The 54,282-nt window shown below is 60.7% G+C and carries 62 protein-coding genes (1 of these 62 cut by a window edge); 25 read left to right on the forward strand and 37 right to left on the reverse strand.

The window, feature by feature from the left end; translation table 11 throughout:
* Positions 1-78: 78 nt before the first annotated feature.
* From HF949_RS03400 to dnaK, 16 genes are all read right to left on the reverse strand, one after another.
* Entirely contained in the window at positions 79-522 is a 444-nt protein-coding gene (locus tag HF949_RS03400; RefSeq protein WP_292898300.1) for a DUF1801 domain-containing protein, read from the reverse strand.
* A gap of 21 nt (positions 523-543) precedes the next feature.
* Positions 544-768 carry a hypothetical protein gene (locus tag HF949_RS03405; protein ID WP_292898301.1) on the reverse strand — a complete coding sequence of 75 codons (225 nt, stop codon included), beginning with the start codon at positions 766-768 and terminating at the stop codon, positions 544-546.
* The gene (locus HF949_RS03410; protein WP_292898302.1) at positions 765-1,169 is read right to left on the reverse strand and encodes a DUF1801 domain-containing protein; all 405 of its coding nucleotides are present in this window, start codon (positions 1,167-1,169) and stop codon (positions 765-767) included. The genes HF949_RS03405 and HF949_RS03410 overlap by 4 nt, the downstream gene beginning before the upstream one ends.
* A 53-nt stretch (positions 1,170-1,222) precedes the next feature.
* Positions 1,223-1,633: an SRPBCC family protein gene (locus HF949_RS03415; RefSeq protein ID WP_292898303.1), complete on the reverse strand. Its 411-nt coding sequence runs from the start codon at positions 1,631-1,633 to the stop codon at positions 1,223-1,225.
* The gene (locus tag HF949_RS03420) at positions 1,630-1,953 is read right to left on the reverse strand and encodes an ArsR/SmtB family transcription factor (protein WP_292898304.1); all 324 of its coding nucleotides are present in this window, start codon (positions 1,951-1,953) and stop codon (positions 1,630-1,632) included. Before HF949_RS03420 ends, HF949_RS03415 begins: the two co-directional genes overlap by 4 nt.
* A gap of 123 nt (positions 1,954-2,076) precedes the next feature.
* A complete protein-coding gene (locus HF949_RS03425; protein ID WP_292898305.1) occupies positions 2,077-2,757 on the reverse strand; it encodes an ankyrin repeat domain-containing protein in 681 nt (226 codons plus the stop codon).
* A gap of 76 nt (positions 2,758-2,833) precedes the next feature.
* Positions 2,834-3,448 (reverse strand): transglutaminase-like cysteine peptidase, encoded by a 615-nt coding sequence (locus tag HF949_RS03430; protein WP_404934084.1) that lies wholly within the window; start codon positions 3,446-3,448, stop codon positions 2,834-2,836.
* A 226-nt stretch (positions 3,449-3,674) separates the two neighbouring features.
* Complete coding sequence (locus HF949_RS03435; RefSeq protein ID WP_292898307.1) at positions 3,675-4,988, reverse strand: polyhydroxyalkanoate depolymerase; 1,314 nt, start codon at positions 4,986-4,988, stop codon at positions 3,675-3,677.
* Positions 4,989-5,189: 201 nt separating this feature from the next.
* The gene (locus HF949_RS03440) at positions 5,190-5,591 is read right to left on the reverse strand and encodes a GNAT family N-acetyltransferase (protein ID WP_292898308.1); all 402 of its coding nucleotides are present in this window, start codon (positions 5,589-5,591) and stop codon (positions 5,190-5,192) included.
* Positions 5,592-5,748: 157 nt separating this feature from the next.
* Entirely contained in the window at positions 5,749-6,039 is a 291-nt protein-coding gene (locus HF949_RS03445; RefSeq protein WP_292898309.1) for a DUF1330 domain-containing protein, read from the reverse strand.
* 38 nt (positions 6,040-6,077) lie between these two features.
* Positions 6,078-6,761 carry an orotidine-5'-phosphate decarboxylase gene (gene pyrF / locus HF949_RS03450; RefSeq protein WP_404934900.1) on the reverse strand — a complete coding sequence of 228 codons (684 nt, stop codon included), beginning with the start codon at positions 6,759-6,761 and terminating at the stop codon, positions 6,078-6,080.
* A 16-nt stretch (positions 6,762-6,777) separates the two neighbouring features.
* Positions 6,778-7,368 carry an NADPH-dependent FMN reductase gene (locus HF949_RS03455; RefSeq protein WP_292898311.1) on the reverse strand — a complete coding sequence of 197 codons (591 nt, stop codon included), beginning with the start codon at positions 7,366-7,368 and terminating at the stop codon, positions 6,778-6,780.
* 65 nt (positions 7,369-7,433) lie between these two features.
* Entirely contained in the window at positions 7,434-8,051 is a 618-nt protein-coding gene (pmtA, locus tag HF949_RS03460; RefSeq protein WP_292898312.1) for a phospholipid N-methyltransferase PmtA, read from the reverse strand.
* Positions 8,052-8,162: 111 nt separating this feature from the next.
* A complete protein-coding gene (gene dnaJ, locus HF949_RS03465) occupies positions 8,163-9,287 on the reverse strand; it encodes a molecular chaperone DnaJ (protein ID WP_292898313.1) in 1,125 nt (374 codons plus the stop codon).
* A gap of 155 nt (positions 9,288-9,442) precedes the next feature.
* Positions 9,443-10,549: an acyltransferase family protein gene (locus tag HF949_RS03470; RefSeq protein ID WP_292898314.1), complete on the reverse strand. Its 1,107-nt coding sequence runs from the start codon at positions 10,547-10,549 to the stop codon at positions 9,443-9,445.
* A 125-nt stretch (positions 10,550-10,674) separates the two neighbouring features.
* Complete coding sequence (gene dnaK, locus HF949_RS03475) at positions 10,675-12,588, reverse strand: molecular chaperone DnaK (RefSeq protein WP_292898315.1); 1,914 nt, start codon at positions 12,586-12,588, stop codon at positions 10,675-10,677.
* A gap of 614 nt (positions 12,589-13,202) precedes the next feature.
* Between dnaK and HF949_RS03480 the strand changes: the two genes are divergently transcribed.
* Entirely contained in the window at positions 13,203-13,562 is a 360-nt protein-coding gene (locus tag HF949_RS03480) for a cell wall hydrolase (protein ID WP_441338398.1), read from the forward strand.
* 14 nt (positions 13,563-13,576) lie between these two features.
* Here HF949_RS03480 and HF949_RS03485 read toward each other — a convergent pair whose 3' ends face one another.
* Positions 13,577-14,566, reverse strand: a complete 990-nt coding sequence (locus HF949_RS03485) for a Gfo/Idh/MocA family protein (RefSeq protein ID WP_292898317.1) — start codon at positions 14,564-14,566, stop codon at positions 13,577-13,579.
* Positions 14,567-14,782: 216 nt separating this feature from the next.
* Here HF949_RS03485 and HF949_RS03490 point away from each other — a divergent pair, with 216 nt between their 5' ends.
* Both HF949_RS03490 and rhuM read left to right on the forward strand, forming a co-directional pair.
* A complete protein-coding gene (locus HF949_RS03490) occupies positions 14,783-14,905 on the forward strand; it encodes a hypothetical protein (protein WP_292898318.1) in 123 nt (40 codons plus the stop codon).
* Positions 14,906-15,040: 135 nt separating this feature from the next.
* On the forward strand, positions 15,041-15,277 hold the full coding sequence (rhuM, locus tag HF949_RS03495) for a RhuM family protein (RefSeq protein WP_292898319.1): 237 nt from the start codon (positions 15,041-15,043) through the stop codon (positions 15,275-15,277).
* Between the two features lie 149 nt (positions 15,278-15,426).
* On the opposite strand, the gene pheT is transcribed toward rhuM, so the two are convergent.
* The 7 genes from pheT to infC form a co-directional block, all read right to left on the reverse strand.
* Positions 15,427-17,832 (reverse strand): phenylalanine--tRNA ligase subunit beta, encoded by a 2,406-nt coding sequence (pheT, locus tag HF949_RS03500; RefSeq protein WP_292898320.1) that lies wholly within the window; start codon positions 17,830-17,832, stop codon positions 15,427-15,429.
* Positions 17,833-17,844: 12 nt separating this feature from the next.
* Complete coding sequence (pheS, locus tag HF949_RS03505; protein WP_292898321.1) at positions 17,845-18,930, reverse strand: phenylalanine--tRNA ligase subunit alpha; 1,086 nt, start codon at positions 18,928-18,930, stop codon at positions 17,845-17,847.
* Positions 18,927-19,814: a serine/threonine protein phosphatase gene (locus HF949_RS03510; protein ID WP_292898322.1), complete on the reverse strand. Its 888-nt coding sequence runs from the start codon at positions 19,812-19,814 to the stop codon at positions 18,927-18,929. The genes pheS and HF949_RS03510 overlap by 4 nt, the downstream gene beginning before the upstream one ends.
* Positions 19,815-19,900: 86 nt before the next feature.
* Positions 19,901-20,302 (reverse strand): 50S ribosomal protein L20, encoded by a 402-nt coding sequence (rplT, locus tag HF949_RS03515; protein ID WP_025029706.1) that lies wholly within the window; start codon positions 20,300-20,302, stop codon positions 19,901-19,903.
* 38 nt (positions 20,303-20,340) lie between these two features.
* Complete coding sequence (gene rpmI / locus HF949_RS03520) at positions 20,341-20,541, reverse strand: 50S ribosomal protein L35 (protein ID WP_007009054.1); 201 nt, start codon at positions 20,539-20,541, stop codon at positions 20,341-20,343.
* 203 nt (positions 20,542-20,744) lie between these two features.
* Complete coding sequence (locus tag HF949_RS03525; RefSeq protein WP_292898323.1) at positions 20,745-21,380, reverse strand: methyltransferase family protein; 636 nt, start codon at positions 21,378-21,380, stop codon at positions 20,745-20,747.
* Positions 21,381-21,541: 161 nt separating this feature from the next.
* A complete protein-coding gene (gene infC / locus HF949_RS03530; RefSeq protein WP_229450069.1) occupies positions 21,542-22,084 on the reverse strand; it encodes a translation initiation factor IF-3 in 543 nt (180 codons plus the stop codon).
* A gap of 177 nt (positions 22,085-22,261) precedes the next feature.
* Between infC and HF949_RS03535 the strand changes: the two genes are divergently transcribed.
* The 9 genes from HF949_RS03535 (at position 22,262) to HF949_RS03575 (ending at position 30,095) form a co-directional block, all read left to right on the forward strand.
* Positions 22,262-23,035, forward strand: coding sequence for an alpha/beta hydrolase (locus HF949_RS03535; protein WP_292898324.1), 774 nt, complete (start codon positions 22,262-22,264; stop codon positions 23,033-23,035).
* 163 nt (positions 23,036-23,198) lie between these two features.
* Positions 23,199-23,630 (forward strand): DUF2852 domain-containing protein, encoded by a 432-nt coding sequence (locus tag HF949_RS03540; RefSeq protein WP_292898325.1) that lies wholly within the window; start codon positions 23,199-23,201, stop codon positions 23,628-23,630.
* A 94-nt stretch (positions 23,631-23,724) separates the two neighbouring features.
* Positions 23,725-24,489: a M48 family metallopeptidase gene (locus tag HF949_RS03545; protein ID WP_292898326.1), complete on the forward strand. Its 765-nt coding sequence runs from the start codon at positions 23,725-23,727 to the stop codon at positions 24,487-24,489.
* A 122-nt stretch (positions 24,490-24,611) separates the two neighbouring features.
* Positions 24,612-25,277: a phosphoribosylanthranilate isomerase gene (locus HF949_RS03550; protein ID WP_292898327.1), complete on the forward strand. Its 666-nt coding sequence runs from the start codon at positions 24,612-24,614 to the stop codon at positions 25,275-25,277.
* A gap of 10 nt (positions 25,278-25,287) precedes the next feature.
* Entirely contained in the window at positions 25,288-26,508 is a 1,221-nt protein-coding gene (gene trpB / locus HF949_RS03555; RefSeq protein ID WP_292898328.1) for a tryptophan synthase subunit beta, read from the forward strand.
* 2 nt (positions 26,509-26,510) lie between these two features.
* Complete coding sequence (locus HF949_RS03560) at positions 26,511-26,753, forward strand: hypothetical protein (protein ID WP_229449376.1); 243 nt, start codon at positions 26,511-26,513, stop codon at positions 26,751-26,753.
* 114 nt (positions 26,754-26,867) lie between these two features.
* Positions 26,868-27,707 carry a tryptophan synthase subunit alpha gene (trpA, locus tag HF949_RS03565; RefSeq protein ID WP_292898329.1) on the forward strand — a complete coding sequence of 280 codons (840 nt, stop codon included), beginning with the start codon at positions 26,868-26,870 and terminating at the stop codon, positions 27,705-27,707.
* A gap of 42 nt (positions 27,708-27,749) precedes the next feature.
* Positions 27,750-28,706, forward strand: a complete 957-nt coding sequence (accD, locus tag HF949_RS03570; RefSeq protein ID WP_292898330.1) for an acetyl-CoA carboxylase, carboxyltransferase subunit beta — start codon at positions 27,750-27,752, stop codon at positions 28,704-28,706.
* 45 nt (positions 28,707-28,751) lie between these two features.
* Positions 28,752-30,095 (forward strand): bifunctional folylpolyglutamate synthase/dihydrofolate synthase, encoded by a 1,344-nt coding sequence (locus HF949_RS03575; protein ID WP_292898331.1) that lies wholly within the window; start codon positions 28,752-28,754, stop codon positions 30,093-30,095.
* A 67-nt stretch (positions 30,096-30,162) separates the two neighbouring features.
* Here HF949_RS03575 and HF949_RS03580 read toward each other — a convergent pair whose 3' ends face one another.
* On the reverse strand, positions 30,163-30,930 hold the full coding sequence (locus tag HF949_RS03580; RefSeq protein WP_292898332.1) for a sulfite exporter TauE/SafE family protein: 768 nt from the start codon (positions 30,928-30,930) through the stop codon (positions 30,163-30,165).
* A gap of 10 nt (positions 30,931-30,940) precedes the next feature.
* Positions 30,941-31,915 carry a complex I NDUFA9 subunit family protein gene (locus HF949_RS03585; protein WP_292898333.1) on the reverse strand — a complete coding sequence of 325 codons (975 nt, stop codon included), beginning with the start codon at positions 31,913-31,915 and terminating at the stop codon, positions 30,941-30,943.
* A 221-nt stretch (positions 31,916-32,136) separates the two neighbouring features.
* Here HF949_RS03585 and gyrB point away from each other — a divergent pair, with 221 nt between their 5' ends.
* From gyrB to HF949_RS03605, 4 genes are all read left to right on the forward strand, one after another.
* A complete protein-coding gene (gene gyrB / locus HF949_RS03590) occupies positions 32,137-34,584 on the forward strand; it encodes a DNA topoisomerase (ATP-hydrolyzing) subunit B (RefSeq protein WP_292898334.1) in 2,448 nt (815 codons plus the stop codon).
* A gap of 140 nt (positions 34,585-34,724) precedes the next feature.
* Positions 34,725-35,354, forward strand: coding sequence for a CGNR zinc finger domain-containing protein (locus HF949_RS03595; protein WP_292898335.1), 630 nt, complete (start codon positions 34,725-34,727; stop codon positions 35,352-35,354).
* Positions 35,351-35,833 carry a hypothetical protein gene (locus HF949_RS03600; RefSeq protein WP_292898336.1) on the forward strand — a complete coding sequence of 161 codons (483 nt, stop codon included), beginning with the start codon at positions 35,351-35,353 and terminating at the stop codon, positions 35,831-35,833. The genes HF949_RS03595 and HF949_RS03600 overlap by 4 nt, the downstream gene beginning before the upstream one ends.
* A 120-nt stretch (positions 35,834-35,953) precedes the next feature.
* Entirely contained in the window at positions 35,954-36,310 is a 357-nt protein-coding gene (locus HF949_RS03605; protein WP_292898337.1) for a hypothetical protein, read from the forward strand.
* A 143-nt stretch (positions 36,311-36,453) separates the two neighbouring features.
* Here the strand turns inward: HF949_RS03605 and lepA are convergent, their stop codons facing one another.
* On the reverse strand, positions 36,454-38,262 hold the full coding sequence (gene lepA, locus HF949_RS03610) for a translation elongation factor 4 (RefSeq protein WP_292898338.1): 1,809 nt from the start codon (positions 38,260-38,262) through the stop codon (positions 36,454-36,456).
* A 128-nt stretch (positions 38,263-38,390) separates the two neighbouring features.
* Here lepA and HF949_RS03615 point away from each other — a divergent pair, with 128 nt between their 5' ends.
* The gene (locus tag HF949_RS03615) at positions 38,391-38,888 is read left to right on the forward strand and encodes a MarR family winged helix-turn-helix transcriptional regulator (protein ID WP_292898339.1); all 498 of its coding nucleotides are present in this window, start codon (positions 38,391-38,393) and stop codon (positions 38,886-38,888) included.
* Between the two features lie 19 nt (positions 38,889-38,907).
* On the opposite strand, the gene HF949_RS03620 is transcribed toward HF949_RS03615, so the two are convergent.
* The 3 genes from HF949_RS03620 to HF949_RS03630 form a co-directional block, all read right to left on the reverse strand.
* The gene (locus tag HF949_RS03620) at positions 38,908-39,702 is read right to left on the reverse strand and encodes a DUF2189 domain-containing protein (RefSeq protein ID WP_292898340.1); all 795 of its coding nucleotides are present in this window, start codon (positions 39,700-39,702) and stop codon (positions 38,908-38,910) included.
* 131 nt (positions 39,703-39,833) lie between these two features.
* Positions 39,834-41,042 (reverse strand): cation:proton antiporter domain-containing protein, encoded by a 1,209-nt coding sequence (locus tag HF949_RS03625; RefSeq protein WP_292898341.1) that lies wholly within the window; start codon positions 41,040-41,042, stop codon positions 39,834-39,836.
* A complete protein-coding gene (locus HF949_RS03630) occupies positions 41,042-41,857 on the reverse strand; it encodes a YiiX/YebB-like N1pC/P60 family cysteine hydrolase (RefSeq protein ID WP_292898342.1) in 816 nt (271 codons plus the stop codon). Before HF949_RS03630 ends, HF949_RS03625 begins: the two co-directional genes overlap by 1 nt.
* A gap of 137 nt (positions 41,858-41,994) precedes the next feature.
* On the opposite strand from HF949_RS03630, the gene HF949_RS03635 reads away from it, so the two are divergent.
* The 5 genes from HF949_RS03635 to mbfA all read left to right on the forward strand — a co-directional run bounded on the left by HF949_RS03635 (position 41,995) and on the right by mbfA (position 46,767).
* On the forward strand, positions 41,995-42,696 hold the full coding sequence (locus HF949_RS03635; protein ID WP_292898343.1) for a CerR family C-terminal domain-containing protein: 702 nt from the start codon (positions 41,995-41,997) through the stop codon (positions 42,694-42,696).
* Entirely contained in the window at positions 42,693-43,646 is a 954-nt protein-coding gene (locus HF949_RS03640; protein WP_292898344.1) for an HlyD family secretion protein, read from the forward strand. Before HF949_RS03635 ends, HF949_RS03640 begins: the two co-directional genes overlap by 4 nt.
* On the forward strand, positions 43,643-44,560 hold the full coding sequence (locus HF949_RS03645; RefSeq protein WP_292898345.1) for an ABC transporter ATP-binding protein: 918 nt from the start codon (positions 43,643-43,645) through the stop codon (positions 44,558-44,560). The genes HF949_RS03640 and HF949_RS03645 overlap by 4 nt, the downstream gene beginning before the upstream one ends.
* On the forward strand, positions 44,557-45,690 hold the full coding sequence (locus HF949_RS03650) for an ABC transporter permease (RefSeq protein WP_292898346.1): 1,134 nt from the start codon (positions 44,557-44,559) through the stop codon (positions 45,688-45,690). Before HF949_RS03645 ends, HF949_RS03650 begins: the two co-directional genes overlap by 4 nt.
* Before the next feature lie 93 nt (positions 45,691-45,783).
* Positions 45,784-46,767, forward strand: coding sequence for an iron exporter MbfA (gene mbfA, locus HF949_RS03655; RefSeq protein WP_292898347.1), 984 nt, complete (start codon positions 45,784-45,786; stop codon positions 46,765-46,767).
* 6 nt (positions 46,768-46,773) lie between these two features.
* Here mbfA and HF949_RS03660 read toward each other — a convergent pair whose 3' ends face one another.
* The 3 genes from HF949_RS03660 to HF949_RS03670 all read right to left on the reverse strand — a co-directional run bounded on the left by HF949_RS03660 (position 46,774) and on the right by HF949_RS03670 (position 47,729).
* Complete coding sequence (locus tag HF949_RS03660; protein ID WP_292898348.1) at positions 46,774-47,121, reverse strand: antibiotic biosynthesis monooxygenase family protein; 348 nt, start codon at positions 47,119-47,121, stop codon at positions 46,774-46,776.
* The gene (locus tag HF949_RS03665; RefSeq protein ID WP_292898349.1) at positions 47,118-47,450 is read right to left on the reverse strand and encodes an NIPSNAP family protein; all 333 of its coding nucleotides are present in this window, start codon (positions 47,448-47,450) and stop codon (positions 47,118-47,120) included. Before HF949_RS03665 ends, HF949_RS03660 begins: the two co-directional genes overlap by 4 nt.
* Positions 47,451-47,513: 63 nt before the next feature.
* Positions 47,514-47,729 carry a DUF1127 domain-containing protein gene (locus HF949_RS03670; RefSeq protein ID WP_292898350.1) on the reverse strand — a complete coding sequence of 72 codons (216 nt, stop codon included), beginning with the start codon at positions 47,727-47,729 and terminating at the stop codon, positions 47,514-47,516.
* A 71-nt stretch (positions 47,730-47,800) separates the two neighbouring features.
* Here HF949_RS03670 and HF949_RS03675 point away from each other — a divergent pair, with 71 nt between their 5' ends.
* The 3 genes from HF949_RS03675 to HF949_RS03685 all read left to right on the forward strand — a co-directional run bounded on the left by HF949_RS03675 (position 47,801) and on the right by HF949_RS03685 (position 49,989).
* Positions 47,801-48,484, forward strand: a complete 684-nt coding sequence (locus tag HF949_RS03675) for an ArsR/SmtB family transcription factor (RefSeq protein ID WP_292898351.1) — start codon at positions 47,801-47,803, stop codon at positions 48,482-48,484.
* A 99-nt stretch (positions 48,485-48,583) separates the two neighbouring features.
* Positions 48,584-49,630: a M42 family metallopeptidase gene (locus HF949_RS03680; protein WP_292898352.1), complete on the forward strand. Its 1,047-nt coding sequence runs from the start codon at positions 48,584-48,586 to the stop codon at positions 49,628-49,630.
* A 212-nt stretch (positions 49,631-49,842) separates the two neighbouring features.
* A complete protein-coding gene (locus tag HF949_RS03685; RefSeq protein ID WP_292898353.1) occupies positions 49,843-49,989 on the forward strand; it encodes a hypothetical protein in 147 nt (48 codons plus the stop codon).
* 6 nt (positions 49,990-49,995) lie between these two features.
* On the opposite strand, the gene HF949_RS03690 is transcribed toward HF949_RS03685, so the two are convergent.
* The 4 genes from HF949_RS03690 to dut form a co-directional block, all read right to left on the reverse strand.
* A complete protein-coding gene (locus HF949_RS03690; protein WP_292898354.1) occupies positions 49,996-50,355 on the reverse strand; it encodes a DUF1850 domain-containing protein in 360 nt (119 codons plus the stop codon).
* Positions 50,352-52,469: a TRAP transporter permease gene (locus tag HF949_RS03695; protein WP_292898355.1), complete on the reverse strand. Its 2,118-nt coding sequence runs from the start codon at positions 52,467-52,469 to the stop codon at positions 50,352-50,354. Before HF949_RS03695 ends, HF949_RS03690 begins: the two co-directional genes overlap by 4 nt.
* Positions 52,470-52,629: 160 nt before the next feature.
* Positions 52,630-53,586 (reverse strand): TAXI family TRAP transporter solute-binding subunit, encoded by a 957-nt coding sequence (locus HF949_RS03700; protein ID WP_292898356.1) that lies wholly within the window; start codon positions 53,584-53,586, stop codon positions 52,630-52,632.
* A gap of 237 nt (positions 53,587-53,823) precedes the next feature.
* Positions 53,824-54,282: the 3' portion of a dUTP diphosphatase gene (gene dut / locus HF949_RS03705; RefSeq protein ID WP_292898357.1), read on the reverse strand. Its footprint extends 27 nt past the window's final position; only the last 459 of its 486 coding nucleotides appear in the window; the start codon falls outside the window, past its right edge; the stop codon is at positions 53,824-53,826.

Here is a 54,282-nt window from a genome sequence, read left to right on the forward strand (position 1 = left end):
AACCGGTTTTCGGGTTATTTCGATGCTCCATCAATAGTCTAGATCGTCCTTTGTGCGTCCGGATGGACGCACGGCGATCTAGGGAACCCAGCCGGGCAGGGCGGAAGCCTGCCGCACCCATGAGACGAACTGTTTCTCGTCGAGTGCTTCGTTCTCATGAAGGTGAAAGTAGCGCGTATTTGCGTCTTTGGATGCCACGGGCGGCAGCGGCTCAAGCGCGGCGCCGTGAAAGAAAGCCATTTTGATATAGCGCGTGTAGCAGTGCAGCCCGAGAAACCAGCCCTGGCCCTCGATCCCGTAGAGCGGTGAGTTCCACTTCACCGCCTTGCGAACCTCTGGAAGCTCGCGCACGATCAACCGGTCGATCAGGCAACCGGCCTCACGCTTCCAGCCTGGCATCGCCGCGATGTAGGCCTGAACGGGTGCATCCCCATCGCCCTTGGGTATCTGCGGGTTTCCGCCGGAGAGGAGGCGTGGCGATTCCGCCTTGCCCTGTACTTTCCCGGAAGGCTTCGCAGGCATTTGCATGCCTCCTGATATTGTCTATGCGTCGGCTCCCCCATGCGCGCTGCGGCGCGTCATATAGGGAAGCGCAAAAAGATAAAGTCCGGTGATCAGCAGCAGGATGAGCGGGCCACCCGCCAGAAAGTAAACCCAGACGGGCGGTTCCTGGCCGCGCATTGCCGCGATGGTGTTGATGATCACGCCAACCGTGAAGGCGATCGAAATCCAGCGATGCGCCTGTCGAAGCCAGAGGTTCCACTTCATCCGCTACGCGCCTGTTTCTGTGTCGATGCGTTCAGTCGGGCGGCGGCGCGAAGGAGCGCTTTCAGCGCGTCCTCGTCGATGGCCGCCCCTTCATGGAAATCGATGGCGCGCCGTGTGCTGCCCTCAAGACTGGCGTTGAAAAGACCGGAAGGGTCTTCAAGCGAAGCACCCTTGGCAAAGGTCATTTTCACAGCCTTCTTGTAGGTCTCGCCGGTGCAGAGCATTCCGTCGTGGTACCAGACGGGCACGCCGCGCCATTTCCACTCCTCGATCACGTCGGGAAGCGCCTTTTTGATGATGCCGCGAAGCCTTGAAAGCATCGCGCCCCGCCAGTCGCCCAGTTCCGCGATCCTGGCGTCGATCAGCTCGGGCGGTGATTTTCCGGTATCGGCTGTGGTCATGTATCGTCCTCGTGCATTCCGGGTTTGCATTCGTTCGGCTTTGCGCAGCCGCCTCAGTCGAGCCTCTCGACCACCCGTTCGAGCGCCGAGATGAAGCGCGGCCATCCGACGCTTGCGCCCTGATAATAGGGCTTCTGGTTCGGCTGAAACCCTTCCTGCTCCATGCGCAGGAGCGTCCCATTCTTTGTGCGAGTGAGAGTCCAGCTGACGGTGCTGCGCAGGTCCTTTGTGTCCCAGGCGTAGGAAAGCGCCCTGTGCGGCTCCACCGTCTTTACCACGCAGTCCACTCCGCCCCAGTCGGCGGTCAGGCTGAACCGATGACCCTCACGCGCTTCGAAGTCGTTCTTCATCAGCCATTCCGCGATCAAATGCGGCTGCGTGAGCGCGCGCCAGATCTTTTCCGGGGGGTGCGGAATCTCACGCTCAACCACCACGGAGCGCGTCTGGGTTGCGGCACTTGTCATTGATCCATCCTGTTGAGCAGATCTTCCAGATCGTCGAACCGGCTCTGCCAGAAACCGCTCATCTCCTTGGTCCAGTCCACGAGCGGGGCCAGCGCTTCGATGCGCGCACTGTAGCGGGTCTGTCGGCCTTCCTGCCTGTCTTGCACCAGCCCGGCGCGCTTCAGCACGCCAAGGTGCTTGGAAACCGCTGGCTGCGACACACCGGCGCCGGCCGTCAGCACTCCGACCGTCAGGTCGCCATCGCGGCAGAGACGCTCGAAAATCGCGCGGCGCGTCGGGTCAGCCAGTGTGCGAAAGAGGATATCGCGAGTTTGTTGCATTTCAATTCATAACTGAATGGCTATGAATTTGATCAATAACCATGCAGTTATGAGTTGTCAAGACTGGAAGAGGCGGGCATATCGGCCATCTTGCGCTTTGCCCGGATGCTTGTGTGTGCGGGTCTAACGCGCGCCGGCGGCCTCAAGTATCTCGACGATCTCTGTATAGCGGCTGCGTTTTGCGTGCTGCAGCGCGGTTACGCCCGCGCGGTCGGCGATGTCGGTGCTGGCCCCGGCGTCAACCAGCAGTCCGACGATGGCCACATGATCTGGCCCCCCGTCGCCGAGGATCACGGCTTCGAGCAACGCCGTCCAGCCAAGTCTGTTTACATGATCCAGATCCACACCCGCCGCGATCAGCGTTCGCACGGTCTCTACATGGCCACGCTCGGCAGCGGGGATCAGTGCAGTGCCACCGAACCGGTTGGTGCTTTCCAGATTGGCTCCGTTTTCGAGAGTAAGGCGAAGAATCTCCAGATAGCCCCGTGCGCCCGCCAGAAGATAAGGACTGTCCTCGATACTGTCGCGGGCGTTGACGTCTGCCCCTGCTTCTATGAGCAGGCGTGCCGCTTTTGTCTGGTTCGCCTGGACGGCTGCCATCAGCGCAGTCCTTTGCTGCGCGTCGCGCTCTTCCAGCGCCGCCCCGGCTTGCAGCGCGCGTTGCAGCGCCGGGAGGTCGCCGCTTTCGGCCGCGGTGATGAGAGACGTTTGCGCGAAAGCGCCGCTGTGAGGGGCGGCTGCGATCAGAAGCGCCACCGCAACGCACAAAGCCCGACCGCCGGGCAAAGGCAACAATCCATACATCCAGAGTTCCCTTTCGCGAAAGTCTGGAGAATATAAAAGATCAACTGTGACAAAGATTGGAGCAGCGCTGCTCCGCTTATTCGCTGACCGCGCCGACAACCGGGTTGTTGCCCTCGCGCAGGCTTACCCAGCGGCCCGTGTGATTGCTGGCTTGCCGTTTCAGGTAGCGATAACTGGTAGCATTCCACAGCTTCACGCTGTCACTCAAATTGTCCAGCACGAAGTCACCCCGGTCCGTTCGGACGGTAAGGACAGCATGGCCCTCGCCATTGGGCTTGCGGACAACGGTGATCAACAGGTTCGTGAGCGATAACCCTGCGCGCTTCAGTTCACGGCGCTTTTCGAGCACATAATCCTCGCAGTCACCGACCCCGGTCGAGGGATAGGTCCAGACCTCTTCCGCGCCATAAATGTCGATATCGTTCATCGGCTGAACGGCGCGGTTCACCGCCGCGTTGATATCGCTGATGGTTTTCCAGAGCGTCTTCGTCATGTGCTCCGGTCCCCGATCCCGCAAACGGATGGAGCATTCAACAGGATTGGCCTTGCAGAATTCGTAGTGTCCGATCGGCTGGGACGTGAAGCCACCGGTTTCCATTGCGTTCATTGCTCCAGCCGGTGCCGTCATGGCGCCCGCCAGAATCAGGCCCGCAAAAAACCCGTTGCGGATTACCCCCCGCAAAGCAGCCATCATGCCGCTCCCCGCTTGTTTCTATCGTTAATGAAACGTTAAGAAACGTGAGGGGGCAATGTCAATTGCTGCACGGGCAATCTTACCAGCTATGGTTACCGGCGGCGGATGGCAGGGTCGGTTTCAACCGGGCTGTTGCCGAAATACACGGCAGGTTGGGGTTGCTGCTGCGGAGGGTTCTTCGAGGTGGCAGGAAATTTCCGAAACCGCCCCGTTTTCCGGAATTTCAGGGCTGTTTAGCCCGAATTTGTCGTTTCTGAACCTTTTTCCGGGAAACGCCGGCGGGTGTTTTTGCCGTGGTTTTCAGTCCGCCGGCAGGATGGCTGCGCATGAAATCAAGAATGCGTGGCGCGATCTCGGAGCGGAAGCGCGAACCGTTGAAAACGCCATAATGGCCAACCGCCGGCTGCATGTAGTGATAGCGCATGTCTTCGGAGAGGTTGATGCATAGATCATGCGCAGCCTTCGTCTGCCCGACACCAGAGATATCGTCGTTCTCACCTTCCACGGTCAGGAGCGCCACGCGGCGGATTGCGCCGGGGTCCACCAATTCGCCGCGATGCCGCATCTGCCCGCGTGGCAGGTCGTGGCGAATGAAAACGGTTTCCACCGTCTGCAGGTAAAACTCGGCGGTCAGGTCCATCACCGCAAGATACTCGTCATAGAAGTCGCGATGCTTCTCGGCGGAATCACCGTCGTTTTTCACCAGGTGCATGAAAAAGTCCTTATGCGCCGTGATGTGGCGATCAAGGTTCATGCTCATGAAGCCGGAAAGCTGCAGAAAACCCGGATAGACGTGTCGCATGAAGCCGGGATTGGGCCACGGCACTGGCATGATCACGTTGTCGCGGAACCAGGAGATGTCTTTCTGCTCGGCCAGTTCATTGACCGCCGTCGGGTTCTTGCGTGTGTCGATCGGCCCCCCCATCAGTGTCATGCTGGCGGGCACATTCTTCTCGCCGCGTGCTTCCATCAAAGCGATGGCTGCGAGCACGGGAACAGAAGGCTGACAAACCGCCATCACATGCGTGTCTGGGCCCAGATGGTCGAAAATGTCGATCAGGTAATCGATGTAGTCATCGAGATCGAACGGCCCATCGGAAACCGGCACCATGCGCGCGTCCGCCCAGTCCGTGATGTAGACATCCGCGTAGGGCAGCATCGTTTCCACTGTGCCGCGGAGCAGCGTGGCATAGTGGCCCGACATTGGCGCCACCATCAGGATCTTCGGGCCTGGATGCGCTCCCCTGGGTAGATCACGCTTGAACCTTATGACATCGCAGAAAGGCTGCGACCACACGGTCTGTTCGCGTACATCCACTCTCACGCCGTTGACGTTCGTTTCCTTGAGGCCGAACTCGGGCTTCGTGTAGCGGCGTGTGCTGCGCTCGAATACTTCTGCTGCGGCAGCGACGGTTCGTCCAAAATAGGTCTTGGCCACCGGGTTCAAAGGATTGCTGTAAAAGAGCCGAACCGCATCGGCATAGGCCCGCGCCGGTTGAAGCGCGGCGTGGTTGAATTCATAGAGCTGATAATACATCGCTAGGTTTCCTGACAGGACCTTCGCTATGGCCGGATCGCCGCGAGAAATGGATAAAAAATGGCGTGGCCTTGATCATTTGCTTTCCGGTTAGAGTAAACGACTTTTGCTGCGTTGCAATAGAAGGGCGATTTCCGGCTGAAGTGCCGGAGCCAGAATGCCCTAGTTGGTTGAAATCAAAATACTAATTTTGTCGCTGCGTCATGCGTCCCTGTTGCGGCGCAGCATCAAAAGGCGATCGTCTGCCGCAACTCCCGCAGGAATTTCAGTGAAGAATCGCTCTTTCAGTCCCTCGGGCGCGGTTTCGAGAGACTGTTCCACAAAGCCGTGGTGCGCATAGAAAGGGGCGTTGAAAGGCACAACTCGAAAGGTACTGAGCGATACGCCATCCAGCTCACGAGAAACGCTTTCGGCAATCACTGCCTCAAGCAACGCACCTCCAAGCCCCCGCCGTCCGTGCTCCGGTGCCACGGAAAGCTCGTTCAGATGAAGAAAAGACCCGATCTGACCGAAAATAGCGAACCCTACGGCGCCATCGGTCTCATGTGCCGCGACAAGGGTGCCGTTCTGCAGGGCGATTGTGTCAAAGGCGTCCTTCGCCATGGCCGGGGTGGACGCCAGGCTGGCATATCCATACGCCGCAAAGAGCCGAGCCGCACGCGCTTCCACCTCTGGCAGAAGTGCGGCATCGGCACTGCGATAGGGCCGAATTGCATATTTGGCGGGAAGATCGGACGTGGTTCTGTCTCCTCCGCGCAGCCTATTCCGCGCCTTCGACGAGGATCATGTCCGCATCAGCCACAGAAGTGCGGATTGCCTTAGCGGCCTGATATTCAGGCGAATTGTAGCAATCATGTGCGGCCTGCATAGAAGGAAATTCGATCACCACATTGCGCCCGCGCCCGGTGCCCTCCAGCCCTTCCCACGCGCCACCGCGCGCGAGGAAGCGCGCCCCGAATTTCTCGAAGGCAGGCCTGGCTGTGGCGACGTAATCCTTGTAGCGCTCGGGGTCGCGCACATCCACATGAGCGATCCAGTATCCCTTGGGCATGGGTTTCTCCTCCGTTGATCAGCTTTGGTCCCACTCTGTCAGGCCGAGGCCATCTCGTCGAGAATGCTCTCGGCTGCTGCCTTGGGATCCTGCGCTGCCACGATCGGGCGGGCCACCACCAGGTGTGAGCTTCCCGCACGGATCGCGTCGGCTGGAGTCATCACGCGCTTCTGGTCGCCATGGTCGCTGCCGGCGGGGCGGATGCCGGGCGTGACCAGTGCCATACCGGGGCCGGCCACATCACGCATTTCGCTGACTTCGGTCGGTGCACAGACAATACCGCCCATTCCCGCCTCGCGCGCCTGCTCCACACGCTTCTTCACCAGATCACGTGCCGTCAGCGCATAGCCGGCTTCGCTTAGATCCGCATCGTCCATGGATGTCAGCACCGTCACACCGAGCAGGGTAAGCCCTGATCCATCAGCCGCCTTTACCGCCGCGCGCATGGCCTTCGGATAGGCATGGATCGTCAGCATCGTCATGCCCATTCGTGCGATGTTCTCGACGCCCTTGGCGACCGTGTTGTCGATATCGAGCAGTTTCATGTCGAGGAAGATTTTCTTGCCAGAGCCTGCCAGTTCCCGTGCAAAGCTCAACCCGCCGGCGAATGCGAGCTGATGGCCGATCTTGTAGAACGACACGGTATCGCCGAGCGCGGCGACCACCTTGTCGGCTTCGGTCAGGGTCGGCACGTCCAGGCCTACGATCAGGCGGTCCCGCATTGCGTCGCTCATAGTGTCAGGCTCCCACTCTTGTCGATGTCAATTTCGCGCGTTCGATCAGGTTGCTGCACACGGCTTCCATCATTCCGCGCGTTCGGTCATCCCTGAAGTTGCCATTCTCGTCGAAGGCATCCTGCGCACGGGCGACCGAGCACTGCTGGGTGATGATGTCAGCCTTGCAGTTCATCAGCACCGCGCGCAGGTGATAGAGCCCGCGAATGCCGGCGAAGTTTCCATCCGAAGAAGAGCAAAGGCCAACCGGTTTTCCAGTCCAGGGGCGCAGCGGTTTGCCACCGTCCTTCGAGATTCGGCTTATCCAGTCGACTGTATTCTTGAGCAGAGGGGGGATGGAGGCGTTGTATTCGGGGCTGGCAATCAGGACGCCATCATGGGCGGCGATCAGCCGGCCGAGCCGGTAGGCATTGTCAGGAATGCCTTTTTCCTTCTCCAGGTCCTGGTCCATGATGGGCAGCGGATAATCCGCCAGCGAGATGCGTGTCACCTCGGCGCCCTGCTGCGCCAGTTCCTTCATGGCGGCGTCGGCAGTTTTGCCGCTAAAGGCGCCGGTACGGATTGAGCCCGCGAACACCAGAATCTTTGGGGTCATTGGTCACAGCTCCCTTTTGAGAGAGCCGTATAGCCAATGTGATCGAGGATTGATAGGTGCTGACTTTAATGCCTGCCGCGACGGTATACCCAGAGCTGTGTCGGTGGAATGTTCCGCAGCACGAAATCAAAATGCTCGACCGTATAGTTGCCCTGTCCGGGTGGGATCGGCGATTTCGGTCCGTAGGTAAGCTGGATCACGGGACGCCCTTCGGGAATGCGATCCAAAAGGGAATCGAGATAGGCGATGCGCGCTTCAACAGGGAAGTTGAGCAGCGGTACGCCGGAGATGACACTATCAAAGACCCGCGGGGCCTCGTCGCCCAGAGCCTGCGTCAACGTCTGTTCGAGGTTGAAAGCATCGCCCTGGATGACGTGCACTCCAGGGTAGGCTTCGCGCAGGTGCTTGACGAAATCCGGTGAGTATTCGACCGCGTAGAGTTGGTCGGGTTTTACCCCATGTGCCAGGATGGCCTTGGTGATGACGCCTGTGCCGGGCCCCACTTCGAGAACCGGGAGACCGGAACCGGTGTTGATGACAGACGCCATACGTCGCGCTGTCACGCCACTCGTTGGAATGATGGAGCCGACGGCCTTGGGCTGCTCGATCCAGCCGCGAAAAAAACGCAGCTCTTCTCCAAAGCGATCCGCGATGGCCTTGCGCATATCCAAGCCCTTGCTCATCTTTCCGGCGTCCTCCTTTATGTTCCCGAACTCCGTGCAGCCTCCGCGTATGCGTGACCGCAAAGGAGTAACCGGGCAACCGACCCGGTGGTTCCTCTTAGCACGCTTTGGCTACTCACCGAAGGATTCGAAGAAGTCTTTCATCCGTGAAAAGAAACCGGCCGATTGAGGGCTGTTTTCTTTGGAAGATATGTTCTCGAACTCCTCCAGAAGTTCCCGTTGCTTCCTGGTCAGGTTTTGCGGCGTTTCTACGGCCACCTGAATGTAAAGATCGCCAACCTTGGGCTGGCGGAGAATAGGCATGCCCTTTCCGCCGAGGCGGAACTGCCGCCCATTCTGCGTGCCTTCAGGCACTTTCACGCGGGTCTGTGTCCCATCGAGCGTGGTGACCTCGAACGCGCCGCCAAGCGCAGCCGTGGTCATTGAGATTGGCACCTTGCAGTAGAGGTCTGCACCGTCGCGCTGGAAGAACTCATGCGGTTTGACGGAAAGAAAAATGTAGAGGTCGCCCGCGGGGCCACCTCGCAAGCCTGCTTCGCCTTCACCCGCGAGGCGGATGCGCGTGCCATCCTCGATGCCCGCGGGTATGTTGACGGAAAGCGACCGCTCTTCGGCGACGCGCCCCTGCCCGGAACATTTGGGGCAGGGATCGGAGATGGTCTCTCCGCGCCCCTGACATGTCGGGCAGGTTCGCTCGATCGAAAAGAAGCCCTGTGCGGCGCGCACCCGTCCGGAACCATGGCACATCTGACACTGCGTCGGCGAGGTGCCCGGCTTGGCCCCGGTGCCGGCACAGTCGTCGCAGGCGACCGCCGTCGGAACCCGAATCTGTCCGGTCTTGCCGGTAAAGGCTTCCTCGAGGGTTATTTCCATATTGAAGCGCAAATCCGCGCCATGTTGGCGACCACCGCGGCGGCGTCCGCCGCCGCCCATCATGTCGCCGAAAATGTCCTCGAAAATATCGGCGAATCCACCGCCACCGCCAAAGCCGCCGCGCGCGCCCATGCCGCCATTTTCAAACGCGGCGTGGCCGAACTGGTCGTAGGCTGCACGTTTCTGAGGATCGCGCAGCGTCTCGTAGGCTTCGTTGACTTCCTTGAACTTCTGCTCGGCCTCTTCGTCGCCCGGATTGCGGTCAGGGTGATACCGCATGGCGAGCTTGCGAAAAGCGCTCTTAAGTTCCTTCTCGTCGGCGTTTCTCGACACGCTGAGCGTCTCGTAAAAATCTGCCTTCATGAATGAGAGTCCCGCATAGTCTATCTGGAGCGAACACTGTTCCCCCGATCAGTGTTCGTTATTTAGGTATTCGCGACAGCGAATGCCATAGTTTTCAGCAGATTGCCAGCCATGCGAGCGAGTAGGCAGTTCCATCCGGCTGCAGGAACCGGTTTTCAGTTTGTCTCGGTCGCGGGCGTGGCTGCGCCGGGTCTGGGCCGTGTGAGGCCGGCGACCCGCAGAAGGTATCCGGAAAGCCTGTTCTCAAAGAAGCGGAAAGAGGCCATGGCAACGATCACGGTCACCAGCATTACAAAGGCGGTGTACATGAAAAAAAGCGCAATCGAATGGGATTGGATCCGATGGCTCCACAGGTAGGAAAAGAAGATGCTCTCTGTCACCGGATGCCAGAGATAGATACCGAATGAGACAGCGGCTGCCGGGCGCAGGAAGACCGGGTAGCCATACCGTTCAGGATCATTGCGCTCGACAAGCCCCGCAAGGAAAACCGCAATCGCAAGCAGAAGCAGGGTTACGTAAATGTTGAGTTGAAGCACCATGGACGTGCAGGCCAGCAGGATCGCGATCCATGCAGGCCATCGCGCTGAAACGGTCATGGAGGAGCGCTGCGCCAGAACAGCCAGTAGCGCTCCCAGAACGAAGTCGGCAAAGGTGCGGTAAGCGCCCCATGTATCCGCCTTGACCCAGCTTTCGAACGGCATGACGCCGGTGTGCACCAGCAACTCCAGAACCGCGTAGCAGGCGAAGAGCAGGAGGAACAGGCCGGCAAGTCCTGAACGGCGATAGGCGAAGAGGATCACGGGCAGCAGAAGATAGGCAAACCACTCGGCGGAAAGCGACCAGGAGACAAAATTGAAGGTCAGCCTGTCTTCCACACCCCAGGCCTGGATGAGCAGGAGATTGGACGGCAATGCACTCCAGTCGTAAAGCTGCGGCTCGCCGCCTGTACGCAAGACACCAAGAGCGACGAGAAGCCCGATCAGGACAAAATAGGAGAGTGTGGCCAGATGCAGCGGGTAAAGGCGGATCAGTCGCTTGTAGAGATAGACGCCATAACTCTTCGCATCCCGGACCTGTTCCCCGTACCGCGCAAAGATCAGGAATCCCGATATGATAAAAAACATGTCGAGCAGCGGCCGGAGCGAGGCCAGCTCGTTCTTGACGGCAAGACCAGCGCCGGGCGCGAAATGCCCGAAGTGGTATAGCATGATCAGCAGCGCAGCGACGAAGCGCCAGATCTCGAAGAGCCGGTACCGGATCATCAGCCTCCCCATGACCAATCCGTGGATTTTAGTTTGCCGGCAAGTCTATTGGGGGGAGATTTAAGAAGATATGAAAAAGCCCGGGAGGTGAATCCCGGGCTTTTTCGATCGGTTTATCGCCTCGCTCAGGCAGACTTCTTGTCGTCTTCGTCGATTTCCTCGAAATCGGCATCCACGACATCATCGCCCGAAGCCTTTGCGTCGGCAGCCGCACCGGATTCGGCCGCTTCTGCCTGGCTTGCCTCATACATGGCCTGACCAAGCTTCATGGAAGCCTCGGCGAGCGCGTTGGTCTTCGCCTTGATGTCCTCGGCATCGTCGCCTTCGGTAGCGGTTTTCAGTTCGGCCAGCGCGTCCTCGATGGCCTTCTTCTCCTCTTCGGAGACCTTGTCGCCATATTCGCTGAGGGACTTCTCGGTCGAGTGGATCAGGGCTTCCGCCTGGTTCTTGGCTTCCACGGCTTCACGGCGCTTCTTGTCGGCTTCGGCGTTGGACTCGGCGTCCTTCACCATCTTCTCGATTTCGTCGTCGCTGAGACCGCCGGAGGCCTGGATGCGGATCGCCTGCTCCTTGCCGGTGCCCTTGTCCTTGGCCGAGACGTTCACGATGCCGTTGGCGTCGATGTCGAACGTGACCTCGATCTGCGGCACGCCGCGCGGTGCGGGCGGAAGGCCGGTCAGATCGAAACGGCCAAGGCTCTTGTTGTCGGCAGCCATTTCGCGCTCGCCCTGGAACACGTTGATGGTCACCGCATTCTGGTTGTCCTCGGCGGTCGAGAAGACCTGGCTCTTCTTGGTCGGGATCGTCGTGTTGCGGTCGATCAGGCGGGTGAAGACACCGCCCAGCGTTTCGATGCCCAGCGACAGCGGGGTCACATCGAGCAGCAGAACGTCTTTCACGTCACCCTGCAGAACACCGGCCTGAATCGCAGCACCCATGGCGACCACTTCGTCCGGGTTCACGCCCTTGTGCGGCTCCTTGCCGAAGAAGCTCTTCACCGTTTCCTGGACCTTGGGCATGCGGGTCATGCCACCGACCAGAACCACTTCGTCGATCTCGCCGGCGTTCAGACCAGCATCTTTAAGGGCGGCCTTGCAGGGCTCGACCGTGCGCTTGACGAGGTCCTCGACGAGGCTCTCGAACTTGGCGCGTGTCAGCTTCATCGTCAGGTGCTTCGGACCCGACTGGTCAGCGGTAATGAAGGGGAGGTTGATCTCGGTCTGCGAAGAAGACGAAAGCTCGATCTTGGCTTTCTCGGCAGCCTCTTTCAGGCGCTGAAGAGCCAGTTTGTCCTGCTGGAGATCGATGCCCTGCTCTTTCTTGAACTCGGCAGCCAGATACTCGACAAGACGCATGTCGAAGTCTTCACCGCCCAGGAATGTGTCGCCATTGGTGGACTTCACCTCGAACACGCCATCGCCGATCTCGAGGATCGAAATATCGAATGTGCCGCCGCCAAGGTCGTAGACGGCAATGGTCTTGCCGTCCTTCTTGTCGAGGCCGTAGGCGAGTGCAGCCGCGGTCGGTTCGTTGATGATGCGCAGCACTTCAAGACCGGCGATCTTGCCGGCGTCCTTGGTGGCCTGACGCTGGGCGTCGTTGAAATAGGCGGGAACGGTGATAACCGCCTTCTCGACCTTTTCGCCGAGATAGGATTCAGCCGTTTCCTTCATCTTCTGCAGCGTCATCGCAGAGATCTGTGAGGGCGAATAGGTCTTGCCGTGCGCCTCGACCCAGGCATCGCCATTATCAGCCTTGACGATCTTGTAGGGGACCAGCTTCTTGTCCTTCTCGACCGTAGGGTCGGAGAAGCGGCGGCCGATCAGGCGCTTGATTGCAAAAAGGGTGTTCTCCGGGTTGGTGACCGCCTGGCGCTTCGCCGGCTGACCAACCAGACGCTCATCCGAATCCGTAAAGGCCACGATGGATGGCGTGGTGCGTGCACCTTCCGCGTTCTCAATAACCTTGGCGTCCTTGCCGTCCATGACGGCGACGCAGGAATTGGTTGTTCCGAGGTCGATACCGATAACTTTTGCCATGTCTTCTCTCCGCTAAGCAGACTGTCAGGACCCATTCCGGCGTTCCAGATGACAGCCCCTGTTCACACGAATTTGCTGCGGCAGCATCCCTGGACGAAACGCGCCGAACAGCTTCGGGGCGTATATAAGAACGCTATTTTTGCAACGCAAGGCGGGATTTGCCTCGATTTTGATCGAGCTGGTCCCGTTCCGGCGCGAGGTGTCCGCCGGTGGGCACCCTGACGAAAGGTAAACCTTCATATCCGGATTTGAAGCAAAGCCAATTTGTTTTCACGCATAGGTTGTGTGACTGATCTGCGACAGGGGCCCGGGAGGGTGGTGATACCAGGATGGTATTCACAGGAGTGTCAATGTTTGCAGAAAGTATTTTGTTCGGGGGATTGTACGTTTCATCACTACTTCAGTCGCTCCCTGCCTGGGAGCCCGATGCGGTCTTCCCGGCCACTTTCAAAACGATAACAAAGCTGGCCGGCGGGGAAATCGCTTCGCCCCGGCGTTCCGCATTCAATCCAGTGTTGCCCTCCCTTATCAGGGAAGCCGAGATGACCTGTCTGTCGGCGGCGGTTTATCATGAGGCGCGCAGCGAGCCCGTAGACGGCCAGAAGGCGGTTGCGATGGTCATCGTAAACCGTGTTCGCTCCGCATCGTACCCCAGCACTATTTGTGGCGTGGTGTTTCAGAACGCACACAGGCCCTATCGCTGCCAGTTCTCTTTCACATGCACCGGCGTGGCGCTCCTTCCAAAGGAAGAGAAGCCTTGGCGGCGGGCCCGGGAGATTGCTGCGGCCATGCAGAGTTGCGCCAATGAGTGCGCCAGGGAAACGAGCTCAGCCGATGGTCGCTTGCAGGCCCTGAGCGCGGCTACGCATTACCATGCCAGCTATGTGCGTCCGGGATGGGCGCGGCGTCTGCACAAGCTCGGACGCATAGGCCGGCACATATTTTTTGCAAGAAAGCGCCGCGGGCCCGTTTGAACTGATGCTGAACGCTAAACGGTCTCCCAGCCGTCATGCGCGCCGGCACGGAAGATCGCATCGATCAGCTTCTGGTTCCTGATCGAGTCTTCAAGCGTGAAGACAGTTGCTTCCGCGCCGCCCTCTGCCGCCCGCACAATGGCTTCCGCCTGCAAACGATACTGACGTGCACGTGGAAAGCGGAAGATGCTGGCGCTGTTGTGATCTGCGCTGAAGAGCGTCACCCGCGTATCGCCATAGTCGGGTGTGTTGAAGGGCGCGTTCACCTCAATGAACCCCTTGTCGCCGTGGAACACCATACTTTGGCGAAGCGCCATCTGCGTCGACACGTAGAAGCTGAGTTCGAACGTGCCGAAGTCGGCCTTGACGCTAGAGTAGATGTCGGTGCCGAATTTCGGGTCGCGTTCGACCACGGCCTGCACGCGCTCGGGCTCCAGCCCCGTGGCGAAGCGCGTGGTCACGGTGGGGTAAACGCCGATGTCGGGGAGACCGCCACCGCCAAGCTCGGGCTTGTTGCGCATGTTGTCGGGATCGACATTGTGGTAGCAGAACACGCCCTGCACATGCCGCAACCGCCCGATCGCGCCTTCGGCGATCAGATCGCGCACCTTGTGCCATTGTGGGTGATACGTCACCATAAAGGCTTCCGATACGACCACATTGTTGCGGTCGCGTGCCTCGATGACGCGGGCAATCTCCTTGGCATCGAGTGCCAGAGGCTTTTCCACAAGCACGTGCTTTCCGGCATCCGCGGCCTTGATCGCAAAGGCCACGTGATCGGAGGTGGGCAACGGAATATAGACGCCGTCGACCTCGGGCGAGGCAAGAAGCGCGTCGTAGGAAGAAAACACGTGGGGGATGCCGAAGCGGTCCGCCACTGCCTGCGCCTTCGATTCATCGCGGCTGGCGATCGCCGTCACAACGCCGTTTTCCGAATCCTGGATCTGCGGAATCACCTGTTCGCGGCCAATCCTTGCCGTCGAAAGAACGCCCCAACGGAACATGCACTTTCCTCCTGTTTTGCGCAGGCAAACACATAGAGCATTTTGCAGTCAGGTGGAATCACCTGACGTCCGCACAAATGCGGGAAGAGAGGGAAGGATTGAGCGGAGCAGCGTTTCTATGAAACGGTGATCCGCTCTATGCCGGGGATTGAAAACCGGCAAGGTTTCGCGCGCCATTTTGTTCTTCTAATGTTCTGGAAACCCTTGGAGAGGCGCATGAAAGCGGATGAACCCGTCCATCTCGTGGAAGATGCAGAAACCGGAGACCGGTTTCTGATCTACGATGGTGAAAGGGGCTCCGGCTCGATATTCGCTATGAGGGCGAAACGCTCTGGATGACGCAGGAACAGATCGCCCGACTATTCGGGCGTGAGCGAAGCGTCATCACCAAACATATTGCAAACATTTTGGAGGAGGGAGAACTCGACGAAGAGACTTCTGTGCAAAAAATGCACACAAGTACAGGTCGAGAATATGGGGCTGCAAAGCTGGCCAGGCGACACGATCCGCAAGCGGGACGTAACTGTCTCAAAGAATTATCTTGCCGAGGCTGAAATCCGTGAGCTCAACCGCCTGACCACCATCCTTCTGGATATCTTCGAGGATCAGGCGGATCTAGGCCGGCTTGTGGTCATGGAGGATGCAACCCGGCTTCTCGACCAACAGCTCGAAGGTCTTGGCCGGCCGTCCTGCGCACAGGCGGCGGTGTGAGTGCGGATGCTGCAAAGGATCATGCGCGCGCGGAATTCGAGAAATTTTCCGAACAGCAAAAGATCGAGCGCCACAAAAAAGCGGACGAGCACATTGCTGCGCTCGTCCGCGAAGCGAAACAGCTGCCGAAAGGCCGCCGCTGAACGCGTTTAACCCCGCAGTGCGCCGCCCGTCTGCTTGCCGACATTGGCGACGATGCGGCCGGCAATGGCTTCGAGCTCCTCATCCGTAAGCGTCTTGTCGCGCGGCTGGATCGAGACTTCGATGGCGACGGACTTCTTGTCTTCGCCAAGCGAGGCACCTTCGAAAATGTCGAACACGCGCACACCGGTGACGAGCTTCTTGTCGGCGGCGGCTGCCGCGCGCTCGATGGTTGCTGCCTCCACCGACTTGTCGACCACGAAGGCGAAATCGCGCCGCACGAGCTGGAAGGGCGAAAGGTCGAGACGCGGCTTGGTGCGTGTCGCCTTGGATTTCGGCTCGGGAATCGCGTCGAGGAACACTTCGAAACCACAGATCGGCCCTTCGGCATCCAGCGCCTCCAGCGTGCGCGGGTGTATCTCACCGAACGTGGCAAGCACGATCTTCGGCCCAAGACGGATCGTGCCGGAGCGGCCGGGGTGATACCAGTCCGGACCGCCGGCCACCACCTGCAGTTTGTCGGCGGGTGCGCCCGCAGCCTCAAGGGCTGCCAGCGCATCGGCCTTGGCATCGAACACGCCGACCGGCGCGCTGTTGCCCGACCAGTGCCGCCCGGCACCGTCCATCACCGCTGTGCCGCGACGAATGCCGCCCGCCACGCGGCGCTGGCCTTCATAGCTGTCGTTCTCATAAGTGCTCGACACCTCGAACAGCGCCACATCGGCATAGCCACGCGCGGCGTTGCGCTGGGCTGCTGCGATGAGGCCCGGCAGCAATGAGGGGCGCATGTCCGACATGGAGGCGGCTATCGGGTTGGAGAGTTTGAGCGAAGCATCGCCACCGCCGAAAAGCTTTGCCTGCTTCTCGTCGATGAAGGTCCAGGTGACAGCCTCCAGCATGCCGCGCACGGCGAGCGCGCGGCGCGCCTGGCGCGTACGGTTCTGAAGCACGGTAAGGATCTGACCGTTGACCGCGCCGTGAGAGGGCAGGGGCTGCGGCGCAATCTCATTGACGCCGTGAATGCGCATCACCTCTTCCACCAGATCGGCCTTGCCGTCGATGTCTGGACGCCAGGATGGTACGGACACTTCCAGCACATCGCCGTCGCCGGTGGAGGCGAAACCGAGGCGATTGAGAATATCTTTGCTCTCGGCGCTCGACACGTCGAGACCGGTCAGGCGCTTCACCTCGCTCACCGGGAAGGTGATGCTGCGTGGCTTATAGCCTTCATAGCCGACAACGCGGCTTTCGGTGGCCTCACCGCCGCACAGGTCGAGAACGAGCTGGGTAGCAAGCTCAAGGCCTGGCTCCATCATTTCCGGGTCGACGCCACGCTCGAAGCGATAGCGCGCATCGGTGATGATGCCGAGGTCGCGGCCCGTGCGGGCAATGTTCATCGCATCCCATAGGGCGGATTCGATCAGCACATCCGTTGTGTTCTCATCACAGCCCGAATGCTCGCCACCCATGATGCCGGCAATGGATTCAACGCCGTTTTCGTCGGCAATGACGCACATTTCCGGCGTCAGCTTGTATTCGCGCTCGTCGAGCGCCAGCACGGTCTCGCCATCCTTGGCGCGGCGTACGGTGAGATTGCCTTTCACCTTGGCGGCGTCGAAGACGTGGAGCGGGCGTCCCCGGTCGAAGGTCACATAGTTGGTGATGTCGACCAGCGCATTGATGGGACGCAGGCCGATGGCCGTCAGGCGCTGCTGCATCCATTTTGGCGAGGCGCCATTCTTCACGCCGCGCACGAGTCGCAGCGCGAAACCGGGGCAAAGCTCCGGCGCTTCGATGGTCAGCTCGACAGGGCAGGCCCCCTTGCCCGCCACCGGCGCGATGGGCCCATCCTTCAGCGTTCCGAGGCCGGCGGCTGCCAGATCGCGCGCAATGCCGTGAACGCCGGTGCAATCGGGCCGGTTCGGCGTCAGGCCGATTTCGATCACCGGATCGTCGAGCTTTGCCCAGCTTGCGAAGGAGATGCCGACGGGGGCGTCTTCGGGCAGGTCGATGATGCCGTCATGCTCGTCCGACATCTGCAATTCGCGTTCCGAGCACATCATGCCGTGGCTTTCCACGCCGCGTATCTTGCCGACCGAGAGCGTGACGTCGATGCCGGGCACATAGGTGCCAGGCGCTGCAAAGGCGCCGACGAGACCCGCGCGCGCATTGGGCGCACCACACACCACCTGCACCGGCTTGCCGTCGCCCGTGTCGACGGAAAGCACCCGCAGCCGATCGGCATCGGGATGCTGCTCGGCGGTCAGAACCTTTGCAATCACGAAGGGCTTCAGCGATGCCTTGTCGTCCACCTCCTCGACCTCGAGGCCGATCATGGTGAGCTTTTCGACGATCTCGTCGAGCGTGGCATCGGTCTCAAGGTGCTCCTTGAGCCAGGAGAGCGTGAATTTCATTGGTCTATCTCCTTAGGCGCTCAATCCGCCGAACAGCGTCGGCAGGTCCAGCGGGCGGAAGCCGTAATGCTCGATCCAGCGCACATCGGCGTCGAAATAGTCGCGCAGGTCCGGCATGCCGTATTTCAGCGTGGCGATGCGGTCGATGCCCATGCCCCAGGCAAAGCCCTGATACACATCGGGATCGAGATTGCAGGCGCGCAGCACATTGGGGTGCACCATGCCGCAGCCGAGGATCTCCATCCAGTCATTGCCCTCGCCGAAGCGCACTTCGCCCGGCTGCGAGCGGTCGCACTGGATGTCCACCTCCAGGCTCGGCTCGGTGAAGGGGAAGAAGGACGGGCGGAAGCGCATGTTCAGATGCGGCACCTCGAAGAAGGATTTGCAGAACTCCTGCAGCACCCACTTCATGTTGGCAACATTGGCCGTCCTGTCGATCACCAGACCTTCGAGCTGGTGGAACATGGGCGAATGGGTCGCGTCCGAGTCCTGCCGGTAGGTCTTGCCCGGAATGACGATGCGGATCGGCGGCTCCTGCGCCTCCATCGTGTGGATCTGCACCGGCGAGGTGTGCGTGCGCAGAAGCTTGCGCTCACCCTTCTCATCCGGCGGGAAGAAGAATGTGTCGTGCATCTCGCGCGCCGGATGGCCTTCGGGGAAATTCAGCGCCGTGAAATTGTAATAGTCGGTCTCGATGTCCGGTCCTTCGGCGATGGAAAAACCCATATCCGCGAAGATCGCCGTGATCTCGTCGATCACCTGGCTGATCGGGTGAATGCGGCCGCGCTCGGCGGGTGGGCGGCGCACGGGCAGGGTGACATCCACCTTCTCGCGCTCGAGCCTGGCGTCGATGGCGGCGTTGCGTAGCGCATCACGCCGTTCAGTCAGCGCTTCGGTGATGCGCGCCTTCAGTCCGTTGATCGCCGGGCCCATCACCTGCCGCTCTTCCGGGGACATGGAGCCGAGCGTTTTCAGCATCTGCGAGACTGAGCCCTTCTTGCCGAGCGTGGCCACGCGCACTGCCTCGATCTCCTGCTCGTCGGCGGCAGCTTCGATCTGCCCGGCGATGGTCTTTTCCAGTTCCTCGAGTTCGCTCATGCCTCGTAGCCCCTTTTGGCTTTCATATCTTTCTGGCTCTTGTCGGTGGAGATCTCCACCGTTTTGCCGAGAGCCGATTTCAAGAACCGTGTTGCTTTCAACACGCGCTTGCCGTCGCTGCCAAGCCCCCAGTGCTCGATTGCACCAAGAAGGGGGATGAGCGGCGCAAAAAACCGAATGATCCGCCGCAACTCGTCGGCCACCAGCCGGGGCGGTTCGGAGAAATATGCGTCGAATGCCCTTTGCGGCGTGTCCGGCAGCTTCGCCTGCATGCAGATCTGAAGAAAGACAAGCCACACATCGCGCGCCTGCGCTGTCGCAAGCGGCATCGCGGCCTCGGGTTCCTCCTCGAAATCCACAAAGCCCCAGTGGCCATCCCCGGTGATGAACATGTCGCGCGGGTGTGGCCGACCGTGGCAGAGGCCAAGTCCGTGCGCTTTGCATAGCGCTTCCGCCGCCTGTACCAGAAGACCGTCATGGGCGTCATGTTCGCCATGACGTGCCAGCATATCGAGCTCACTCTGGGCGATGGGGGCGACATTCGACAGGACCAGAACCCGGTCGTTGCGGAAAAGCAGTTTCGCTGTCGGTAGCCCTGCCCTGCGGAAGGCCTCGAGCTTGCGCACTTCGCGCTCGATGGCGGTGGCGGTGTTCGTGCTGGGCGAGGCTCGCAGAAAGGCGACCGGCATCAGCGGGGTCATTGCCCCGTGAAGCCATTTGGCCAACGGCTGACGTTCCACGTCATAGCGTTTGATCCAGACGGTATGCCCATCCAGCACGGTAGACGAAACGCGCCGACGCTCACCGGTAATGAGCAGGCGCAGGAGCGCCGCCGTCGCTTCCGGCGAAAGCACGTCCCTTTTGTTCTCTGTCTCGTCATCCATGGTCATCATCGCAAAGAAAAACCCGCGCCAGCCCTGCCAGCGCGGGTTTCCCGAATTAAACCTGTTTGCTTCGGGAAGCGCTGACCTTAAGCGACAGCGCTTTCAAAAGCATTCGGGGTGGTGTCCTTGAGGTACACGAGCGCTTCCTTGGACTTCTTCACCAGAGCGGCGAAGGCCTGCGGCTCATGCACGGCCATGTCGGCCAGCACCTTGCGGTCGATCTCGATGCCGGCCTTGTTGAGGCCGTCGATGAAGCGGCCATAGGTCAGGCCGTGTTCGCGCGCGCCGGCGTTGATGCGCTGGATCCACAGGGCGCGGAAATTGCGCTTGCGGGCCTTGCGATCGCGGTAGGCATACTGCAGCGACTTCTCGACCGCCTGCTTGGCGATGCGAATGGTGTTCTTGCGACGGCCGTAGAAACCCTTTGCGGCTTTCATGACCTTCTTGTGCTTGGCGTGGGCGGTAACGCCCCTCTTTACGCGTGCCATGACATGATCTCCTTAAATCTGTTCCGGGGTTCCTGCGATCACAGGCCGTAGGGCATGAACTTCTTCACGATCTTCGTATCGGGATCGGAAAGAACCATCGTGCCGCGGGCGTCGCGGATGAACTTGTTGGAACGCTTGATCATGCCGTGGCGCTTGCCAGCGGCTGCGACTTTCACCTTGCCGGTGGCGGTTACCTTGAACCGCTTCTTGACAGAAGACTTTGTCTTCATCTTGGGCATTTTGCTTCTCCGTTCTATCGCTTGCGCTACCTGTCGCGTGAAGCGCGCCGAGCGGCTTCCGCTTCCCACAGTGTCACGCATGCGCATTTCAGCATTAAGGACCGCCACGGCATGCCCTGCCGGCCGGTCCAGGAACGCGGCCTTATAGCGGCGACCGTCCGTTTGCGCAACTCCTCATTTGATGGTGTGTTGCCCGCGCCTCGTTAGTAAAGACGGAAAAGGATCGGCAGGAGCGCGTGATCCTGAGCGTACTCTACCAGTTCGAACGCGGGCATCGAGAGGAAGAAGATCAGCCCGTCCCGCAGCGTGCCATAAAGGCGCTCGGGCAAAATGGTCAGCGTTTTGGGATCGTGAAAGAGACGCGGGTTCGGAATGAAGGCGGGTACGCGCGCCAGATAGGCGTCGTAGGCCTCGCCGAAGGTTTCGCGCAGGTGGTGCTCTTCCCGGCGCGTGGTGATGCTGAGAATAAAGGCCGCCAGAACGCCGCAGATCGCCGCAACCACCATGCTTCCGGTTTGGGCGCCGACCCCCATGGCTCCAATGGTGGAGAAGAGATAGAGCGGGTTGCGCGTCATGGAATAGGGGCCGTCCTGCACGAGCTCTGCTGCCTTGCGCCCGCCAATGTAAAGCGTGCACCAGAGTCTGCCCGCGATGGCGATGCCGATGAGTCCGAGCCCCGCGATTTCGATGATTTCCTCGATATCGATGCCGAGAGGCTGATAGTGCGCCCAGCCCGAGTGGAAGAAGAGAACAAAGCCGCAAAGCAATGCAGCGATGAGCCAGAAGCTCGCGATACGCAGGCGCTGGAATTGCCCCAGCGCAATTTGATGAATCGACATTCTCGCATCCCGGATGATGTTGCACCCCATCGTCAGGCTTTTTCAAAACTGACAGGAAATGACGCCTAGGAAAAGAATGCGGCGCATTTGCGAAAGAAAAAGCCGGAGCGAGCCCCGGCTTGTTGTCGTGTTGGTGTGCGTCTTTACGGGCGCAGTGCCAATCAGGTGGTGCGCGGTGCCAGAACCATCATCATCTGACGGCCTTCGAGCTTAGGCTCGGCTTCCACCTTGGCAATAGGCTCGACCTCTTCCTTGACCCGGTTGAGGAGCTGCATGCCGAGTTCCATATGCGCCATTTCGCGGCCGCGGAAACGCAGCGTCAGCTTGACCTTGTCGCCAGCCTCGAAGAAGCGGCGCACTGCCTTCATCTTCACCTCATAGTCATGGGTGTCGATGTTCGGACGCATCTTGATCTCCTTGATCTCGATGGTCTTCTGCTTCTTGCGCGCCTCGGCAGCCTTTTTCTGGCTTTGATATTTCATCTTTCCAAGATCGGTGATCTTGCAAACGGGCGGCTTGGCGTTGGAAGCCACCTCTACCAGGTCCAGACCCGCTTCCTCGGCAAGACGCAGGGCTTCTTCCGTGTCGAGAACGCCGCGGTTGTTGCCTTCATCGTCAATGAGCTGAATCTGGGGAACCCGGATGTCGCGGTTTGCGCGCGGGCCTTCTACTTTCTGAGGCGGCGCTTTGAATGGTCTGCGAATGGTCGTGATCTCCTGATTGTTGAACCACTTGTTTCGGCTTTGCCTTTGAGACGAGGCGTATGTCGTCTCGGCAGGCGAAGTGTCAATAGCATATAAGGGCAAAAGAATCACGTTTCTCGTTCTGCCTGAACGGGAAAGCGTGTGATCGACCATTGGTTCCGGTATGGGAGACAGTTGATGAGTGATGCGAAGGCGAGCTTTCTGACGATTGGCGATACGCAGATCGCATACCGATATCGGGAGGGCCGCGCACCCGGTGTCGTCTGGCTGGGCGGCTATAAATCCGACATGCTCGGCACCAAGGCTGAGGCACTGGATGGATGGGCAGCCAAAAAGGGCCACGCTTTCCTGCGGCATGATTATTCTGGCCATGGTGAATCCGGCGGCGCGTTCAAAGAAGGCACGATCTCTCTCTGGCTGGAGCAGAGCCTTGGCGTTTTCCGGGCTTTCACGAAAGGGCCGCAGATCCTCGTCGGGTCGTCCATGGGCGCGTGGATCGCCCTGCGGATGGCGCAGAAGCTGAACGAGGAGGGAGAGGGTGACAGGTTGGCCGCCCTGCTTCTCCTGGCGCCGGCTCCCGATTTCACCAGCGAGCTGGTCGAGCCCAAAATGTCGGCGGCCAATCGCCGGGAGCTTGAAGAGAAGGGGTATATGGAAGAGCCCTCCGAATATTCCGACGAACCCTACATTTATACACGCGCGCTGCTTGAGGACGGAAAGCGCAATCGGGTGCTTGATGGCATTCTCGACACACACTGCCCGGTCCACATTCTGCAGGGCAAAGCCGATCCCGACGTTCCCTTCACCCACGCCATGCGGCTTACCGAACACCTGCCGGCGGATGACGTCACCCTGTCGCTCATCGGCGACGGCGATCATCGGCTTTCCAGGCCGCAGGACATCGCACTGATCTTGCGGTCACTGGAAGGTTTGATCGAGCGCGCGGTTTAGGCTGGTTGCCGGAATGATACGGAAATGTGTAAATAAATGTCGTAAAATCAAATATTTGTGCGATTCTCGTTTATCATTTCCTTGAATCTCGAAAATTGAGCCCCCATTTCGAAACCATGCAGCTTCCCGGGGGTTGCATGCTCAAGGAAAGGAACGGGTGAACATGACAAATTCTGCGCTTATCCGTCCCGCCTGGACGCCTGCGACGATTGCTCTGATGGTGGTGGGTTTCATGGTGTTCTGGCCGCTCGGCCTCGCCATGCTCGCCTACATTCTGTGGGGTGACCGGCTCGGGGAGTTCAAGAAGGACGTGAACCGAAAAACCGATGAAGTTTTCGCCGGCTGCCGGCGTGCATCAAAGCGTCATGCGTTTACAGGCAACGTCGCCTTTGACGACTGGCGCGACAAGGAGCTGGAGCGCCTCGCCGAGGAACGCCGCAAGCTCGACGAGATGCGCGACGAGTTCGATGATTACATGCGCGAGCTGCGCCGGGCCAAGGATCAGGAAGAGTTCGATCGTTTCATGAACGAACGCAACAAGGGTCGCAAATCGGGCCGCGGCAAGTCCGTCCCCGATGTGACCGACGAGGCCTGATCCAGTGGACAACAGGTAAACGGTTGAAACGGCATCTCATCGAGGTGCCGTTTTCTTTACGCGTTTTTCTCCACGAATCGCTTATTCTTTCTCCATGGCGCTTGGTTTCCTCAACAAGATGATCGGGCTCAGGGTGGCAGCTCCTCCGGCCGAACGCATGCATCGCGTTGCCGGACGGGAGCTGCCGCTACGCATTGTCGAAAATGCCAGAGCGCGGCGGTTAACGCTGCGTATCGAGCCTGGCGGACGGGGTCTTCGCGTCACCGTTCCGCCGGGACTCTCCCGCTCCCGTGAGGTGGAAGAGTTTCTCGACCGCCACACCGGCTGGCTTGAGCAGAAGCTGAAAAAACTGCCCGAACGACCTCTGGTCCGACCGGGCATCAAGATCCCGGTGCGCGGCGTGCCGCATCTCATCGTGCACGAACCGAAGGGGCGTGGCGCTGCGCGGCTTGCCGTGCACGAAGGCGCGCCCGTGATCGTTGTGCCTGGGGAGGGGGAGCGCCTGCCACGGCGGGTCGCAGACTTCCTGAAGCGCGAGGCCAAGCGCGACATCGAAGCTCTGGTGGCAAAGCATACCACCACCATCGGCAAACGCGCCCGCGCGATCCGCTTCCGCGACACCAGGAGCCGCTGGGGCTCCTGCACCTCCGATGGCACACTCTCATTTTCCTGGCGCATCATGATGGCTCCGCCGCTGGTGATCGATTATCTGGTCGCTCATGAGGTCGCGCATCTGAAAGAGATGAACCACAGCGCCCGTTTCTGGAAGCTCTGCCGGGAGCTGTGCCCCGAAACGGACCGTTGCAAGGACTGGCTGAAACGCAACGGCACGGCTTTACAGGCCATTTGGTTTGAGTGACGGGCGTGCTTTTCCGGGTCTGTCTCTGAGGGCAGGTTTGCCTGATTGCTATTGAGATGCCGGCGCCTGGCGCGACCGTCTCCAGCCTCGACTCTGCCGCTGTTTCGTGCCACTTCCCTTTTATGACACTCGACGTGAAAATCTGTGGTCTGAAGACCGATGAAACCGTGGCGGCAGCACTCGATGGCGGGGCGAGCCATATCGGCTTTATTTTCTTCGAGAAAAGCCCTCGCCATGTGGAGACCGATACGGCTGCAAACCTGCGAAAAGCAGCCCTTGGCCGCGCACAGGCTGTTGCCGTTTCGGTGAATGCCGATGATGCGGGACTGGATGCCATCGTGAGCGCTGTTCAGCCCGATGTTCTGCAGCTTCATGGCGGCGAGAGCCCGGAGCGCGTCGCCCAGGTGAAAGCACGCTACGGCCTGCCGGTGATGAAGGCCTTCGCCATCCGCGAGGCGGCCGATCTGGATCGCATCGCACCCTATCGCGGCGTTGCCGACCGTTTCCTGTTCGATGCCAAGCCGCCGAAAGGATCCGAGCTTCCCGGCGGCAATGGGGTCTCCTTCGACTGGCAGCTTCTGGCCGGCCTTGACGATAACGTGGATTACATGCTTTCCGGTGGCCTGAATGCGGCCAATATTGGCGCGGCCCTGAAAGCCGCGACGCCGCGCGGAATAGACATTTCGTCTGGCGTTGAAAGCGCGCCTGGCGAGAAAGACCCGGAATTGATACGCAACTTCTTCGCCGCCATCCGGCGGGCGCTTGAACCAGATGCGGCTCCGGCATGAGGAGAGTGGCTTGAACAAACCGGCAGAACCCAATTCCTTCCGGATTGGCCCTGATGACGAGGGCATGTATGGGATCTTCGGCGGCCGGTTTGTGGCCGAGACGCTGATGCCGCTGATCCTCGATCTGGAAAAACACTGGAATGAGGCGAAGAACGAYCCGGCGTTTCGSGCYGAGCTTGAATATCTGGGCCGCCACTATACGGGCCGGCCCTCGCCGCTCTATTTCGCCGAACGGCTGACCGAGCATCTGGGCGGCGCGAAGATCTACTTCAAGCGCGAAGACCTGAACCACACCGGCTCGCACAAGATCAACAATTGCCTTGGCCAGATCCTGCTCGCCAAGCGCATGGGCAAGACCCGCATCATCGCCGAGACCGGCGCCGGCCAGCATGGCGTGGCGTCTGCCACCGTGGCCGCCCGCTTCGGCCTGCCCTGCGTGGTCTATATGGGCGCGACCGATGTGGAGCGGCAGAAGCCGAACGTCTTCCGCATGCATCTTCTGGGCGCCGAGGTGAAGCCGGTCTCTTCGGGTCATGGCACGCTGAAAGACGCCATGAACGAGGCGCTGCGCGACTGGGTGACCAATGTCGAGGACACCTATTATCTGATCGGCACGGCGGCAGGCCCGCATCCCTATCCCGAGCTGGTGCGTGAGCTGCAGTCGGTGATCGGCACGGAAGCGCGCGAGCAGATACAGGAGCTCGAAGGCCGGCTGCCCGATGCCATCGTGGCGGCGGTGGGCGGCGGCTCGAACGCCATCGGCCTGTTCCACCCCTTCCTTGATGACCGTCAGGTGGAGATCCACGGCGTGGAGGCCGGTGGGCGCGGGCTTGAAGGCGAAGAGCACTGCGCCTCCATGACGGCGGGTCGCCCCGGCGTGCTGCATGGCAACCGCACCTATCTTCTGCAGAACGATGACGGGCAGATCCTCGACGGGCATTCGGTCTCTGCCGGGCTCGACTATCCCGGCGTCGGGCCGGAGCATAGCTGGCTGAAGGATTCAGGCCGTGTGATCTATTCGCCCATTCTGGACGATGAGGCGATCGAGGCGTTCCAGATGACGACGCGGCTTGAGGGCATCATCCCGGCGCTGGAATCGGCCCATGCGATTGCCCATGCGATCAAGCTYGCRCCSACCATGGGCARGGACCAGATCATGATCGTCAATTTCTCCGGGCGCGGGGACAAGGACGTCCACACCGTCGGAAAGATGCTCGGCATGGAGATGTGAACATGTTCGAAATCTATCGTTCCAAGCAAAACCAGCACCACTACGTGGCCATTCGCCAGGACGACGATAGGGAAAACCCGAAGGGGATAAGGGCAAGCCAGAACCTTGCCTTCCTGACCCGTGTGGCCGATGACGGCGAACCGCGCATCGCCTTCGACCCCGAAGAAGCGAAAAGCCGGATCGAGCGCGATGGCTTCTACGCCTTCACTGTCACCATTGAAATCCGCGAGCACGCCGAGGGATAGGCTGATCGCATTGCATTGCCGCGTTCGTGATCGAGCGATAAGGCCGCTGCAACCGCAAGGACTGCAAGACGGCGTGGGGGCGCCGCGCTGGATGTACGAGGACCCAGGACCATCATGACCACCCGCATTGACCGCCGCTTCGCGCGGCTGAAGGAAGAAAACCGCCCGGCACTCGTGACCTATTTCATGGGCGGGGATCCGGACTATGAGACCTCGCTGTCGATCATGAAGGCGCTGCCTGCGGCGGGCAGCGACGTGATCGAACTGGGCATGCCCTTTTCCGACCCCATGGCCGATGGCCCGGCCATCCAGGCCGCTGGCCTGCGCGCGCTCAGGGGCGGGCAGACGCTTGCGAAGACGCTCCAGATGGCGCGTGACTTTCGTGAAGATGACGACGACACGCCCATCGTGATGATGGGTTATTACAACCCGATCTACATCTATGGCGTGGAACGCTTCCTGACCGATGCGAAGGCCGCCGGAATTGACGGGCTGATCATCGTCGACCTGCCGCCGGAGATGGATCAGGAGCTTTGTGTTCCGGCGATCAAGGCGGGGCTGAATTTCATTCGTCTGGCCACACCGACGACAGACGAGGATCGTCTCCCAAAGGTTCTGGAGAACACGTCGGGCTTTGTCTATTACGTCTCGATGACGGGTGTGACGGGATCAGCATTGCCTGACACGAACAATGTTTCGGCGGCGGTTTCGCGCATCAAGGAGCACACGGACCTGCCGATCTGCGTCGGCTTTGGCGTGAAGACGGCGCGGCAGGCCAGGGCGATAGGCGAGGCGGCGGACGGTGTTGTGGTCGGCAGCGCCATCGTTGCGGCCATCGCCCAGTGCTACGACGACAACGGCAAACGGATCGAAGACCCCGCCGAGGCCGTGGCGACCCTTGTGAAGGGGCTGGCAGACGGGGTGCGCCAGGCGCGCCTTGCTGCTGCCCGATAATTGGCGCATCTTCGGAATGCGGAAAAACAGAAGGCATATGGAATGAACTGGATCACCAGCTATGTGAGACCGAAGATCAACTCGATGCTCGGTCGCCGGGACATGCCGGAGAACCTCTGGATCAAGGATCCCGAGACCGGCGAGATGGTCTTTCACAAGGATCTGGAAGACAATCTCTGGGTCATTCCCTCCTCCGGCCATCACATGAAGATTTCCGCCCGCGAGCGGCTGAAAAGCTTCTTCGACGATGGCGAGTATGAGACGCTGGAAAACCCGAAGGTCGTGACCGACCCGCTGAAATTCCGCGATGAACGCCGCTATACCGAACGCCTGCGTGATGCCAAGGCCAAGACCAACATGGAAGATGCCGTGTTGAGCGGCGTTGGCCGGGTTCAGGGGCTTGAGCTACTGGCCACGGTGCAGGATTTCGCCTTCATGGGCGGTTCCCTTGGCATGGCAGCCGGCGAGGCCATCGTTCGCGCTTTCGAGACGGCGGTCGAGCGCAGGCTCCCGCTGGTGCTCTATGCGGCCTCGGGCGGCGCGCGCATGCAGGAAGGCATCCTCTCGCTGATGCAGCTGCCGCGCACCACTGTTGCGCTGGACCGGCTAAAGGAAGCGGGGCTACCTTATATCGTGGTGCTCACCAACCCGACAACCGGTGGCGTGACCGCGTCCTACGCCATGCTGGGCGATGTCCACATCGCCGAGCCCGGCGCGCTGATCGGCTTCGCCGGCCCGCGCGTGATCGAGCAGACCATTCGGGAAAAGCTCCCGGAAGGCTTCCAGCGCGCCGAATACCTGCGCGATCACGGCATGGTCGACATGGTGGTTTCGCGGCTGGAGATGAAGGAAACCATCGCACGGCTGTTGAAGATTCTGCTCAGGGAGAAGGCGGAAGCTGCGCCGGAAGTCGTGGAAGACGCACCGGTGGACGAGACCGAAACGGCTCCGGTTCCTGTCGAGTCAAAACAGACAGCGGTGGAACAGCCGAAGGCTTGATGACATAGATATTAGCCGGCTGAAAAACCTCCAGGCAGGACTCAGATGACCATTCTCTCCGCCGAGCGGGAAATAGAGCGTCTTCTGTCGCTCCATCCCAAGGGCTTCGACCTGTCGCTCGAGCGCATCACGCGCCTGCTCGACCGGCTGGACAACCCGCATCTGAAAATGCCGCCAGTCATCCATGTGGCTGGAACGAACGGCAAGGGTTCGGCCACGGCTTTCGCCCGCGCCGTTCTGGAAGCGTCGGGCCGCATCGTTCATGTCCACACCTCACCGCATCTGGTCAACTGGCACGAGCGCTACCGGCTCGGTGCCGAAGCTGGCGGAAGGCTGGTCGAGGATGCGGTTCTGGCGGATGCCGTGGCGCGGGTGGCTGAGGCGAATGCCGGTGAAAAGATCACCGTCTTCGAGATCCTCACGGCGGTGATGTTCGTGCTCTTTTCGGAGCATCCGGCGGATGTGGCGATTGTCGAGGTCGGGCTCGGCGGCCGGTTTGACGCGACCAATGTCATTCCCCATCCGGCAGCCAGCCTCATTATGCCGATTTCGCTCGACCACGAAGCCTATCTCGGCGACCGTGTAGAGCTGATTGCTGTCGAGAAGGCCGGCATCATCAAGCGCGGTGCGCCTGTCGTGGTCGGGCAGCAGCCGTTCGATGCGGCGCGCGAGGTCCTTGTCGACACGGCGGAGCGGCTTTCCTGCCCGCTCACCGTCTATGGCGAGGACTTTCTGGCCTTCGAGGAAAACGGCCGCATGATCTATCAGGACAATGACGGTCTCTTTGACATGTCGCTGCCCCAGCTTTCGGGCCGGCATCAGATCGCCAACGCGGCGGCAGCCATCGCCACCGTCAAGGCGGCGGGTTTTCCTGTTGGTCTGCGTGCGGCGGAGGCGGCGATGGAGCGCGTTGTCTGGCCCGGTCGCCTGCAGCGTCTCCCACAGGGGACGCTTTCGGAGCTCGGGCCGGAAGGCGCTGAAATCTGGATCGATGGCGGGCACAATCCCGGCGCGGGCGAAGCGATAGCCGAGGCGCTTGCTTCCGAGGAAGACCGCTCGCCGCGGCCTCTTTTCCTGATTGCCGGCATGATCAACACCAAGGACCAGACCGGCTATTTCCGCGCCTTCGAGGGCATGGCCAGGCATGTCTATACGGTCCCGGTGCCGTCGAGCGATGCGGGTGTGCCCAATGCCGAGCTCGCGGCGCGCGCCATGGACGCGGGGCTTTCGGCCGAACCTGTCCATTCGGTCGCCAATGCGCTCAAGCTTTTGCGGGATACGCTCGATACCGGCCGCGAAGGCACCGAGCCCCCGCCGCGCATCCTGATCTGCGGTTCGCTCTATCTGATTGGTGCGGTCCTGGCCGAAAACGGCACCCCGCCGCGCTGATTCCGGCCCCCGTCTCGTCATCCTATGGTCTAGCCACAGGATGACGAATGAGGACATGGAAAGCCGCTTACATCATCCCAATCACGCCGCGACGAATGAGGTCGAGTGCGAGAAGCGTGAGACCGATCCTGAACCAGCGGCGGAAGGTCTCTTCCGGCATTTTCTCAAGAAGGCGCGTTCCATAGACCGTGCCGAGATAGCCCGATGCGATCATCAGCGCGATGAAGGGAAGCCAGCGCCAGAAGGCGAAGCCTGCAAGGGCAAAGGCAATCACCTTGAGCGCGTGCTGCACCGTCATGCCGGCCGCGTGTGTGGCGATCAGCGCTTTCCGGTCGTCGGGAATGATCTGCGCGAAAAAGGCCGATAGCAGCGGGCCAGTTGCACCTACAAACATTGTCGCAAGCGCGAGCACCGCACTGCCGGCGGCGAGGCCTGCGTGGCTGAGTTGCGCCGCACCGGGGATTTTTGTCCACGTGACGGCGATGACGAAAACGCCCAGAACGAGCTTCAGGAGCGCGTCGGGCAATTGCACCACGAAATAGGCACCCACGGCAGCGCCGATCAGGCTACCGAGAATGAACGGCGTGGCGATGGAAAAGCGGATATGCGCCCGCTGATGCCAGGCGCGGCCGGTGTTGGAGCCGAGCTGTACCGCGCCATGAACGGGGATCAACGCCGCGACCGGGATGAAAAGGCCAAGCAGCGCCAGCATGGCCACACCGCCGCCCACGCCAAAGGCGGCGGTGAGCGCGGAGGTGAAGAAGCTGGCGATCACAAGGAGAAGCGCCGGGACCGCGCCCAGCGCTTCAGGTAGAAGCGTATCCCAACCGCTCAAGAGCCCCGCCTTACAGGAACTGTTTTCGGGTAAACTGGCCAGCCGGGCGGTAGCGCCAAAGATAGGTCGGCAGAATGGCAGCCAGTGAATGCTTCTGGATGCCAAGGCCGTCGAGCGTGCGACCAGCCGTTTTCGCCTCTTCGGAAACGATATTATCGGTCTTCAGGAGCTTCACCTGATCGAGCGTCAGCATCGGATTCGGCAAAAGTCCGAGAATGCGGGCCTGAATGCGCGCGACGAACCAGGGCAGGGTGACGAACCAGCGCTTGCGATAGGTCGCTTCGAGCATTTCTTCGAGACACTCTCGGAAGGAGAGCACTTCCGGTCCACCCAGCTCGTAGATCTGGCCGCCTTTGAGATCTCCATCGACCGAGCGGGCATAGGCCTCGGCCACATCACCAACATAGACAGGCTGGAACTTCGTCTCGCCACCACCGATCAGCGGCAGGAACGGCGAGAACCGCGCCATGTTGGCAAAGCGATTGAAGAAATCGTCTTCCGGACCGAATACGATGGAGGGGCGAATGATCACCGCATCCTTGACGGTTTCCAGCACCGCCTTTTCGCCCAGTGCCTTGGTGCGGGCATAGTCGGAATCGGACTCCGGATCGGCCCCGATGGCAGACCCGTGGGTCAGTTTCGCACCGGCGGCGCGGGCGGCTTCCGCCACCGCACGGGCACCGAAATGCTGAACCGCGTCAAAAGACTGGCGGCCGGATTCATAGAGGATGCCAACGAGATTGATCACGTGATCGGCACCATCGACCGCGCGGTCGATCGAAGCGCGGTTGCGCAGGTTTGCCTGCACGGCCTGCACCTGGCCCACATTGCCGAGCGGCTGCAGGTGTATGGCCAGATTGGGATTGCGGCATGCAACACGCACCCGGTGGCCGCGTCGTGTGAGGGCCTGTACCAGATGTCGGCCGACAAAGCCGTTGCCGCCGAAAATGGTGATGAGCTTAGGTTTCTGGCTGATGGTGGCCATTTGCCTCTGTCTCCGGTTTCTCAACGGCTTCATAATCGGTTTCGCTCCAAAGGCAAAGGGTGCCCCGCGATAGTTTTCATCCCCAGGCGGAAATCGCTGCAAAACTTGGAAAAAAGCCCTGAAACGCCTATATCTTGGGGGACAGGCGCCGGATGATTCGCGGCGCAGATTTCCCATGCCCAAAAGGGGGTTCCCTCAGGGCTCCTGAGCGAAAGAATTTGATGAGCGACACGCCCGAAACTCTCCCAGGCGAACCGGCCGAATACGGCGCTGAATCCATCAAGGTTTTGAAGGGGCTGGATGCCGTCCGCAAACGCCCCGGCATGTATATTGGCGATACGGATGACGGGTCCGGCCTGCACCACATGGTGTATGAGGTGGTCGACAACGCCATCGACGAGGCGCTGGCGGGGCATGCAACCCTGGTGACGGTAACGCTCAATCCCGATGGTTCCTGCACGGTGACCGACAATGGCCGCGGCATCCCGACCGACATGCACGCAGGGGAGGGTGTGTCTGCTGCCGAGGTCATTATGACGCAGCTTCATGCCGGCGGTAAGTTCGACCAGAATTCCTACAAGGTTTCCGGTGGTCTCCACGGCGTCGGTGTGTCGGTGGTGAACGCACTGTCCATCTGGCTAAAGCTCAAGATCCGCCGCAAGGGCAAAGTCCACGAGATGAGTTTCACTCACGGCGTCGCCGATGCGCCGCTTGCGGTGACGGGTGACGCAGGTGACGAGACGGGGACGGAAGTGAGCTTCCTGCCTTCGCCCGATACCTTCACGATGACGGAATTCAATTACGACACGCTGGAGCACCGCCTGCGCGAGCTTGCTTTCCTGAATTCAGGCGTGCGCATCCTTCTGACCGACAAACGCCATGCCGACGAGAGGAAGCAGGAATTCCTCTTCGACGGCGGTATTGTCGAGTTCGTCAAATATCTGGACCGCGCCAAGAAACCGCTGATCGACGCGCCGATTTCCATCGGCGCTGAGAAGGACGGCATCACGGTGGAAGTGGCCATGTGGTGGAACGATTCCTACCATGAGAATGTGCTGGCCTTTACCAACAACATTCCTCAGCGTGATGGCGGCACCCACATGGCCGGCTTCCGTGGCGCTCTGACAAGGCAGGTGACGGGTTACGCGGAGAACTCGGGCCTTACCAAGAAGGAAAAGGTCTCGCTCACCGGCGACGATTGCCGTGAGGGTCTGACAGCGGTTCTCTCGGTGAAGGTGCCGGATCCGAAGTTCTCCTCCCAGACCAAGGACAAGCTGGTTTCCTCCGAAGTGCGACCGGTGGTGGAAAGTCTCGTCAACGAGGCGTTAGGCACCTGGTTCGAGGAGCATCCGGCGGAAGCCAAGGTGCTGATCGGCAAGGTGGTGGAAGCTGCGGCAGCGCGAGAGGCGGCGCGCAAGGCGCGTGAGCTGACACGGCGCAAGGGTGTGCTCGACATCACGTCTCTGCCAGGCAAGCTCGCCGACTGCCAGGAACGCGACCCGGCCAAATCCGAACTCTTCATCGTCGAGGGTGACTCCGCTGGCGGTTCGGCAAAATCCGGCCGCTCGCGCAAGAACCAGGCGATCCTGCCGCTGCGCGGCAAGATTCTGAATGTGGAGCGCGCCCGCTTCGACCGCATGCTTTCATCCGACATGATCGGCACGCTGATCACGGCGCTGGGAACGGGCATCGGCAAGGATGAGTTCAACGCAGAGAAGCTGCGCTACCACAAGATCATCATCATGACGGACGCCGACGTTGACGGCGCCCATATCCGCACGCTGCTTCTTACCTTTTTCTTCCGGCAGATGCCGGAACTGATCGAGCGCGGGCATCTCTATATCGCCCAGCCGCCGCTCTACAAGGTGACGCGCGGCAAGTCCGTTCAGTACATCAAGGATGAGGCGGCATTTGAGGAATTCCTGATCGATTCGGGCCTCGAAGAGGCAACGCTGGAACTTTCCAACGGCGAAGTGCGCGGCGGTCAGGATCTGAAGCAGGTGATCGAGGATGCGCGCGGGGTACGCTCGCTGATTAATGGCCTTCATACCCGCTACAATCGTTCTGTGGTGGAGCAGGCGGCGATTGCCGGTGCGCTCAGCGCGGCGGTGCTCGCCGATCCGGGTCGTGCCGCAGAAGCTGTGAAGCACGTGGCCGAGCGGCTCGACATGATCGCCGAGGATACCGAGCGCGGCTGGGAAGGGCGCGTCAACCCTTCGAACGAGGGTGCGGGCGGTTACCTCTTTGAGCGCACAGTTCGTGGCGTACGGGAGGTGGTTGTGCTTGATTCGGCGCTGGTCGCTTCGGCCGATGCGCGTGCGATCGACCGCTACACAGCGCGTCTGCAGGAGATTTATACAAAGTCGCCTGTGCTACGCCGCAAGGACAAGTCGGAAGTCATTTCCGGGCCGATGGCGCTGCTCGATCAGGTCTTCGCCACGGGCCGTAAGGGCCTCACCATGCAGCGCTATAAAGGCCTTGGCGAGATGAATGCCGAGCAACTTTGGGAGACGACGCTGGATCCCGATGCGCGCTCGCTGCTCCAGGTCAAGGTGACCGATGCGACGGACGCGGATTCGCTCTTCTCACGCTTGATGGGTGACGAAGTGGAACCGCGTCGGGAGTTCATCCAGGACAACGCGCTGTCTGTGGCAAATCTCGATATTTGACGCTGTTCCGCAGTCGGTTTCATGCAAGCGGCGCCGGGCAACCGGCGCCGTTTTCGTTTGGCGCACATCCGTTTTTCGGTTCAATCATTGACTAACCGGCAAAATGGCTTTAGCTGGTTAGTCAATGGGAGACTGGAGCCTTGGCTGAGAACGCAGCGTGGCCAGTGCCGTTCTTTTTTGGCGGCAGGCTTTGCCTGGACTTCGTCAACACGGTGAATTGCCGTTCGAGGCCGGCAACGAAGGACTATATCCCCGATATGGCGGCACTGCTCGGCTGGTGCAGCCAACTGGCTGTGTTCGACACGGAAACTCTGACCCGTCTGCAGACGATGGCGGAAACGAACCCTCCTGTGGCGGCGGCCGCACATGCCAGAGCCACGCAATTTCGCGAAACGCTCTTTGCGGTTTTCCAGAACACGATCATCGGAGAAGACCCGTCGAAGGATGCGCTCGGCGCGCTTGGCGAACTCGTGAGCGCGGGCCGGCAGCGTCAATGCCTGAAGAAGGACGCGGAGCGCTTTATCTGGAGCTGGGACAAGAGCCGCCTCGATCTCGATGTTCCTCTTCTGGCTGTTGCGCTCAGCGCTGAAGCGATGCTCACAGAAGGCGAGCTGCAGCGACTGAAGGCCTGTCCCGGGCCGGAAGGCTGCGGATGGCTGTTCTTCGATGAAACGAAAAATGCCTCCCGCCGCTGGTGCAGCATGGAGCATTGTGGGGGCGCGGCGAAAGCACGGCGCCATGCTGCCCGTTTGAGGGAAAAAAGATCATGAAATTCATATCTTTACGCAGCATCGTCGTTGCCGCATTTGTGTTGTGTGGGCTGCTTTTTGCTGTGGGGTGGTTCACCCGCAATGATCCCTCGCAGGACCCCTACGTGAAGATCCTGGGCGGTGGTTTCATGTTCAACTACCGCCAGGGTGAGGTGTTCTATGGGTTTACCGCTCAGGTGGTGCGACCGCTGGCCAGTGGCTCAATCATCGAGGCGACATTCGAGAACCCGGCGGGCGGCGCGCCGCTCGTGGTGTCGGAGCGGGTGAGCACGATGACCGACCGCTACGCGCTCAGAACACCGCCGGTTCGCGGGGTCGAAGCGAAGAAGCCGTACAAGGTATCGATCCGTGTCTACGACCGCGAGAAAACCAGCATGATCTGGGAAGGGGACACGACCTTTGCGAGCCAGATCAGCGACAAGGTCGTACCAGACAGGCCGCTCACCGTCGGGCCGGGCTACCATCTCAACCCCAACTGAGAAGCGAACGTCCATCAGAATTTTCCTGATGAACCTTTCTCCAGACCACGGCGACTAACGGATGTCGGGGCGCGATTGCCCCTTCCCGAAACCCGAACTGGACCCGAACTGGAGATGACAATGCCCTATTCTTTCAAGGCCAACCGCATCGCAATGGCTGCAGCCTCACTGGTCATGCTGTCAGCCACTGGATTACCCACCACCGGCGTTGCCGGTCAATTCGCCCTTGCGCCGCAGATGGCAGGGCCGTCCATGAATTGTTCAGTGCCCAACCACGTCGTCTGCACCATCAGCAGCGCCAAGGGACTGAAGCTGGTCAAGATCACCGCCAACACCCCGCAGGGCAGCGTGAACCTTGTAGACAAGACCTATCGCAGCTGTCCGAAGACGGTGAAAGTCTCATGGGACTCTGCTTATCAGATGGCCGGCAAGCAGATCGTCGAATGCAGCGGAAGCTTGAAGCTCAAGGCCCGCTGAACAAGAAACGGTGCCGCCGGGCCCGGGTGGCGGGGCAGCCCGTTTCAGCGGCATCGGGGTGGGTTTGTCTGCCGTGGCAGCAAGCCCGCCCGCTTTCCGCTCTTGTGCGCAAATCAGGTGTTTCCACCTGACTGCGAGATGCTTTAGTCACTCATCTTCAGGGCCTGGATGAAGGCTTCCTGCGGAATCTCGACCTTGCCGAACTGGCGCATGCGCTTCTTGCCCTCTTTCTGCTTCTCGAGCAGCTTGCGCTTGCGGGTCACGTCGCCGCCGTAACACTTGGCCGTCACGTCCTTGCGCATGGCCGAGATGGTTTCGCGTGCAATGACCTTGCCGCCGATGGCTGCCTGGATCGGGATCTTGAACATGTGGCGAGGGATAAGCTCTTTCAGCTTCTCGCACATGACGCGACCGCGCTTTTCCGCGGCCTGCCGGTGCACGAGCATGGAAAGCGCATCCACCGGCTCCTCATTGACGAGGATCGACATCTTGACGAGGTCGCCTTCACGGTAGCCGGTGAGCTGATAGTCGAAGCTCGCATAGCCCTTGGTGATGGATTTCAGCCGGTCGTAGAAATCGAACACCACCTCGTTGAGCGGCAGCTCATAGGTGACCATGGCGCGCTTGCCGACATAGGAAAGATCCGTCTGGATGCCGCGCCGCTCCTGGCAGAGCTTCAGGATCGCGCCGAGGTAATCGTCCGGTGTGAGGATGGTCGCCTTAATCCACGGTTCCTCGATGGAGGCGATCTTCACCACGTCCGGCATGTCGGCTGGGTTGTGAAGTTCGACCTGATCACCGGATGTCAGGTTCATGCGGTAGACCACCGAGGGCGCGGTGGCGATGAGGTCAAGATTGAACTCGCGCTCCAGCCGCTCCTGAATGATTTCCAGATGCAGAAGGCCGAGGAAGCCGCAGCGGAAGCCGAAACCAAGGGCTGCGGAGGTCTCCATCTCGAAGGAGAAGGAGGCATCGTTGAGGCGCAGCTTGCCCATGGCGGCACGCAGGTCTTCAAAATCTGCCGCATCGACGGGAAACAGACCACAAAAGACCACTGGCTGCGCGGGTTTGAAGCCCGGTAGCGGTTTATCCGTCTGCCGTTTGTCCTCGGTGATAGTGTCGCCGACACGGGTGTCGGCCACTTCCTTGATCGAGGCGGTGATGAAGCCGATCTCACCGGGACCAAGCTCCTCCACCATCACCATCTTCGGGGTCATGACGCCAACCCGGTCTACCGGATATTTGGCGTCCGTGCCCATCATGCGGATGGTCTGGCCCTTCCGAAGCTTTCCGTCGATCACCCGCACCAGCACGATCACGCCGAGATAGGCATCGTACCAGCTATCGACCAGCAACGCCTTGAGTGGAGCCTCACGGTCACCGCCCTCGGGGGCGGGCAGGCGTGTCACGATGGCTTCCAGAACCTCGGCGATGCCCACGCCGGTCTTTGCGGAAATCGGTATCGCATCTGAGGCATCAAGCCCGATCACCTCTTCGATCTGTTCCTTGACGCGATCGGTGTCGGCGGCCGGCAAATCGACCTTGTTGAGGACAGTCACGATCTCATGATCGTTGTCGATGGCCTGATAGACATTGGCAAGTGTCTGAGCCTCGACGCCCTGGCTGGCGTCGACCACCAGAAGCGAACCCTCGCAGGCCGAGAGCGAGCGCGAGACCTCGTAGGCAAAGTCCACGTGGCCGGGCGTGTCGATCAGGTTCAGCACATAGTGCTGCCCGTCGCGCGCATCATATTCGAGACGCACGGTCTGCGCCTTGATGGTGATGCCGCGTTCACGCTCGATATCCATCGAGTCGAGGATCTGATCCTTCATCTCGCGGTCTTCCAGGGATCCGGTCATCTGGATCAGCCGGTCGGCGAGCGTCGACTTGCCATGGTCGATATGCGCGACGATGGAAAAGTTGCGAATATTGGAAAGTGGCGTGTTCGTCATGCCGCTGGCCTTAGCAGGCAGTCCGTTCTTCGACAAGCAGATTGCTGCAGCAGATCGACGTCGTGGCGTGTCAGGAGCAAAAAGTTCGCGACATTGCGCATGGGAATGGGCGACCATATATCCCGCCCATGAACGATCCCGATGAAACCAAGCTGGGTTTCCTGATCCATGACGTCGCGCGCCTGATGCGCAAGCGTTTTCAGGAAATAGACAATGAGTTCGGCCTTTCATCCGCTCAGTGGCGGTTGCTCTTTGGCCTTTTGAAGGCAGATGGTATGCCGCAGGTGCGGCTGGCCGAGCTTCTGGAAGTAGAGCCAATCAGCGTTTCGCGTATGGTCGACCGTTTGGCGGAAAGCGGCTGGGTGGAGCGCCGTCTAGCTCCTACAGACCGCCGCGTCCGCATGATCTACGCCACGCGCAAGGCTCGTGAAGCGTGCTCCGGTATTCGGGCGATCACCGAGACTGTGCGTGATGAGGCGCTTTCCGGCCTCGCCGATGATGAACGGCGCATCCTGATCGACGCGCTGGGCAAGGTCGCGCACAATCTCTATGGAGCTGCGGCAGAAGAGCCGGCGGTGATCGCTCCCTGTGCCTCACCGGCGCCACGCAACGGGGCTTCCGCTTAGACGGCAACAGGACGGCCGATCAATCGGCCACCAGTTTGCGGTAGAGGTGCCATGTGGCGTGACCGAGAATTGGCATCACCACGGCAAGACCGGCAAAGAGCGGCAGAGACCCGACAATGAGCGCGCCCGCCACCAGCACACCCCAGAGAGCGATGGGTACGGGGTTGGCGCTGGCCGCCCGTACGGAGGTGACAATTGCAGCCACCGCCCCGCAATCCCGGTCGAGCAGGATGGGAAAGGCTATGACTGTGGTGATCAGCACAAAGAGCGCAAAAATGAAGCCGATCGCATTGCCGAGTGTCAGGAGCATCAGGCCGGCATCGGTTGTAAACAGCAATTCAAGGAACTGTGAGAACGATGCGGGCGGTTCGGGACCGAGAAGGCGCACATACAGTCCCTGCGCCACCAGAAGCCAGGTCACGAAGACGGCAAAGAGCATTGCGCCCACAGCCATGATGGAAGGGATCGCCGGCGATCTACGCACCGCCAGAGCGTACCGCCAGGACGTGTTGAGCCCGGCCTCGCGTCTGCGGCTGATCTCATAAAGACCGATGGCGGCAAAGGGGCCGATAAGAGCAAAGCCGGAAGCAAGCGGAAAAAGAAGCGGCAGCGCATTCGCGCCCGAAGCCCAGTATATCAGAACCACTCCGACCAGCGGGTAGATGACACAAAGGAACGCGTAATGTGAGGGTTTCTGCCAGAAATCATCCAGCCCACGTCCAAGCGCATCGACCACATCCGACGTGTTAATCTTGCGAACAGCCGGCAAAGACAGGGTCTTCTCGGTTCCTGCCATGACATGAAAATCCGTCATTTCAGACCTCCCGGATCTGCCGGGACGCAGGCCGCACCCCGACGGCAAAGTGTAGCCGGATTATAGGCCCTCCGCCGGCTCGCGGCGAGGTTGTTGCCGGTAACATCTTCCGGAGCGGTTGGTGACCGGCGTCAGGACCGCACGGGGAAGAATGTCTTCTGCGCGAAGGGCGCCGTCGCCCCGTGAAGGAGCACTGAAAGAAGAATCGCGAAGACGGCTATGTTGGTAATCGCCTGCGCCACATCGAAGCCGGACTGGTCCACCACAAGAATGAGATAGAGGACCGAGGCGAGCCCGCGCGGACCGAACCAGCCAACGAACAGCTTGGCTCTGGTGTCGGTTCCCGTACCCAGCATGGCGACGAAAACGGGAACAATGCGAATGACGGTGAGACTGAGTGCTGCATAAAGCAGTGCCGGCAAAGCGGGTGCTTGCAGCGCCTGCGGAAGCATTGCCATGCCAAAAAGGAGAAAGGTGAGATTGGTGAGGATCGAGCCTTCCGTCATGGCGAAATTGCTGGCTTTTTCGACGGTTTCGGTGGGCAGCCGCCATCCAAACGCCAGCCCGGCCGCGAAGGCCGCAAGAAACCCGTTGCCGCCGGTCAGTTCCGCACCGAGATAGGCGAGCCCCGCAAGACCGACCATGATGGGCGTACGCCCGGCGGGATTTGAAAGTGAATGCGTAAATGCATGGGCAGCTGCCGCTGCACCGGCGTAGCCGACAGCGAGACCGGCGAGCGGACCGAGAACCACCTGCTTTAGGAAAAACGTGGCGTGACCGGCCATGCCTTCGCCGCTGCCGGTATCGGCTGCGAGCGCCAGGGCGATCAGCAGGAGAGGCAGGCACAGGCCATCGTTCAGCCCGCTTTCGACATCCAGAGCCTCGCGCTCGACCTCGGGGAGACCGTCATTTCCGAAGACCGGCTGCGCCAGCGCCGCGTCTGTCGGTGTCAGAACAATGGCGAGCACGAGCGCACCGAAAACGCCGAGTGCCGGAAAAAGAACCATTCCCGCAGCGGTCCCGGCAAGGATCGTGAGCGGAATGCCGATGAAGAGAAGGCGTGCGGAAAGGAGGGCCGTTGCGCGCTTGGCCATGACGCTCGAGATACGAATGTTCGCGGCATCGCGGAAAAGGATAATCGCAAGCGTTGCCGTCGCGAGGAACTCTACAACTGAACTATCCAGCGGCGAAGCGAGTGTGGCGTCGGCCATGTAGAAGCCATAACCCAGCGCGGTAAAGAGCATTGGGCCTGACAGAACGGAGGCTTCAAGCTTTCGCGAGATGAGCGAGTAGCCGGTGAATGCGACAAAAAGCAGAACAAGCGCCACGTGAGTGTCCATCAGTGCGTTCCCCTGTCTTCCGTGGTGGCGCCAGCACTTTTCGGCGTGCCCCATTTCAGTGTCTTGTAGTCGAAGCCGAAGGCGAGGGTCGGCTTGACGATGGCAAAATAGGGAGAAAGGTCGAAATCACGCGGCGTGAAAAGGCTGTGATGACGGATGTGGAGAATCTCCTGCCGCGAGTAGGGGGATTCGGCGGAAGCATGCCCTTTGGCTTTGGTAGTTTCGGGCAGGATCGGATAACCCACGTTTTGAAATGCCTGGGCAATGAGCGATGAACAGATGGCGCGCGTCGGATCGCCGGAGCCGATGGCGATCATTCGGCGGCGCCAGCGAACCGGCACGGGAGGCGTCGGCAGGAAGTAGCGCATCAGATCGAATATGTTGCGCATGTCGTAACGCAGGCCGAGCTTCTCGATCATGAATGCGACGATCGAATCCCGATCATCCGGTGTAAGACCGTTCGCGCGACAGATGCGTGTGTTGTAGGTTCTGTATTTGGACAGGGGCACGGCAATGCAGCCATCGCCCAGGATGACTTCTACGAGACGAGGGCGTTCGGAGCCGTCGTCAGGCTCCGGCAGGGCATCGCCTACATAGAGCGCTGCGTGGCTCCAGGTGGACTGGGTAAGATATTTGATCGCTGCTGAAATGCGCTGATTGCCCTCGATCAGCAGAATATCGCCGGGCTGCAGGGTGCGATGCAGGGTTTCCGGGTCCGACGGCGTGTAGGGTTGATACCCCGAGGATTCGCTTTGCAGCCGCCGCGCCAGGAAACGGCCGAACCGGTCGAGCAGGGTGCTGGGTTGTTCGCTCATTCGCTCCCGTCCGCGATTCTTCGATCAATGGCAGGTGGAACTTAGAGGTTTTATTCCGTTGGGCAAACGGGCTGATGTGACCGATCTCTCTCGGAGATCAGCTTGACTTAATTCAATCGTTTGATTAAATCAGAGACATGATGCAGAATTATGGCAATACGCAAAATGCCGAAGCGCGGCTTTCATCGGCGGAGCACACGCGGCTCTCGCTCATTCGAGCGGGTTTGAAGCTCTTCGGTGAGAAAGGGTTTGACGGTACGACAACGCGCGAGATTGCGCGGGCGGCCGATGCGAATATTGGCTCCATCTCCTATCATTTCGGCGGCAAGGAGGGCCTGCGCGCGGCGTGTGCCGACCACATCGTCGAGTTGATCGGCAGGATTGCCGGCAGTGCCGTCAACCTCGAGCCGGACCATGGGGCGACCCTGACGCCTGCTGAGGCACGCGCGGTGCTGATGCAGGTGCTCGAAACGATGACCGGGTTTATAGCCGCGCGGCCCGAAGCCGGGCTGATCGTCAAATTCGTTCTGCGGGAACTCTCCCATCCCACGGTCGCACTCGATCGCATCTATGAAGGCATGTTCGCCCCGGTTCACAAACGTCTCTGCGTGGTCTGGGAGGCGGCGACTGGCGAGCCTGCGGAGAGCGACGAGACAAGGCTGACCGTCTTCACGCTGATCGGCCAGCTTGTTTACTTCCGCATTGCCAGCGAGGCGGTGCAGCGGCGCATGGGCTGGAGCCGGATCGGTGCGCGGGAAGCAGCCGCCATTACGGCCATAGCCAGCGGAAATCTCGACGCCATACTTGCCGCGCGGATGCGCGAGAAGGAAACACCATGAGCATGCTTTGTGCCATACCGGTTCTGGCTGGTCTGATCACCGGTTGCGGTTCAGCCGAGCCCCTGGCAGTCGGCTATGTGGAAGGCGATTATGTGCTGCTCGCACCAACGGAAGTGGGGCAGCTGAGCGCCGTTCCGGTGCGGCGCGGCGCGATCGTGGAAGCCGGTGCGACAGTTGCCGTTATGGATGACACGGATGCACGCATCGCCGTTCGACAGGCTGAGGCGGGACTGGCAGAAGCAGAAGCGCAGCTCGCCGACCTCAAGGAGCCGAAGCGGCCAGAAGAGATCGCCGTGCTGGAGGCAGCGCTGGCCTCCGTGAAGGCTGAGGCGGCGGAGGCGGGACGCGTGCTCTCGCGAACCGAAGATCTCTCTCGCCGCGGCATCGCCACGCAGGCCGAGCTCGACAAGGCACGCACGGCAAAGGAACTGGCGGACACGCGCGTCGGCCAGGCCGAAGCCAATCTGGCGGTCGCCAGACTGCCGGCCCGCGCCGAGGCGATCAGGGCCGCAGCCAGGCGTCGCGACCAGATGCAGGCAGCGCTGGAGCAGGCGCGCTGGCGGCTTTCCGAACGCGCCATCACCGCGCCTTCCGCCGGTCGCATCGATGATGTGATCCGCAATGCGGGCGATGTGGCAGGACCCTCTGCGCCGGTGGTCTCGCTTCTGCCGGATGGCGGGGTAAAGCTGAAGGTCTATGTGCCGGAAGCAGCTTTCTCCAGTCTTGAACCCGATGCGCTGCTGGTCGTGAACTGCGATGGTTGCGCGCCGGGGCTGACGGCACGCATCTCCTATATTTCCCCGGACCCGGAGTTCACACCGCCGGTCATCTACTCGCTTGAGACGCGCCAGAAGCTGGTTTATCTCGTGGAGGCGCGGCCGGAGGGTGAGGCGCGCAGTCTGCAGCCGGGACAGATCGTGGATGTACGTCTGAAAGCCGACGCGCCATGAACGCGATCGATGTCCACGGCCTGGTGAAACGCTTCGGCGACAAGACCGTCGTCAACAATGTGACGATGCAGGTGGCGAAGGGCGAGATAGTCGGCTTTCTCGGCCCGAACGGATCTGGCAAGACAACGACCATCCGCATCATGTGCGGGCTTCTGACACCGGACGAGGGCGATGGCACGGTTCTGGGCTTCAACCTGCGAACCGAAGGCCTGAAGATCAAGCGTGAAGTCGGCTACATGACTCAGCGTTTCTCCTTCTATGAAGACCTGACCATCGCCGAGAATCTGGCCTTTGTCGCAAGGCTCTACGATCTCAGACCGGTGGGCGCGCATGTAGACCGGACACTTGAGGATCTCGGACTTTCCTCACGGCGCAACCAGCTTGCCGGAACACTTTCTGGCGGCTGGAAGCAGCGGCTGGCGCTGGCGGCCTGCATCATGCATCAGCCGAAACTTCTCCTGCTCGATGAGCCGACGGCGGGTGTCGACCCGAAGGCGCGGCGCGATTTCTGGGACGAAATTCATCGTCTTGCCGCAGACGGGCTGACGGTTCTGGTCTCCACCCACTACATGGATGAGGCCGAGCGCTGCCACCGCATTTCCTATATCTCCTACGGAACCATGCTGGCCACGGGGTCCGTGACAGACGTGGTGCGCGATGCCGGGCTTGTCACCTATCTCGTTGACGGGCCGAAGCTTGAAAAGCTGGCTGACGAACTGCGGGAGCGGCCCGGCGTGGAGCAGGTCGCGCCCTTCGGCGCAAGCCTTCATGTGGTGGGGTCGGATGAAGACGCGCTGAAGGCGGCGCTACAGGATCTCGACGGGCGCGAGGGCGTGAGCGTGTCACGTGGCGAAACGAGCCTTGAGGATGTGTTCATCCAGTTCATGGCCAATTCGACGGACAACATGCAATGAGCGGCTTCTTTTCACTTAGCCGGCTTATAGCTATGCTGATCAAGGAATTCATCCAGATGCGGCGCGACCGCATCACCTTCGGCATGATGCTGGGCGTTCCGCTGATGCAGCTCGTCCTTTTCGGCTATGCGATCAATTCCGACCCAAAGGCTTTGCCGGCGGCACTCGTGTCGCTCAGCCAGGACCATTACAGCCGGGCCATGGTCTCGGCGCTCGAAAACACCGACTATTACCGCTTCGATCATGTGGTGGAGAGCGCAGCAGAGGCTGAGCAGCTCATTGCGAGCGGAGCGGTGGTTTTTGTGGTCACCATCCCGTCAGATTTCGCCCGCCGTGTCGACAGGGGGCAGCGGCCACAGATCCTGATCGAGGCGGATGCGACCGACCCGTCGGTGGCCTCCGGGGCGATTTCCACGCTCGGAACGGTGGTCTCGGAAGCGCTTTTGCGCGAACGCGGCGTGCCGGCTTCGGAAGCGACGCCGGCTGATCGGCTGGAGGTGATCGTTCACCGCCGCTACAATCCCGAAGGCATTTCGCAATACAACATCGTGCCGGGGCTGCTGGGCGTGATCCTGCAGATGACCATGGTGATGATGACATCCATCGCGCTCACCCGTGAACGCGAGCGCGGCACGATGGAGAACCTGCTCGCCATGCCGGCAAGCCCGCTGGAGATCATGCTCGGAAAGGTTCTGCCATATCTGGTGGTGGGAGCGGTGCAGGTGGCGGTGATCCTTGGTGCCGCGAAACTGCTTTTCGGCGTTCCCTTCATCGGCAGCCTGTGGCTTCTTCTGACGGCGGTCCTTGTCTTCGTTCTGGCGCTGGTTCTGCTGGGCTACACGATCTCGACCATCGCCCGCACGCAGATGCAGGCCATGCAGCTCACCTTCTTCTTTTTCCTGCCATCACTTCTTCTTTCCGGCTTCATGTTTCCATTTCGCGGCATGCCCCTTTGGGCACAGTGGCTCGGAGAAACCTTTCCGCTCACGCATTTCCTGCGCGTCATCCGCGCCATCATGCTCAAGGGAGCGGATCTGCCGGCAGTGGCATTCGAGACGGGAATCCTCGCTCTCTTTATCCTTGTCTATGCCGGCCTGGCGTTGATGCGATTTCGCCGGACACTGGATTGAGACGGGGTATTTTTTAGAAGCATTCTAATCTATTGACGGTCACTGCGCCGCCTTCTATCTTAGAATCATTCTAAACAGTGGACTGCTCTTTTCATGTTTTCACGATTCTTCGGTTCCCAGCGCCGCGCGTTCTCCTCACTCAGCGAGCAGGAAGTTCTCGCCCTTGCAATTTCGTCGGAAGAGGACGACGCCCGCATCTATCGCGCCTACGCGGACGGGCTGCGCGATGAATATCCGCATTCAGCAGCCGTTTTCGATGACATGGCGGAGGAAGAGGACGGACACCGTGCGGCGCTGATCGAGGCGCATCGCGCGCGTTTCGGCGAGCGCATCCCCTTGATCCGCCGCGAGCATGTGCGCGGCTATTATGAGCGCAAGCCCGACTGGCTGGTGCGGCCGCTCGGGCTCGACAGGGTGCGCGCGCAGGCCGAGCGGATGGAGGAGCAGGCGCATCGCTTCTACGTTGAAGCGGCCAGGCGAACCGAGGATGCCGGCATTCGCAAACTGCTTGGCGATCTGGCGATCGCCGAAAAGACACATGAATCTCTGGCCCACCGGCTCTCCGAAAAACATCTTGGCGAAGACGAACGCGCCGAGGAAGAGCAGACCGAGCGCAAACAGTTCATCCTGACCTATGTGCAGCCTGGCCTTGCCGGCCTGATGGACGGTTCAGTCTCCACGCTGGCACCTATCTTCGCTGCCGCTTTCGCAACGGGCGACACATGGCAGACTTTCCTCGTTGGCCTTGCAGCATCCATCGGCGCGGGCATCTCCATGGGTTTCACGGAAGTGGCCTCCGACGACGGCGTGATCTCGGGGCGGGGCTCACCGATAAAGCGCGGCCTTGCCACGGGTATCATGACGACCGTGGGTGGTCTCGGCCATGCGCTTCCCTATCTGATCCCGCATTTCTGGACCGCGACGATCATCGCTTTCATCATCGTTTTCATCGAGTTGTGGGCGATCGCCTGGATCCAGAACCGCTACATGGAGACCCCGTGGAGCCGCGCCACCTTTCAGGTGGTGCTTGGCGGTGCGCTTGTCTTCGCCACGGGCATGCTCATCGGCAATGCCTGACGCCGCTCATGCGTCATGCAGCGCGCGGCTGTCTTCCGGCACTTCCGCGCGCTCGGCCATGCCATAGTCGCGCAGGACATGGGCGATGCGCAGACGGTAGCCGGCAAATATCCCGCCGCGACCCGCGCGCTGGGCCTGCCTGTGCTCCTCCGTGTTGCGCCAGGCCCTGACCGCTTCCTCGTCACGCCAGAACGACAGTGAAAGAATGCGGTTTTCATCGCTGAGGCTCTGGAAGCGTTCGATAGAAATGAAGCCGTCGATCCCGTCGAGCAGCGGACGCAGATCGGCGGCGATGCCGAGATAGGCATCGCGCCTGCCATCAGCCGGCTCAACCTCGAAGATGACCGCGATCATGGCCGCACCCATTCGGCATGGGGCGTGGAAGCGCGTTTCAGGAACATGCGATCCTCCTTGAGAATAAAGCGCTCGCGCCTTGCGAACTCGTAATTTGCGCGACCTTCGGAGCTCGCCGCAAGCCGTGTCCGATAAGCCTCATAGGCAGCGAGACTGTCGACATTATAGACGCCATAGGCGGTCGTCGCCGAGCCCTCATATGGCGCGAAATAGCCGATGAGATCGACACCGGCGCGCGGGATCGCCTGCCCCCAGTTGCGGGAATATTCCTCAAAAGCGTCCCGCTTGAACGGGTCGATCTCGTAGCGGATGAAACACGTGATGGTCACGGGTATGATTCCTTTCTGCCGGCATGCTTCGATGAGCGTGGAAGCATTTTCAGGTTTTCTGTGTCAGACGTCCCAGAAGGGCTTAGCGCATTCGCGTTCCACATCACGGCGGGTGAGGCCGACATCGCGGAGCTGCTCGTCGGTGAGATCGGCGAGGTCTCGCCGCTGGCGGTATCGCTCCCAAGCAAGCGCGAGTCGGTAGAACCACGACAGGATCCACGTTCGGCGGATTTTGGCCTGTCCCACGGGGGGAACGATCGATCTCTCATATGCCCGCATCGCTTCTCTCCCTGTTCGTCGGTCCGAGAATAGCGCTTGTCGAACATTCATACTTTGGTTAGCATCGAACTATGAAAGCAGGAACGGACCTCGCCCAGATTGCAAGCCTTGTAGGCGATCCTGCGCGCGCCAACATGCTGGCGGCGCTGATGGGTGGCACAGCGCTCACGGCCAGTGAACTCGCCATGGAAGCCGGTGTCACTTTGCCGACAGCCAGTGCGCATCTTGCCAGGCTGTCAGATGGCGGCTTGCTGCGGATGACGCGGCAGGGCCGTCACCGCTACTACGCGCTGGCAGGCCATCAGGTCGCCGGTATGCTGGAATCGATAATGGGCGTGGCCGCGGAGCTTGGACCGCGAAAGGTTTTACCTGGTCCACGCGACACGGCCATGCGCGAAGCCCGGATATGCTATGACCATCTAGCGGGCGAGGCAGGCGTCGCCATGTTCGATGCGTTTGCCGCGCGTGATTTGATCGCGATTGAGGGTGACGAGGTTAACCTCACGACCAGGGGCGCCATCTATTTCTCCGGTTTCGGTCTCGACATCGAGGCCATGTTGGAGAAGCGCCGCCCGGTATGCCGCTCATGCCTTGACTGGAGCGTGCGGCGCTCTCATCTGGCTGGAAGCCTGGGGGCCGGGCTTCTCGATCGGTTTATCGCTTTGCGCTGGGTGCGGCGGGAGAAAGACAGCCGCGTCATCCGCTTTACCCCACCCGGACGCACCGCCTTCGAGAAATTGCTGCGCGAGGCTTGAGCCAGCGCGAAACGGAAACGTGGCCGTTTCCTTCCGCGTCTCTTTGCGCCATGGTCGCGCTTCACCGATGATTCCAACAACACTCTGCCGGGGACACTGATGAACACCGAATTGCTGCGCAGGCTTTGTGAGACACCGGGTGCACCGGGCCACGAAACGCGCGTCCGCGCCCTGATCGAAAAAGAGATCGATGGACTGTTCGATGAAGTGCGGACCGACCCGATGGGCTCGCTCCTGTGTGTGCGCAGGCCACGCAAGAAGGTGAAGGGCGACCCGCTCAAAATCATGCTTCTTTGCCACATGGACGAGATTGCCTTTCTCGTCACCCATGTGACCGAAAAGGGCTTCCTGCATCTCGACCCGGTGGGTGGCTTTGATCCGCGCAACCTGTTTTCCCGCCGCGTGCTCGTCTGTACCGAGAGTGGCGACTACAAGGGTGTGATGAACCCCGCCGGCAAGCCCATTCACATCCAGAGTGCGGAAGAGCGCAAGAAGGTGCCTGAGCCCGGTGACTTTATCGTCGATATGGGGCTCGGCGAAAAGGCGCGCGATCTCGTTCAGGTTGGCGACTTCGTGGTGATGGACGAACCATTCCTTGAGATGGGCGAGAAATTCGTCTCCAAGGCGCTCGACAATCGTGTCGCCTGCTGGCTCGGCATCGAGGCAATTCGCGCGCTTGAAGAAGCCGGCACGAAGCATAACTGCGAGATCCATGTGGCCTTCACCGCACAGGAAGAGGTGGGACTGCGCGGGGCGCGCACGGCCGCCTATGCGGTGAAGCCCGACATCGGGCTCGGCATCGACACCACACTCTCCTGTGATACGCCGGGCATTGGCGAGCACGAGGCGGTTACGAAGCAGGGACAAGGCTTCGGTCTTCACGTGAAGGATTCCTCCTTTATCGCCGACCAGGCGCTGGTACGCGAGGTCGAGCAACTGGCGAAGAAAAGGGCGATCCCCTATCAGCGGACCATCCTTGCCCGCGGTGGGCAGGACGGCGCGGCAGCCCAGCAGGCAGCCGCAGGCGCGCGCGCCGTGGGCATCGTGGTCGGTACGCGCTACATCCACACTGTCACCGAGATGATCGACCGCAACGACCTTCAGGCCGCGCTCGACATCATCGTCGCTTATCTCGGAGAAAACTGAACACCAGGCGCCGCTGCGCCCAGACGAGCTGTGGCGCGGCGGCCACACCGAAACTGTTTGCTGCAACAAGACCCGATTTCAGCCATCAAACCGGCACAAATCCCGGCGAAATCCGATCGGCATTCACGGAGCGTTCACTTCGTGCGTGTATTTTTGACCCGATACTTCACACAGGCGGTTTTGGAGGAGCCGCCACCGGTTGGACATGACCCATGGCTCTTATCATTCGACTCGCTGCCGTTCTTCGCGACTTCTTCGCCCCTCGCTATCATCCCGAGCGTCACTATATGCGTGGCCCCGGCCCTGCATGCCAGAAGCGTGGTGGCGGTTCCCCCACGGGTACACCGACTGCGGCCTGACGCTACCTATTCACAATATTTCACGATGACAGGCTCGCCTGCTTCAGTGCCGATCTCATGGCATGATCCGGCGGCGCATAGCCGCCAGCCGGAGCCTGTTGCGCCCGACGCCGCCAGTGCAAGCTGAACCCGCGGCGGCAGGGAGGGGCGATAGCGCCACCAGCCTTCTGAAAATCGTGCTTCGGGCGGTGGCTCCATGCCGGCACCCGAGCCCTGAACACGCGCCTCGATAATCTCAAGACCGGCGCGTGTCGCCCGCCAGTCTTCTTCCCAGCGGATTTTCTCCACCGAGTGTGTCCATGACAGGGTGAAAAGCGCAGCCCCAAGTGTGAGCGCCTTTCCTCCTGCCAGAACACATATGCTCATGTGTCGGCCTTCGTATCCGCCGGTGCCTCCGCTGCACGGGTGCGATACCAGTGCAGACCAAGGAAGATCGCTGCCAGCCCAAAGCCGAGTTCATCGGTTATCGGCAGCGCGGCAATGAGCGTGAACGCTGCTGCGGCTGCGAGAACGCGCTCCCAGATTGCCAGTTTCGCGCGCAGAAACCCGATAACCGCCGCGCCCCAGAGCGCAATGGCAAGCAACGCCTTGAAGACGATATAGGCGACCGCCGGATAATAGCCCCAGGCCTCCGCCAGCGGCCCGCCATCCTGCAGCATCAACGCCGGCGTGTAGACGGCCATGAAGGGGATGACGAAACCGGCGGCAGCCACCTTGATGGCCTCCATGGAAATCTTGAGGCCGTTCTCCCTGGCGATTGGGCCGGCGGCGAAGCAGGCAAGCGCAACGGGCGGCGTCAGGTCCGCCAGAATGCCGAAATAAAAGACGAACATGTGGCTGACGATCAGCGGCACACCAAGCGCCAGAAGCGCCGGGCCGGCGATCGACGATGTGATGATGTAGTTGGGAATGGTGGGGATGCCCATGCCCAGCACGATGCAGGTTATCATGGTGAGAACGAGCGAAAGGAACAGACTCGTCTCGCCCACGGAGACGATGAACTGGCCGAATGTGTTCGCAACGCCGGTCAGGGTCATGGTTCCGATAATGATGCCGACCACGGCGCAGGCCACGCCGACCGGAAGTGCCGTCTTGGCACCCTCAGCGAGTGAATCCCGACAGACAATGAGTGTCCTGCGCCCGCCATCGACAAACAGGTTGGCGATGATGAGTGCAAGAGCGGCGATCAGGATGGCCGTGATGCCATAGCGAAAGAAGCTCGCGGCAACGAGACCAAGGCCAACCCAGAAGATCACCCGCAGCACCTGCCCTGGAAGGCCGAGTGCGACCGAGCCGCCGAGAATAAGAAGCACTGTCAGCGAAAGGCCGATCGTGCCAGCGAAGAGCGGCGTGTATCCCGTGAACAGCAGATAGACCAGCACTGCCAGCGGCAGGATGAGGTACCAGCCTTTTCTCAGCGCGTTGCGGGCGGAAGGAAGCTCGGAGCGCGGCAGGCCATGCAGACCGTATTTGCCGGCTTCCAGATGCACCATCCAGAAGGCCGAGGCGAAATAGAGCACGGCGGGGATGATCGCCGCCTTGACCACCTCGTAATACTCCACACCCAGCGTCTCGGCCATGATGAATGCTACCGCACCCATGACCGGCGGCATGATCTGCCCGCCCATGGAGGCGGTGGATTCCACGCCTCCGGCGAAGGCCGCGCGGTAGCCAAACCGCTTCATGAGCGGGATGGTGAACTGGCCGGTGGTGACCACATTGGCAACGCCGGAGCCGGAGATCGTGCCCATCAGGCCCGACGAAATGACTGACACCTTGGCCGCGCCACCGCGTGCATGGCCAACGAGGCCGAGCGAGACATCCGTGAAAAGCCTGATCATGCCGGCACGCTCCAGGAAGGAGCCGAACAGGATGAACAGGAAGATATAGGTGGCCGATACATAGATCGGTATGCCGTAAATGCCTTCCGTACCATAGGCCATGTGGTCGATGACCTGGCTGAAATCATAGCCGCGATGGTTGAGTGGCGCGGGCAGGTATTGGCCGAACAGGCAATAGGCGAGGAACGCGCCCGAGATTATTGGCAGCGCCGGTCCCATGAGCACATACGCGGCCGCAAAGACGGTGATGAGTGCGATCACGCCGAACACGATGTCGAGCGGCAGGGGATCGCCGGCCCGCAGAAGCAGCGGCTTGTATTCAACATACTGATAAAGCGCGACAGCTACACCGGCGAGCGCCAGCGCCCATGCCAGCGCCTTGATGGGAGGGGTGCTGTCACGCGCCTGCGCCACCAGCGGGAAAACCAGCAGTGTCAGGAAACCGACGTGGAAAGCACGGACCACCTGGCTTGGCAGGCTGATCACATGCGCGGCGGTGGCGATCTGGTACAGCGAGAACACCACGGCAATCCAGAACAGCAGCCGGCCGATGCGGTCCGCCCCGAATTCTCCGTGCGTATGGTCGTGCAATTCAGCCTCGGCCGGGCTCGCGGCCTGGCCAGTCTCTGTATTCGTCATCGGGCGCTCCGCTTCCCATGCTACGCGTCGGGGCCTTGCCGATTGTCCGCTCCCGCGCATCGCATGCGGGAGGGCTCGACATCTCGGGCCTTCCTGTCACGCCCCCAAGAGGAGAGTGACAGGAAGGCCCCGTCGATTGACGGGGCCTTTGCGTATTGGATTAGAGCAGGCCTTTTTCTTTGTAATAGCGCTCGGCACCGGGGTGCAGGGGCAGCGGCAGGCCCTTGGGGCCATTCTCTGCGGAGATCGCCTTGGCTGCAGCGTGTGCGGCCACCATATCGTCGAGGTTTTCGAAGAGCTGCTTGGTCATCTGATACGCGACCTCATCGGAAACATCCGAATGGGTAACGAGAATGTTTGTGATGGCCAGCGTTGGCACATCCTCGCTCTGCCCCTCATAAGTGCCGGCGGGAATGGTGGCGGCAATGAATGGGGCACCGAGCGTCTCGGCAACGCTGTTGGGCACGGACACGATCGTTACCGGAAGCGAAAGCGCGAGATCCTTGATGGACGCAACGCCAAGACCGGCCGACTGGAGCGTCGCATCGAGCTGGCGGTTCTTGATCAGTTCAACGGACTCACCGAACGGCAGATACTCCGTCTTGCCGAGATCGTCATAGCTCATATCCATGGCGCCGAAGATGCGCTGGGCGTTGAGCTCGGTGCCGGATTTCGGCGCACCGACGGAAAGACCCTTGCCCTTCAGGTCGGCGAATTCCTTGATGCCGGATTCCTGCGACGCAACGATCTGAATATAGTTGGGATAGATTGCGGCGATGGCGCGCAGCTTGTCGAGTTTCTTGTCGAAGCCTGCTTCTGCATCGCCTTCCCAGGCTGATTTGACGGAATCGCCAAGTGCAAATGCAATCTCGCCACGGCCCTGCTGAAGCAGGTTCAGGTTCTCGACCGATGCCTTGGTCGACTGCACCTGCGTACGCACGCCGTCGATGTTTTCGCCATAGATTTTGGAAAGCTGTGAGCCGAGCGGGTAATAGACGCCCGAAGTGCCGCCGGTCAGCACGTTGATGAAGTCCTGCGCCATGGCGCCGGCAGGTGCAAGGCTCAGCGATAACGCCACGGCACCGGCTGCGAGATACTTCCTGCTTGCATGTAACATTACGTCTCCTCCGCAATATAGCTGCTCCGCAGGCACCACCGCCTGCGCTGACTCTGACTGTAGACAACCGCGCCCTTTTGCCAACCGGAAAGCGACAGGCAACAGGGTGAACGGCCCTGGAAAGCCGATAATCGGACAGGATATTGCGCGCAACCCCCTGCGTGTGGGCAATCAACCGGCGTCCCTTAGACCAAAGTATAGGGCGCGGTGTGGTTACGCGTGGAGAGGAACCGAATGTCAGGCGATCCCGGTCGAACCGAACCCTCCGGCGCCGCGCACGGTGTCGCTGGCATGGCTGCGCTCTTCCAGCCGGACCTGAACCACCGGGGCAATCACGAGCTGCGCAATCCTGAGGCCGCGCGTGATGGCGAAGTCATCTTCACCATGGTTGATCAGCAGGACCTGAACCTCACCGCGATAGTCCGCGTCGATGGTGCCAGGTGCGTTGAGACAGGTAATGCCATGCTTGAGCGCGAGACCCGAACGCGGCCGCACCTGCCCTTCGAGACCCTCTGGAAGTTCGAGGATGAAGCCGGTGGGGACCAGCACCCGCTTTCCCGGAAGCAGAACGATGCGGCGGTCTTCCGAGACGGCTGCGCGCAGGTCCATACCGGCAGCGGCGGCACTCTCATAGGCCGGCAGCGGCAATCCCTCCCCGTGAGGCAAACGGACAATGCCGACATTGGGGCCGATAAC

The organism is Nitratireductor sp. (assembly GCF_017794765.1).
Classification (GTDB): Bacteria; Pseudomonadota; Alphaproteobacteria; order Rhizobiales; family Rhizobiaceae; genus Nitratireductor.

Bases quoted from the DNA above. Each gene is read 5' to 3' on its own strand.
- lepA (WP_292898338.1), bottom strand. From the start codon at position 38,262: ATGACGAACACGCCACTTTCCAATATTCGCAACTTTTCCATCGTCGCG.
- mbfA (WP_292898347.1), top strand. From the start codon at position 45,784: ATGTTTTCACGATTCTTCGGTTCCCAGCGCCGCGCGTTCTCCTCACTC.
- rhuM (WP_292898319.1), top strand. From the start codon at position 15,041: ATGGGGCTGCAAAGCTGGCCAGGCGACACGATCCGCAAGCGGGACGTA.
- HF949_RS03455 (WP_292898311.1), bottom strand. From the start codon at position 7,368: ATGACCCCAAAGATTCTGGTGTTCGCGGGCTCAATCCGTACCGGCGCC.
- HF949_RS03650 (WP_292898346.1), top strand. From the start codon at position 44,557: ATGAGCGGCTTCTTTTCACTTAGCCGGCTTATAGCTATGCTGATCAAG.
- HF949_RS03660 (WP_292898348.1), bottom strand. From the start codon at position 47,121: ATGATCGCGGTCATCTTCGAGGTTGAGCCGGCTGATGGCAGGCGCGAT.
- rpmI (WP_007009054.1), bottom strand. From the start codon at position 20,541: ATGCCCAAGATGAAGACAAAGTCTTCTGTCAAGAAGCGGTTCAAGGTA.
- gyrB (WP_292898334.1), top strand. From the start codon at position 32,137: ATGAGCGACACGCCCGAAACTCTCCCAGGCGAACCGGCCGAATACGGC.
- HF949_RS03670 (WP_292898350.1), bottom strand. From the start codon at position 47,729: ATGCGGGCATATGAGAGATCGATCGTTCCCCCCGTGGGACAGGCCAAA.
- HF949_RS03535 (WP_292898324.1), top strand. From the start codon at position 22,262: ATGAGTGATGCGAAGGCGAGCTTTCTGACGATTGGCGATACGCAGATC.
- HF949_RS03435 (WP_292898307.1), bottom strand. From the start codon at position 4,988: ATGTATTATCAGCTCTATGAATTCAACCACGCCGCGCTTCAACCGGCG.
- HF949_RS03430 (WP_404934084.1), bottom strand. From the start codon at position 3,448: ATGGCTGCTTTGCGGGGGGTAATCCGCAACGGGTTTTTTGCGGGCCTG.
- HF949_RS03695 (WP_292898355.1), bottom strand. From the start codon at position 52,469: ATGACGAATACAGAGACTGGCCAGGCCGCGAGCCCGGCCGAGGCTGAA.
- HF949_RS03600 (WP_292898336.1), top strand. From the start codon at position 35,351: ATGAAATTCATATCTTTACGCAGCATCGTCGTTGCCGCATTTGTGTTG.
- HF949_RS03485 (WP_292898317.1), bottom strand. From the start codon at position 14,566: ATGTTCCGTTGGGGCGTTCTTTCGACGGCAAGGATTGGCCGCGAACAG.
- HF949_RS03545 (WP_292898326.1), top strand. From the start codon at position 23,725: ATGGCGCTTGGTTTCCTCAACAAGATGATCGGGCTCAGGGTGGCAGCT.
- HF949_RS03640 (WP_292898344.1), top strand. From the start codon at position 42,693: ATGAGCATGCTTTGTGCCATACCGGTTCTGGCTGGTCTGATCACCGGT.
- HF949_RS03400 (WP_292898300.1), bottom strand. From the start codon at position 522: ATGCCTGCGAAGCCTTCCGGGAAAGTACAGGGCAAGGCGGAATCGCCA.
- dnaJ (WP_292898313.1), bottom strand. From the start codon at position 9,287: ATGAAGGCAGATTTTTACGAGACGCTCAGCGTGTCGAGAAACGCCGAC.
- HF949_RS03615 (WP_292898339.1), top strand. From the start codon at position 38,391: ATGAACGATCCCGATGAAACCAAGCTGGGTTTCCTGATCCATGACGTC.
- HF949_RS03645 (WP_292898345.1), top strand. From the start codon at position 43,643: ATGAACGCGATCGATGTCCACGGCCTGGTGAAACGCTTCGGCGACAAG.
- HF949_RS03550 (WP_292898327.1), top strand. From the start codon at position 24,612: ATGACACTCGACGTGAAAATCTGTGGTCTGAAGACCGATGAAACCGTG.
- HF949_RS03415 (WP_292898303.1), bottom strand. From the start codon at position 1,633: ATGACAAGTGCCGCAACCCAGACGCGCTCCGTGGTGGTTGAGCGTGAG.
- HF949_RS03675 (WP_292898351.1), top strand. From the start codon at position 47,801: ATGAAAGCAGGAACGGACCTCGCCCAGATTGCAAGCCTTGTAGGCGAT.
- HF949_RS03620 (WP_292898340.1), bottom strand. From the start codon at position 39,702: ATGACGGATTTTCATGTCATGGCAGGAACCGAGAAGACCCTGTCTTTG.
- rplT (WP_025029706.1), bottom strand. From the start codon at position 20,302: ATGGCACGCGTAAAGAGGGGCGTTACCGCCCACGCCAAGCACAAGAAG.
- HF949_RS03560 (WP_229449376.1), top strand. From the start codon at position 26,511: ATGTTCGAAATCTATCGTTCCAAGCAAAACCAGCACCACTACGTGGCC.
- HF949_RS03410 (WP_292898302.1), bottom strand. From the start codon at position 1,169: ATGACCACAGCCGATACCGGAAAATCACCGCCCGAGCTGATCGACGCC.
- HF949_RS03575 (WP_292898331.1), top strand. From the start codon at position 28,752: ATGACCATTCTCTCCGCCGAGCGGGAAATAGAGCGTCTTCTGTCGCTC.
- HF949_RS03605 (WP_292898337.1), top strand. From the start codon at position 35,954: ATGCCCTATTCTTTCAAGGCCAACCGCATCGCAATGGCTGCAGCCTCA.
- HF949_RS03420 (WP_292898304.1), bottom strand. From the start codon at position 1,953: ATGCAACAAACTCGCGATATCCTCTTTCGCACACTGGCTGACCCGACG.
- HF949_RS03490 (WP_292898318.1), top strand. From the start codon at position 14,783: ATGAAAGCGGATGAACCCGTCCATCTCGTGGAAGATGCAGAAACCGGA.
- HF949_RS03680 (WP_292898352.1), top strand. From the start codon at position 48,584: ATGAACACCGAATTGCTGCGCAGGCTTTGTGAGACACCGGGTGCACCG.
- HF949_RS03405 (WP_292898301.1), bottom strand. From the start codon at position 768: ATGAAGTGGAACCTCTGGCTTCGACAGGCGCATCGCTGGATTTCGATC.
- HF949_RS03480 (WP_441338398.1), top strand. From the start codon at position 13,203: ATGGTCATCGTAAACCGTGTTCGCTCCGCATCGTACCCCAGCACTATT.
- HF949_RS03635 (WP_292898343.1), top strand. From the start codon at position 41,995: ATGATGCAGAATTATGGCAATACGCAAAATGCCGAAGCGCGGCTTTCA.
- HF949_RS03690 (WP_292898354.1), bottom strand. From the start codon at position 50,355: ATGAGCATATGTGTTCTGGCAGGAGGAAAGGCGCTCACACTTGGGGCT.
- HF949_RS03445 (WP_292898309.1), bottom strand. From the start codon at position 6,039: ATGCCCAAGGGATACTGGATCGCTCATGTGGATGTGCGCGACCCCGAG.
- HF949_RS03700 (WP_292898356.1), bottom strand. From the start codon at position 53,586: ATGTTACATGCAAGCAGGAAGTATCTCGCAGCCGGTGCCGTGGCGTTA.
- HF949_RS03685 (WP_292898353.1), top strand. From the start codon at position 49,843: ATGGCTCTTATCATTCGACTCGCTGCCGTTCTTCGCGACTTCTTCGCC.
- HF949_RS03625 (WP_292898341.1), bottom strand. From the start codon at position 41,042: ATGGACACTCACGTGGCGCTTGTTCTGCTTTTTGTCGCATTCACCGGC.
- pmtA (WP_292898312.1), bottom strand. From the start codon at position 8,051: ATGAGCAAGGGCTTGGATATGCGCAAGGCCATCGCGGATCGCTTTGGA.
- HF949_RS03510 (WP_292898322.1), bottom strand. From the start codon at position 19,814: ATGGATGACGAGACAGAGAACAAAAGGGACGTGCTTTCGCCGGAAGCG.
- pyrF (WP_404934900.1), bottom strand. From the start codon at position 6,761: ATGCGGGACCGCCTGATCGTAGGCCTGGACGTGCCGACCCTGACCGAA.
- HF949_RS03585 (WP_292898333.1), bottom strand. From the start codon at position 31,915: ATGGCCACCATCAGCCAGAAACCTAAGCTCATCACCATTTTCGGCGGC.
- accD (WP_292898330.1), top strand. From the start codon at position 27,750: ATGAACTGGATCACCAGCTATGTGAGACCGAAGATCAACTCGATGCTC.
- pheS (WP_292898321.1), bottom strand. From the start codon at position 18,930: ATGAGCGAACTCGAGGAACTGGAAAAGACCATCGCCGGGCAGATCGAA.
- HF949_RS03470 (WP_292898314.1), bottom strand. From the start codon at position 10,549: ATGATCCGGTACCGGCTCTTCGAGATCTGGCGCTTCGTCGCTGCGCTG.
- HF949_RS03525 (WP_292898323.1), bottom strand. From the start codon at position 21,380: ATGTCGATTCATCAAATTGCGCTGGGGCAATTCCAGCGCCTGCGTATC.
- HF949_RS03540 (WP_292898325.1), top strand. From the start codon at position 23,199: ATGACAAATTCTGCGCTTATCCGTCCCGCCTGGACGCCTGCGACGATT.
- HF949_RS03440 (WP_292898308.1), bottom strand. From the start codon at position 5,591: ATGGCGAAGGACGCCTTTGACACAATCGCCCTGCAGAACGGCACCCTT.
- trpA (WP_292898329.1), top strand. From the start codon at position 26,868: ATGACCACCCGCATTGACCGCCGCTTCGCGCGGCTGAAGGAAGAAAAC.
- HF949_RS03630 (WP_292898342.1), bottom strand. From the start codon at position 41,857: ATGAGCGAACAACCCAGCACCCTGCTCGACCGGTTCGGCCGTTTCCTG.
- pheT (WP_292898320.1), bottom strand. From the start codon at position 17,832: ATGAAATTCACGCTCTCCTGGCTCAAGGAGCACCTTGAGACCGATGCC.
- dnaK (WP_292898315.1), bottom strand. From the start codon at position 12,588: ATGGCAAAAGTTATCGGTATCGACCTCGGAACAACCAATTCCTGCGTC.
- HF949_RS03425 (WP_292898305.1), bottom strand. From the start codon at position 2,757: ATGTATGGATTGTTGCCTTTGCCCGGCGGTCGGGCTTTGTGCGTTGCG.